The 56,710-nt window shown below is 71.8% G+C and carries 49 protein-coding genes and 2 pseudogenes (1 of these 51 cut by a window edge); 32 read left to right on the forward strand and 19 right to left on the reverse strand.

The genetic code is table 11. From position 1 onward, the window contains the following. The first annotated feature begins 363 nt into the window (after positions 1 to 363). A complete protein-coding gene (locus QQM72_RS30195; protein ID WP_314224009.1) occupies positions 364 to 1,395 on the forward strand; it encodes a helix-turn-helix transcriptional regulator in 1,032 nt (343 codons plus the stop codon). Positions 1,396 to 1,462: 67 nt separating this feature from the next. Beyond that, entirely contained in the window at positions 1,463 to 1,984 is a 522-nt protein-coding gene (locus tag QQM72_RS30200) for a DUF4240 domain-containing protein (RefSeq protein ID WP_020126698.1), read from the forward strand. A 30-nt stretch (positions 1,985 to 2,014) separates the two neighbouring features. Here QQM72_RS30200 and QQM72_RS40975 read toward each other — a convergent pair. Beyond that, a pseudogene (locus tag QQM72_RS40975) lies at positions 2,015 to 2,203 on the reverse strand (hypothetical protein); the annotation flags it as partial. A gap of 267 nt (positions 2,204 to 2,470) precedes the next feature. Further along, positions 2,471 to 3,250 (reverse strand): peptidoglycan recognition protein family protein, encoded by a 780-nt coding sequence (locus tag QQM72_RS30210; RefSeq protein ID WP_314224146.1) that lies wholly within the window; start codon positions 3,248 to 3,250, stop codon positions 2,471 to 2,473. 288 nt (positions 3,251 to 3,538) lie between these two features. Here QQM72_RS30210 and QQM72_RS30215 point away from each other — a divergent pair, with 288 nt between their 5' ends. Continuing rightward, positions 3,539 to 4,723 carry a MarP family serine protease gene (locus QQM72_RS30215; RefSeq protein WP_020126701.1) on the forward strand — a complete coding sequence of 395 codons (1,185 nt, stop codon included), beginning with the start codon at positions 3,539 to 3,541 and terminating at the stop codon, positions 4,721 to 4,723. A 29-nt stretch (positions 4,724 to 4,752) separates the two neighbouring features. Here the strand turns inward: QQM72_RS30215 and QQM72_RS30220 are convergent, their stop codons facing one another. Then, complete coding sequence (locus tag QQM72_RS30220; protein WP_314224010.1) at positions 4,753 to 5,250, reverse strand: GNAT family N-acetyltransferase; 498 nt, start codon at positions 5,248 to 5,250, stop codon at positions 4,753 to 4,755. Between the two features lie 71 nt (positions 5,251 to 5,321). Between QQM72_RS30220 and QQM72_RS30225 the strand changes: the two genes are divergently transcribed. Together QQM72_RS30225 and QQM72_RS30230 are read left to right on the forward strand one after the other, a co-directional pair. After that, positions 5,322 to 6,215, forward strand: coding sequence for a TIGR01777 family oxidoreductase (locus QQM72_RS30225; RefSeq protein ID WP_314224011.1), 894 nt, complete (start codon positions 5,322 to 5,324; stop codon positions 6,213 to 6,215). Positions 6,216 to 6,376: 161 nt separating this feature from the next. After that, positions 6,377 to 7,795 (forward strand): NAD(P)/FAD-dependent oxidoreductase, encoded by a 1,419-nt coding sequence (locus QQM72_RS30230; RefSeq protein ID WP_314224012.1) that lies wholly within the window; start codon positions 6,377 to 6,379, stop codon positions 7,793 to 7,795. 175 nt (positions 7,796 to 7,970) lie between these two features. On the opposite strand, the gene QQM72_RS30235 is transcribed toward QQM72_RS30230, so the two are convergent. Next, positions 7,971 to 9,491: a regulator gene (locus QQM72_RS30235; RefSeq protein ID WP_314224014.1), complete on the reverse strand. Its 1,521-nt coding sequence runs from the start codon at positions 9,489 to 9,491 to the stop codon at positions 7,971 to 7,973. A 245-nt stretch (positions 9,492 to 9,736) separates the two neighbouring features. On the opposite strand from QQM72_RS30235, the gene lipB reads away from it, so the two are divergent. The 4 genes from lipB to QQM72_RS30255 all read left to right on the forward strand — a co-directional run bounded on the left by lipB (position 9,737) and on the right by QQM72_RS30255 (position 12,878). Beyond that, positions 9,737 to 10,534, forward strand: a complete 798-nt coding sequence (gene lipB, locus QQM72_RS30240) for a lipoyl(octanoyl) transferase LipB (protein WP_230196161.1) — start codon at positions 9,737 to 9,739, stop codon at positions 10,532 to 10,534. A 116-nt stretch (positions 10,535 to 10,650) separates the two neighbouring features. After that, positions 10,651 to 11,616 carry a lipoyl synthase gene (gene lipA / locus QQM72_RS30245; RefSeq protein WP_314224015.1) on the forward strand — a complete coding sequence of 322 codons (966 nt, stop codon included), beginning with the start codon at positions 10,651 to 10,653 and terminating at the stop codon, positions 11,614 to 11,616. Between the two features lie 281 nt (positions 11,617 to 11,897). Then, positions 11,898 to 12,098 carry an SCO2195 family GlnR-regulated protein gene (locus tag QQM72_RS30250; protein ID WP_314224016.1) on the forward strand — a complete coding sequence of 67 codons (201 nt, stop codon included), beginning with the start codon at positions 11,898 to 11,900 and terminating at the stop codon, positions 12,096 to 12,098. A 78-nt stretch (positions 12,099 to 12,176) separates the two neighbouring features. After that, positions 12,177 to 12,878 (forward strand): DUF4191 domain-containing protein, encoded by a 702-nt coding sequence (locus tag QQM72_RS30255; RefSeq protein WP_028806309.1) that lies wholly within the window; start codon positions 12,177 to 12,179, stop codon positions 12,876 to 12,878. A gap of 88 nt (positions 12,879 to 12,966) precedes the next feature. Here the strand turns inward: QQM72_RS30255 and QQM72_RS30260 are convergent, their stop codons facing one another. Then, positions 12,967 to 13,434 carry an RDD family protein gene (locus QQM72_RS30260; protein ID WP_314224017.1) on the reverse strand — a complete coding sequence of 156 codons (468 nt, stop codon included), beginning with the start codon at positions 13,432 to 13,434 and terminating at the stop codon, positions 12,967 to 12,969. A 197-nt stretch (positions 13,435 to 13,631) separates the two neighbouring features. Here QQM72_RS30260 and glnA point away from each other — a divergent pair, with 197 nt between their 5' ends. The 4 genes from glnA (at position 13,632) to pspAB (ending at position 17,214) form a co-directional block, all read left to right on the forward strand. Beyond that, on the forward strand, positions 13,632 to 15,041 hold the full coding sequence (glnA, locus tag QQM72_RS30265; RefSeq protein ID WP_020126711.1) for a type I glutamate--ammonia ligase: 1,410 nt from the start codon (positions 13,632 to 13,634) through the stop codon (positions 15,039 to 15,041). Positions 15,042 to 15,181: 140 nt separating this feature from the next. Further along, complete coding sequence (locus QQM72_RS30270; RefSeq protein ID WP_314224018.1) at positions 15,182 to 15,439, forward strand: SCO2583/SCO2584 N-terminal domain-containing protein; 258 nt, start codon at positions 15,182 to 15,184, stop codon at positions 15,437 to 15,439. A 246-nt stretch (positions 15,440 to 15,685) separates the two neighbouring features. Beyond that, complete coding sequence (gene htpX, locus QQM72_RS30275; RefSeq protein WP_314224019.1) at positions 15,686 to 16,606, forward strand: zinc metalloprotease HtpX; 921 nt, start codon at positions 15,686 to 15,688, stop codon at positions 16,604 to 16,606. Positions 16,607 to 16,608: 2 nt separating this feature from the next. Further along, positions 16,609 to 17,214: a PspA-associated protein PspAB gene (gene pspAB / locus QQM72_RS30280; protein WP_314224020.1), complete on the forward strand. Its 606-nt coding sequence runs from the start codon at positions 16,609 to 16,611 to the stop codon at positions 17,212 to 17,214. Positions 17,215 to 17,230: 16 nt separating this feature from the next. Here the strand turns inward: pspAB and QQM72_RS30285 are convergent, their stop codons facing one another. Then, a complete protein-coding gene (locus QQM72_RS30285; protein WP_314224021.1) occupies positions 17,231 to 17,512 on the reverse strand; it encodes a hypothetical protein in 282 nt (93 codons plus the stop codon). 121 nt (positions 17,513 to 17,633) lie between these two features. On the opposite strand from QQM72_RS30285, the gene QQM72_RS30290 reads away from it, so the two are divergent. Continuing rightward, positions 17,634 to 17,813, forward strand: coding sequence for a hypothetical protein (locus tag QQM72_RS30290; protein ID WP_314224022.1), 180 nt, complete (start codon positions 17,634 to 17,636; stop codon positions 17,811 to 17,813). 25 nt (positions 17,814 to 17,838) lie between these two features. On the opposite strand, the gene QQM72_RS30295 is transcribed toward QQM72_RS30290, so the two are convergent. Beyond that, entirely contained in the window at positions 17,839 to 19,179 is a 1,341-nt protein-coding gene (locus QQM72_RS30295; RefSeq protein WP_314224023.1) for a DUF2252 domain-containing protein, read from the reverse strand. 285 nt (positions 19,180 to 19,464) lie between these two features. Between QQM72_RS30295 and QQM72_RS30300 the strand changes: the two genes are divergently transcribed. Further along, positions 19,465 to 20,667: a winged helix DNA-binding domain-containing protein gene (locus QQM72_RS30300; RefSeq protein ID WP_314224024.1), complete on the forward strand. Its 1,203-nt coding sequence runs from the start codon at positions 19,465 to 19,467 to the stop codon at positions 20,665 to 20,667. Between the two features lie 117 nt (positions 20,668 to 20,784). Here QQM72_RS30300 and QQM72_RS30305 read toward each other — a convergent pair whose 3' ends face one another. Further along, positions 20,785 to 21,099, reverse strand: a complete 315-nt coding sequence (locus tag QQM72_RS30305; protein ID WP_314224025.1) for a hypothetical protein — start codon at positions 21,097 to 21,099, stop codon at positions 20,785 to 20,787. A 141-nt stretch (positions 21,100 to 21,240) separates the two neighbouring features. On the opposite strand from QQM72_RS30305, the gene QQM72_RS30310 reads away from it, so the two are divergent. From QQM72_RS30310 to QQM72_RS30355, 10 genes are all read left to right on the forward strand, one after another. After that, positions 21,241 to 21,600: an arsenate reductase family protein gene (locus tag QQM72_RS30310; protein WP_314224026.1), complete on the forward strand. Its 360-nt coding sequence runs from the start codon at positions 21,241 to 21,243 to the stop codon at positions 21,598 to 21,600. A gap of 260 nt (positions 21,601 to 21,860) precedes the next feature. Further along, entirely contained in the window at positions 21,861 to 22,652 is a 792-nt protein-coding gene (locus tag QQM72_RS30315; protein ID WP_314224027.1) for a hypothetical protein, read from the forward strand. Between the two features lie 128 nt (positions 22,653 to 22,780). Then, a complete protein-coding gene (locus tag QQM72_RS30320) occupies positions 22,781 to 23,497 on the forward strand; it encodes an RlpA-like double-psi beta-barrel domain-containing protein (protein WP_314224028.1) in 717 nt (238 codons plus the stop codon). A 402-nt stretch (positions 23,498 to 23,899) separates the two neighbouring features. Then, positions 23,900 to 24,931, forward strand: a complete 1,032-nt coding sequence (gene glnII, locus QQM72_RS30325; protein WP_314224029.1) for a glutamine synthetase — start codon at positions 23,900 to 23,902, stop codon at positions 24,929 to 24,931. Positions 24,932 to 25,003: 72 nt separating this feature from the next. Further along, positions 25,004 to 26,836 (forward strand): HEAT repeat domain-containing protein, encoded by a 1,833-nt coding sequence (locus QQM72_RS30330; protein ID WP_314224030.1) that lies wholly within the window; start codon positions 25,004 to 25,006, stop codon positions 26,834 to 26,836. A 319-nt stretch (positions 26,837 to 27,155) separates the two neighbouring features. Further along, positions 27,156 to 27,749 (forward strand): winged helix-turn-helix domain-containing protein, encoded by a 594-nt coding sequence (locus QQM72_RS30335; RefSeq protein ID WP_314224031.1) that lies wholly within the window; start codon positions 27,156 to 27,158, stop codon positions 27,747 to 27,749. 66 nt (positions 27,750 to 27,815) lie between these two features. Next, on the forward strand, positions 27,816 to 28,853 hold the full coding sequence (locus QQM72_RS30340; RefSeq protein WP_314224032.1) for an NAD-dependent epimerase/dehydratase family protein: 1,038 nt from the start codon (positions 27,816 to 27,818) through the stop codon (positions 28,851 to 28,853). A gap of 53 nt (positions 28,854 to 28,906) precedes the next feature. Next, on the forward strand, positions 28,907 to 30,187 hold the full coding sequence (locus QQM72_RS30345; protein WP_314224033.1) for a sensor histidine kinase: 1,281 nt from the start codon (positions 28,907 to 28,909) through the stop codon (positions 30,185 to 30,187). Continuing rightward, positions 30,172 to 30,828 (forward strand): LuxR C-terminal-related transcriptional regulator, encoded by a 657-nt coding sequence (locus QQM72_RS30350; RefSeq protein ID WP_081553803.1) that lies wholly within the window; start codon positions 30,172 to 30,174, stop codon positions 30,826 to 30,828. The genes QQM72_RS30345 and QQM72_RS30350 overlap by 16 nt, the downstream gene beginning before the upstream one ends. Positions 30,829 to 31,005: 177 nt before the next feature. Then, a complete protein-coding gene (locus QQM72_RS30355; protein ID WP_314224034.1) occupies positions 31,006 to 32,565 on the forward strand; it encodes a DUF1996 domain-containing protein in 1,560 nt (519 codons plus the stop codon). A gap of 148 nt (positions 32,566 to 32,713) precedes the next feature. Here the strand turns inward: QQM72_RS30355 and QQM72_RS30360 are convergent, their stop codons facing one another. Then, complete coding sequence (locus QQM72_RS30360) at positions 32,714 to 33,154, reverse strand: hypothetical protein (protein WP_020126735.1); 441 nt, start codon at positions 33,152 to 33,154, stop codon at positions 32,714 to 32,716. A gap of 124 nt (positions 33,155 to 33,278) precedes the next feature. Here QQM72_RS30360 and QQM72_RS30365 point away from each other — a divergent pair, with 124 nt between their 5' ends. The 4 genes and pseudogenes from QQM72_RS30365 (at position 33,279) to QQM72_RS30380 (ending at position 36,798) form a co-directional block, all read left to right on the forward strand. Beyond that, entirely contained in the window at positions 33,279 to 33,758 is a 480-nt protein-coding gene (locus QQM72_RS30365; protein WP_314224035.1) for a tetratricopeptide repeat protein, read from the forward strand. Between the two features lie 44 nt (positions 33,759 to 33,802). Continuing rightward, the gene (locus QQM72_RS30370) at positions 33,803 to 35,746 is read left to right on the forward strand and encodes a hypothetical protein (RefSeq protein WP_314224036.1); all 1,944 of its coding nucleotides are present in this window, start codon (positions 33,803 to 33,805) and stop codon (positions 35,744 to 35,746) included. Positions 35,747 to 35,766: 20 nt separating this feature from the next. After that, positions 35,767 to 35,922 (forward strand): annotated as a pseudogene (locus tag QQM72_RS41050) (PDR/VanB family oxidoreductase); the annotation flags it as partial. 186 nt (positions 35,923 to 36,108) lie between these two features. Then, entirely contained in the window at positions 36,109 to 36,798 is a 690-nt protein-coding gene (locus tag QQM72_RS30380; RefSeq protein ID WP_314224037.1) for a TetR/AcrR family transcriptional regulator, read from the forward strand. Positions 36,799 to 36,830: 32 nt separating this feature from the next. On the opposite strand, the gene QQM72_RS30385 is transcribed toward QQM72_RS30380, so the two are convergent. The 8 genes from QQM72_RS30385 to QQM72_RS30420 all read right to left on the reverse strand — a co-directional run bounded on the left by QQM72_RS30385 (position 36,831) and on the right by QQM72_RS30420 (position 51,318). After that, the gene (locus QQM72_RS30385; RefSeq protein ID WP_314224038.1) at positions 36,831 to 37,193 is read right to left on the reverse strand and encodes a 5-carboxymethyl-2-hydroxymuconate Delta-isomerase; all 363 of its coding nucleotides are present in this window, start codon (positions 37,191 to 37,193) and stop codon (positions 36,831 to 36,833) included. Between the two features lie 35 nt (positions 37,194 to 37,228). Beyond that, positions 37,229 to 38,857, reverse strand: coding sequence for a fused response regulator/phosphatase (locus tag QQM72_RS30390; protein ID WP_314224147.1), 1,629 nt, complete (start codon positions 38,855 to 38,857; stop codon positions 37,229 to 37,231). Between the two features lie 74 nt (positions 38,858 to 38,931). Further along, positions 38,932 to 44,349, reverse strand: coding sequence for a pullulanase-type alpha-1,6-glucosidase (gene pulA / locus QQM72_RS30395; RefSeq protein ID WP_314224039.1), 5,418 nt, complete (start codon positions 44,347 to 44,349; stop codon positions 38,932 to 38,934). A 240-nt stretch (positions 44,350 to 44,589) separates the two neighbouring features. Then, complete coding sequence (locus tag QQM72_RS30400; RefSeq protein ID WP_314224040.1) at positions 44,590 to 45,966, reverse strand: alpha-amylase; 1,377 nt, start codon at positions 45,964 to 45,966, stop codon at positions 44,590 to 44,592. 168 nt (positions 45,967 to 46,134) lie between these two features. Beyond that, entirely contained in the window at positions 46,135 to 47,823 is a 1,689-nt protein-coding gene (locus tag QQM72_RS30405; protein WP_314224041.1) for a glycoside hydrolase family 13 protein, read from the reverse strand. Between the two features lie 187 nt (positions 47,824 to 48,010). Continuing rightward, positions 48,011 to 48,913, reverse strand: coding sequence for a sugar ABC transporter permease (locus QQM72_RS30410; protein WP_314224042.1), 903 nt, complete (start codon positions 48,911 to 48,913; stop codon positions 48,011 to 48,013). 13 nt (positions 48,914 to 48,926) lie between these two features. Beyond that, positions 48,927 to 49,931: a carbohydrate ABC transporter permease gene (locus QQM72_RS30415; protein WP_020126748.1), complete on the reverse strand. Its 1,005-nt coding sequence runs from the start codon at positions 49,929 to 49,931 to the stop codon at positions 48,927 to 48,929. Between the two features lie 115 nt (positions 49,932 to 50,046). After that, entirely contained in the window at positions 50,047 to 51,318 is a 1,272-nt protein-coding gene (locus tag QQM72_RS30420; RefSeq protein WP_314224043.1) for an extracellular solute-binding protein, read from the reverse strand. Between the two features lie 398 nt (positions 51,319 to 51,716). Here QQM72_RS30420 and QQM72_RS30425 point away from each other — a divergent pair, with 398 nt between their 5' ends. Both QQM72_RS30425 and QQM72_RS30430 read left to right on the forward strand, forming a co-directional pair. Beyond that, entirely contained in the window at positions 51,717 to 52,751 is a 1,035-nt protein-coding gene (locus QQM72_RS30425; protein ID WP_314224044.1) for a LacI family DNA-binding transcriptional regulator, read from the forward strand. 131 nt (positions 52,752 to 52,882) lie between these two features. Further along, on the forward strand, positions 52,883 to 53,743 hold the full coding sequence (locus tag QQM72_RS30430; RefSeq protein ID WP_314224045.1) for a phosphatase PAP2 family protein: 861 nt from the start codon (positions 52,883 to 52,885) through the stop codon (positions 53,741 to 53,743). 182 nt (positions 53,744 to 53,925) lie between these two features. Here QQM72_RS30430 and QQM72_RS30435 read toward each other — a convergent pair whose 3' ends face one another. Continuing rightward, on the reverse strand, positions 53,926 to 54,822 hold the full coding sequence (locus QQM72_RS30435; RefSeq protein ID WP_314224046.1) for a LysR family transcriptional regulator: 897 nt from the start codon (positions 54,820 to 54,822) through the stop codon (positions 53,926 to 53,928). A gap of 71 nt (positions 54,823 to 54,893) precedes the next feature. Here QQM72_RS30435 and QQM72_RS30440 point away from each other — a divergent pair, with 71 nt between their 5' ends. After that, complete coding sequence (locus QQM72_RS30440; RefSeq protein WP_314224047.1) at positions 54,894 to 55,823, forward strand: DMT family transporter; 930 nt, start codon at positions 54,894 to 54,896, stop codon at positions 55,821 to 55,823. A gap of 352 nt (positions 55,824 to 56,175) precedes the next feature. Here the strand turns inward: QQM72_RS30440 and QQM72_RS30445 are convergent, their stop codons facing one another. Further along, positions 56,176 to 56,710: the end of a bifunctional [glutamine synthetase] adenylyltransferase/[glutamine synthetase]-adenylyl-L-tyrosine phosphorylase gene (locus QQM72_RS30445; protein ID WP_314224048.1), read on the reverse strand. It continues 2,462 nt past the right edge of the window; only the last 535 of its 2,997 coding nucleotides appear in the window; the start codon falls outside the window, past its right edge — the gene reads right to left on this strand; its stop codon occupies positions 56,176 to 56,178.

Genomic DNA, 56,710 nt, shown 5'->3' on the forward strand with positions numbered 1-56,710 from the left:
GGCCGCACGGCTTGTAGGCCGCAGGCCGCAGGCCGCACGGCTTGTAGGCCGCAGGCCGCAGGCCGCACGGCTTGTAGGCCGCAGGCCGCAGGCCGCACGGCTTGTAGGCCGCAGGCCGCAGGCCGCAGGCCGCACGGCTTGTAGGCCGCAGGCCGCACGGCTTGTAGGCCGCAGGCAGGCAAGGCCTCAGGCACAGGCGGCACGGCTTTTGTGGCCGGCCGCAACAGGCGGCACGGCTGGTGCGGCCGGCCGCACGGTTCCCGCGTCGGTCGGCGGGCGCGTCCGTGGGCCGGCGCCGCCCCACGAGCCGAATTTTCCGCACCCGGGCCGCCCCGCCGGCGAAGCGCCCCGCATCATGTCCCCATGCGTGCTGCCCGCCTCATCAAGATGGTGCTCCTCCTCCAGTCCCGGCCCACCATGACCGCGTCCGAGCTCGCCCGCGAACTGGAGGTGTCGGAGCGGACCGTCACACGGGACGCGCAGGCGCTGTCCGAGGCGGGCGTGCCGGTGTACGCGGAGCGCGGGCGGGCGGGGGGCTACCGGCTCGTCGGGGGCTACCGGACGCGGCTGACGGGGCTGGGGCGAGGTGAGGCCGAGGCGCTGTTCCTGAGCGGGGTGCCGGGGGCGCTGCGGGAGATGGGTCTCGAGGACATCGCGTCGGCCGCGCGGCTGAAGGTGTCGGCGGCTCTGCTGCCCTCCCTGCGGGACGCACCGCGTACGGCGGCGCAGCGGTTCCATCTGGACGCGCCCGCGTGGTTCCGGGAGCCCGCGGCGCCGGCCCTGCTGCCGGTGGTCGCGGACGCGGTGTGGGACGACCGGTGTGTGAGTGCCCGCTACCGGCGCGGGGAGAGCGAGGTGGTGCGGGAGCTGGAGCCGTACGGGCTCGTGCTCAAGGCAGGGGTCTGGTACCTGTGCGCCCGGGTCTGCGGGGCGCGGGCGACGGGGACGGGGACCGGGACGACCGGGGCGGCGACGGGAGCGGGAGCGTTCCGGACCTACCGGATCGACCGGTTCGTCGGTGTCGAGATCATGGAGGATCGTTTCAGCAGAGACGAGGGCTTCGATCTGCCCGGGTTCTGGGGCGAGCAGGCAGAGCGGTTCGCGCGGTCGATCCTGCGGGCCGAGGTGGTCCTGCGGCTCTCCGCGACGGGTGTGCGCAACCTTCCGTACGCCGTCGATCCGGTGGCCGCCCGGGACGCGCTGGCGGGTGTCCCGGAGCCGGACGCGACGGGCTGGGTGACGGTCACCCTGCGGGTCGAGTCGGAGGAGGTGGCGCACACGCAGCTCGCGGCGCTGGGACCGGAGGCCGAGGTGCTCTCGCCGGCCACACTGCGGGAGCGGTTCACCGCGGACGCGATACGGCTGACCGAGCTCTACGGGCGTCGGGGAGGGTGAGGATCCCGCCGGAATCCCCGGCACTCCGGGTGCGTGGCGCACTGCGAGGCACGATGCTGGACGCGTGATGGACGAGACGGAGTTCTGGGAGCTGGTGGACGCCTCCCGCGAGGCCGCCGAGGGCGATCCCGAGGAGCAGGCCGACCAGCTCGTGGAGCGGCTGCTCCGGCTGGACCCGGATTCCGTGCTCGACTTCGCCCGGCACTTCGAGTCCCGCTACAACCGCGCCTACCGCTGGGACCTGTGGGGCGCTGCCTGGCTGCTGCTGGACGGGGCCAGCGACGACGCATTCGACTTCTTCCGGTGCTGGCTGATCGGACAGGGCCGCGAGGTCTTCGAGGGCGCCCTGCACGGCGACCCGGACTCGCTCGCCGATCTGCTGGACGACTTCGACGAGGAGATCGACGGGGACGCCGAGGAACTCGGCTACGCGGCCGACGAGGCCTACGAGCAGCTCACCGGGACCGTCGCGCCGGACCTGGGCATTCCGCCCGCGCCCGCCGAACCCGAGGGCACTCCGGTCGCCTTCGAGAACGAGGGGGCGCTGGCCGAGCGGTATCCCCGGCTGTGGCAGCGATTCAAGGAGTGAAGGAGTGAGTGCGGTGACCCGCGCCGGCGCTCACACCGCGAGCTTGCGGCGGGTGCTGTCCGTCGGGATGTACGCCTGCGACTGATCGACCCGCACCGCGTGGTGCATCGGCGCCTTGTTGGCCTGCTCCAGGGCGGAGGCGGTGGTCGCGGCCGGGCCCAGGACGACCGCGGCGACGGCGCAGAGCACGGTCCAGGGGCCGCGGGCGGCCTTGGACCAGGCCGGGCCGCGCTCCGTGGCGCCGGCGCCGCCCGTCCCTCCCGCACTTTCCGCGTACGCCGGGTTTCCCGCGTTCGCGGAGTTTCCCGTGGTCGCGGAGTTTCCCGTGGTCCTCGGGTCTCCCGTGCTCCTCGGGTCTCCCGTGGTCTCCGAGTGTCCCGTGTTCCCCGCGGACCGGTTACGACTGCTGTTCATGATCCCCGCCTCCAGTCGGTCTGTGTCGTAGACGACCGTAGGACGCGGGAATGGGAGAACCCTGAACGCCGCCTAAGGCGTTCCTGTGAGACTCCCGGCGGCCTGGGCCGACGTTCTGCCCTGGAGCCGGGCCGCCGTTTCACGGATCTCCGGCAGACGCGCGGTGAGGGCGGCGCCGGGGCAGCTGGTCATGTAGCCGTCCTTGTGGCCGGCCAGCGCCGGGAGGGTGGTGGTGGTGCCCGCGGCGTACCGGCTGCGGCTGTTGCTGGAGGTGAGCCGGACGTCCGCGCGCGGGTCGATGTCGGACAGTCCGAGCTTCCAGGCCGCCAGGGCGGCGATCGCGTCGACCATCGCCTGCGGCACCGGCACCCCGGCGGTGAACGTGCCGAGCGCGGCGATGCCGGCCGTACGGTGGTTGAAGCCCTGGGTGTGGGCTCCGGTGACGGGCCGGTCGACGCCGCCCGCGCGGCCCTCGTAGATCGTGCCGCAGCGGTCGACGAGGAAGTTGTAGCCGATGTCGTCCCAGTCCCGGGCGCCGATCTGGCCCGCGTACAGGTAGCGGATGATCCGCGGCGCGTCGGCGCAGTCGTAGCCGTTGGGCGAGTCGGTGTGGTGCACGAAGACGGCGACGACCTTGTCGTCGTAGCGCGGGGGCGGCTGCGCGTGCCGGGCGAGGTCGTCCAGCCAGGCGGCGCGGGGCACGACGCGCGGGCGGACCGCCGGATGGACGGCGGCGGGCCGGGCGGCGGGCGAGCGGGGGGCCGTGGCGGCCGTGGCGGCGTCGTCCACGCCACCCGCGCACAGCCCCAGGGCGGCCATGGCGGCGAGTCCGGGCAGGCAGCCCAGGAGCACGAGGAGCGGGCCCGGTATTCGCGCCGGGCGTCGTCCTCGCGTTCCCCGCGCGCCGCGGGCGGCCGGTCGGAAGGCACACATGAACACACTGTCGACCGGTTCCGGTCCGTCCGCGATGTGTGCTGTGCCACCTGGTGGAACCATCGTCCCGGTCCACGACGTTTTCCGGGGTAGCACGCACGCGTGGCCGGTTCGGTGGGTCACGCGCGGGTGATCGACGGGTAGCTGATCACTGGGCCCTTCCCGCACGTACTCACCGACCAGGGGTTACAAGAGAAAGGCGGCCGTGTGGACCTGCTCGACATCCTGCTGGTGCTGGTGATCCTGGCCTACGCCGGCTCCGGCTACCGGCGTGGACTGGTGGCCGGCTGCGTCTCGCTCGCCGGGTTCGTGGGCGGCGCGGTGATCGGCGTGTGGGTCCTGCCGTGGCTGATGGACCTGGTGACACCGGGGACCACGGCGGCGACGGTGACGGCGGTGGTCACGGTGCTCCTCCCCGCGGTGGCCGGGCACGAGCTGGCGGGGCGGCTGGCGCTGCGGCTGCGCCGGGAGCTGGACCGCGGGCCGCTCAGAGTGGCCGACGGGGTCGGCGGGGCGGCGGCGAACGCGGTGGCGGTGCTCATCGTGGCCTGGGTGGCGGCGAGCGTGCTGGGCGCGTCCTCGTCCCCCGTGGTCACGTCGTCCATACGGGACTCCCGGCTGCTGGGAGCCGTGCAGGACGCCATGCCGGACACCACGCCCACCTGGTTCTCGCGGGCCACCTCGGCGCTGACCCAGGCGGGCTTCCCGCAGGTCTTCAACCCGTTCGAGAACGAGTCGACGGCCGAGGTCGCCAAGCCCACCGGCGACAGCGTCACGCCGAGCGCGACCGAGGCGGCCAAGCGGAGCACGGTGAAGATCGAGGGCGTCTCGGGCGACCAGGGCCGCGAGGGCAGCGGCTTCGTGTACGCGAGCGAGCACGTGATGACCAACGCGCACGTGGTGGCGGGCATCGACGACCCGACCGTGCGGATCGGCGGCGTGGGCCGCTCGTACGACGCGCGCGTGGTGCTCTTCGACCCGGACAAGGACGTGGCCGTGCTCTACGTGCCGGACCTGAGGGCGCCGGTCCTGAGCTTCGACGACGACGCCTCGCGCGGGGACTCGGCGGTCGTCGCCGGCTATCCGCAGGACGGCGACCTGAACCTCCAGGCGGCGACGGTCGCGAACCGGGTGAAGGCCACCGGCCGGAACATCTACAACGACGAGATCGTCACCCGGGAGATCTACTCGATCCGCTCCACCGTCCGCCCCGGCAACTCCGGTGGCCCGCTGCTGACCACCGCGGGCCGGGTCTACGGCGTCGTCTTCGCCCGTTCCACCTCCGACGACGAGACGGGGTACGTGCTCACGGCGGCCGAGGTGGCGGGCGACGCCGAGCGGGCGGCGAAGGCGACGCAGGCGGTGGACACCGGAAAGCTGGCGACCTCCTGAGCCCCCCCGCGTCGCTCCGGCGCGGCCCTCTACAGCGCGCGCCCCATGAACACGTCGTCCACGTACTCCCCGGCCAGCAGGAACTCCTCCGGCAGGACGCCCTCCACGACGAACCCCTCGGACGCGTAGAGCCCCCGGGCCGGGGTGTTGTGGCCGAGGACGCGCAGGGTGATCCGGCGGGCGCCCTGTCGGCGGGCCTCATCGAAGGCGGCGCGGATCAGCGCCCGTCCGACGCCCCGGCCGCGTCCCTCGTCGAGGACGGCGAGGCCCTGTATCTGCCGCACATGCGCGTTGCAGGCGAGCGAGGTGGGCGGGACGAGGCGGACGTAGCCGATGACACGGTCGTCCAGTTCGGCGACCAGATAGTCCTCGGGGACGTGGCGCTCGTCGAAGAAGGGGGCGTACGGCGGCTCCGGCTCGGGCATGACCGCGTGCAGCGGGGACCAGGTCAGACGGTCTACGAGGGCCAGCGCTTCGGCGTCGGCCGATCGTGCGGTGCGGATGCGGGGTGCGCAAGGTTCGGGCATGGCCGTCACCCTATGGCGGCAGGACGGCGTCCAGACCGGGGTTTTATCGGGTCACCGGGCAGGATGGCCGCATGGAACGTGAGCGAATCGCGGTGGCCGGCGCCTCCGGCCTGATCGGCAGCGCCCTGGTGCGGTCCCTGACCGCGGACGGGCATCGGGTGGTGCGCCTCGTGCGCCATGCGCCCCGGGGCGCCGACGAGGTGCGCTGGGACCCCGAACAGGGGCAGGTGGACACGGCCGGGCTCGCCGGGTGCGACGCCGTGGTCAACCTGGCCGGGGCGGGGGTCGGCGACCGGCGCTGGAGCGAGGAGTACAAGAAGCGGATCCACGACAGCCGCGTGCACGGCACGACGGCGCTGGCGAAGGCCGTCGCCTCGCTCGACGAACCGCCGCGGGTGTTCGTGAACGGCAGCGCGATGGGTCTGTACGGCGAGACCGGCGAGCGCGTCGTGGACGAGGGCTCGCCCGCCGGGAGCGGCTTCCTGCCGGAGCTGTGCGTGGAGTGGGAGGCGGCCGCGGGCCCCGCCCAGGAGGCGGGCGTCCGTACCGTCTTCACCCGGACCGGGCTGGTCGTGGCGCGCGGCGGCGGGGCCTGGGGCAAGCTGTTCCCCCTCTTCACGGCGGGGCTCGGGGGGCGGATGGGCGACGGCCGGCAGTACTGGTCGTACATCGCGCTGCACGACGAGGTGGCGGCGATCCGGCATCTGCTAGACCGGGACGACCTGTCGGGACCGTTCAACCTGACCGCGCCCGAGCCGCTGACGAACCGGGAGATCACCGAGGCGATGGGGCGGGTGCTGCACCGGCCGACGCTGTTCGCGGTGCCGGCGCCGGTGCTGCGCTCGGTGCTGGGCGAGATGGCCGGGGACGTGCTGGGCAGCGCACGGGTGGTGCCGAAGCGACTGCTGGAGTCCGGGTTCACCTTCGCGTTCCCCGGGATCGAGGACGCCATCCGGGCAGCGTGATCCTTCACGTGACCGTATGCGACCGCCGTGCGACCGTGCCCTGTCCATGCGCGACTGTCCATGACCGATCACGGCCCTAACCTCGACCCGAACTCGGGTATCCGGGACGGCTGTTGGGGGCATGACGTCTCCACCGGCCGCGCAACCTCGAGGAGGGGCACGTGCTTGAGCCCGCGTACCAGGCAGACGTCGTCGTGGTGGGAGCCGGCGTCGCCGGACTCTCCGCCGCGCACCGGCTGGCCAGCGCAGGAGTAACGACCGTAGTCCTGGAGGCCGCCCCTTACGTGGGCGGCCGCATGTCGACGGAGAAGGTCGACGGGTTCCGGCTCGACCGCATCGGGCAGCTGCTGTCCACGGCGTATCCGGAACTGGGCCTGACACCGGGGCTGGACGCGCTCGTCCTGCGTCCGTTCGCGCCGGGGGTCCTGCTGCACAGCGACGGGCGCCATCACCGCGCGGGCGCGCAGGCGGGCGCCGGGAGCGCAAGGGGCGCACTGCACGCCGTACGCGCCTTGGCGAGCGTTCCCCGGCCGGGCGGGACGCCCAGACCGCGCGCCGGCGGCTCCCCGGCCGCGTGGGTGCGGCCGGCGCCGCCACCCAGGGTCCGGGCGGGGGCGCCACTGGGCACCGCCGTGGACCAGGCCCGGCTGGGCGCCGCGCTCACCCGGCTCGCGGTCACCCCCGCCGAACGGCTGATGCGCCGCCCGGAGTCGCCGGCCGCCCAGGCCCTCGCGGCTCGTGGTCTGCCCGCCCGCACGATCGACGGCTTCCTGCGTCCACTGCTCGCCGCGCTGCTCTGCGACCCCGGCCTCACCACCTCCAGCCGGTGCGCGGACCTCGCGCTGCGGGCCTTCGCGGCCGGCCGGCTGTCGCTGCCGGAGGGCGGGGCCGAGGTGCTGCCCGAGCTGCTCGCGCGGACGCTGCGGCCGGGCACCGTGCACACCGGGGTGCGGGTCACCTCGGTCTCCACGACCTCGGTGACCACCGCCGAGCACGGCGAGTTCCGGTGCCGCGCCGTGCTGGTGGCCACCGACGCGCGCACCGCGGCGGAGCTGCTGCCCGGGCTGCGGGTGCCCGACTTCCATCCGGTGACGGTCGTCCACCACACGACCGACGACCCGCCCGGGACCGGCGCGTCGCTGCTCCTCGACGCCGACCGGGGCGGGCCGGTCGCACACACGGCCGTGGTCAGCCGGGTCGACCCCGGCCGCGCGCCCGCGGGACGTGCGCTGATCTCGTCCACGGTCCTCGGCACACCGCCGCCGGGCGTCGACACCGCCGTACGCATGCATCTGTCCCGGCTGTACGGCACCTCGACCGCGCGCTGGGAGACGCTGGCCGTGCACCACACCGCCGAGGCCGTGCCGGCGATGCGGGCGCCGCACGATCTGCGGCGGGCCGTGCGGTTGCTGGCGGGCCTGTACGTGTGCGGCGACCATCGGGACACCAGCACCGTGCAGGGCGCGCTGCACTCGGCGCACCGGGCCGCGTCGGCGATCGTCTCCGATCTGGGCGCCGCCGGTCCACTGCACCTGGCCGACCCGCGCCCGACGGCCCGCGAGGAGCAGGCAGCCGCGTGACCGGCCCCGGGTCTGGGGGCTCGAGCCCCCAGACCCCCGGCCTGTGCCCACGCACCACCCGTCTCGGTCGGTGAAGGGCCGGGTCAGCCCCTGTCTGCCCGTCCGGCGATCGAGGACGAGGCACCTTCAGGGCCGACAGGGGGTCCCGGGGCCGGAAACCCCAGGGGTGGTGGGGTCAGGCCAGGGCCGCGACCTTGTCGCGGTAGGTGCGGGCCGGCGCCGCGTCCTTGTACGGCTCCAGTCGGCGCTCGAAGTCCCGGACGTACTCCAGCGCACGCACGGACCGCATCTCCGCCGCCTGCCCGGCCGCCTCCGCGGCCAGCTGGCAGGCCTGGTCGAGTTCGCCGAGGCCGAGCCGGGCGGAGGCGAGGACGACCCGGCAGAACAGCCGGCTGCGGGCGTGCGCGGCGGGCCGCAGCTGGAGGGAGCGTTCGGCGTGCTGGGCGGCCGCCCGGAACTGCTGGAGGTCGCGGTGGCAGTGCCCGAACTCGTCGGCGAGCTGCGCCTCGTCGAAGAAGCGCGCCCAGTGCGGCACCTCGTCGCCGGACTTGGCCGCCTCCAGCGCGCGTTCGGCGCGCACGAGGGCGGCGGTCGAGGCACGCACCTCGCCGAGCACGCCGTGCCCGCGCGCCTCCGCCGAGTGCAGCAGCGCCTGCACGACGGCCGGGGCGCCCGTGCCGACCCCCTGCTGGGCCACCCGCGCGAGCTGCACGGCCTCGCGCCCGTGGCCGAGATAGACGGCCTGGCGGCTCATCGTGACGAGGACGAAGGAGCCGTACGCCCGGTCCCCGGCCGCCTGTGAGAGGCGCAGGGCCTGGACGAAGTAGCGCTGGGCCAGGCCGTGCGCGGCGATGTCGAAGGAGGTCCAGCCCGCGAGGCGGGTCAGGTCGGCGGCCGCGCCGAACAGACGGCGGCCGGTCTGCTCGCCGTAGGCTCCGCGCAGCATCGGCTCGCACTCGTGCTCCAGGTAGCGCACCAGGGCCTGGCGGGCGTGCCCGCCGCCGTACCGGTCGTCGAGGGTGCGGAAGAGCTCGCCGACCGAGCGGAGCGCGGAGATGTCGCCGCCGGTGACCCGCTGGGCGACGCCCCGCTCACTGCCCTGGCCGCGCTGCCGGGGGACGGCCGCCGGACCCGGCAGCACCTGGGCCGGCGCCGTCACGGGCGGCGCGGACGCGGGCTGCCGGGATGCGGCGGGCCGGGGCCCCGAACGGCTCTGGACGGGCACCCGGGCGGACGGCTCGCTGCGGGCGACCTTCTCGTCGGCCCGCCCGATCAGCCAGTCACGGCTCGGCACGACGAGCCCCGCCGGGGTGAAGGCGATCTTGCGGAGCTCGGCATGGCTGCCGGAGTCCTTGCGCCAGAGCCCGCCGACGATGTCGATGGCCTCCTCGGGGGTACCGGCGAACTCCAGACCCGCGTAGACGGGGGCGCAGGCGTCCAGGCCGAGGTCCTGGGCGGTGAGCCGACGGCCCAGGCGCCGGGTGAAGACCTCGGCGATGAGCGCGGGAGTGGTGCCCCGGGGCTGCTGCCCACGCAGCCACCGGGTGACGGACGTCTTGTCGTATCTGAGATCCAGCCCGTGTTCGAGGCCGAGCTGATCGACGCGACGGGCCAGTCCCGCGTTGGAGAAGCCCGCTTCTGCGATGAGCGCGGCGAGCTGGCGGTTGGGAGTGCGCTGCGCGGGTCGTTCCGTCATCTGCGGTGCGGTCTCCTGCCTGCCGGGCCTTTGACGTGCCCGGATGAAGTGCCCTGCTGCGGTGAGCAGCCCTTTTGGCCTCGTGAACGGCGCGAATGTAGCGGAGCGTAAACAGCCGGTCGCACATATCGACCTTCATTCATCCGATCGTGTGAGGATTGCCCCCGAGGCTGACGCGGAACGCGCGGACGTACAGTGGCTTGGGCGCGTTACGTGCCTGACGACTTTCCAGGGAGGCGCTTGCCGTGAGCGAGCTGCGGTTCGTCCGGATGGGGTTCGGCGGGGACGCCGTCGTGTACCAGGAGGCGTGGGACGAGCAACGCCGCGTGCACGCGGCGCGGTTCACCGACGAGGTTCCGGACACCGTGCTGCTCCTGGAGCACCCGCCGGTGTACACCGCGGGCCGGCGCACCGCCGATGACGAGCGCCCCCTGGACGGCACCCCGGTCGTGGACGTGGACCGCGGCGGCAAGATCACCTGGCACGGGCCGGGACAGCTGGTGGGCTACCCGATCCTGAAGCTGCCGCGGCCGGTCGACGTCGTCGCCCATGTGCGGCGCCTGGAGGAGGCACTGATCCGGGTGTGCGCGGAGTTCGGCCTCGAGACCTCCCGGGTCGAGGGCCGCAGCGGGGTGTGGGTGCTCGGCGACCCGGTGGAGCGGCGCCCCTCGCTCGGCGGGCTGTCGCTGGACTTCGACCCCCGGCTCACCGACGAGGAGTTCGATCCGCGGCTGAACGGCCCGGAGTACGCCCCGTCGAACGCGGGCCAGCGGCGCGAGGACCGCAAGATCGCGGCGATCGGGATCCGGGTCGCCAAGGGCGTCACGATGCACGGCTTCGCGCTCAACGTGAACCCGGACAACAAGTGGTTCGACCGGATCATCCCGTGCGGGATCCGGGACGCGGGGGTCGCCTCGCTGGCGAACGAGCTGGGCCGGGACGTCACGATCGACGAGGTGCTGCCGGTCGTGGAGCGACACCTGAAGGACGTGCTCGAGACCGCGGAACCGAAGCCGCGGGAGATCGAGAAGGCGACCGCCTGACCGGGAATGGGCCCCTCGTCCCTGAGGTTGGCCTCACAGCAGGACCCGGTAAACACGGGCGTACCCTGGTGTACGCCGAAGAATCGAAAGTCTACGCAGACAGGCAGGGAGCCGACGTGTCCGCAGTCGCACCCGACGGACGCAAGATGCTGCGCCTGGAGGTCCGCAACAGCCAGACCCCCATCGAGCGCAAGCCCGAGTGGATCAAGACCCGGGCGAAAATGGGTCCCGAGTACACCAAGATGCAGAACCTCGTGAAGAGCGAGGGCCTGCACACCGTGTGCCAGGAAGCCGGCTGTCCCAACATCTACGAATGCTGGGAAGACCGTGAGGCCACCTTCCTGATCGGCGGCGACCAGTGCACCCGGCGCTGCGACTTCTGCCAGATCGACACCGGCAAGCCCGAGGCGCTGGACCGTGACGAGCCGCGGCGCGTCGGTGAGTCCGTCGTCACGATGGACCTGAACTACGCCACCATCACCGGCGTCGCCCGCGACGACCTGGAGGACGGCGGGGCCTGGCTGTACGCCGAGACGGTCCGGCAGATCCACGCGCAGACCGCCGGGCGCGAGTCCGGTCGCACGAAGGTGGAGCTGCTCGCCCCCGACTTCAACGCCGTGCCGGAGCAGCTGGCCGAGGTCTTCTCCTCGCGCCCCGAGGTCTTCGCGCACAACGTCGAGACGGTCCCGCGGATCTTCAAGCGGATCCGCCCCGGCTTCCGTTACGAGCGTTCGCTGAACGTCATCACGGCGGCCCGCGACCACGGGCTCGTCACCAAGTCGAACCTGATCCTCGGAATGGGCGAGACCCGCGAGGAGGTCGGCGAGGCGCTTCGGCAGCTGCACGACGCCGGCTGCGAGCTGGTCACCATCACGCAGTACCTGCGGCCCTCCGTGCGCCACCACCCGGTGGAGCGCTGGGTCAAGCCGCACGAGTTCGTGGAGCTGAAGGAGGAGGCCGAGCAGATCGGCTTCTCCGGCGTGATGTCGGGCCCGCTGGTACGGTCCTCCTACCGTGCCGGGCGGCTGTACCGGATGGCCGTCGAGAAGCGCGGCGCGTTCATCGCCTCCCAAGCCGTCTGACGCGACGTCAGCTCTCTTGCGCCGTACGGTCGCAGGCCGACTGTGTGAATTCGCGCACAAGATACTACCGACCAGTAGTGACCGATATGACGCGGCCCCGGCCGTCCTCGCAGATGAGGGCGTACGCCGGGGTCGCGTCAGCGTTTCGGCCCTGCGTAGCAAGGCTTCATTCGTGTTTGACCGGTCGGTCACGCCCTGGTAACACCAATCAGTGACGCTGGTATCACATCAGGTGCACCAGACAGCCCCGTACCCGAAGCCGTCCGAGGGGGACACCCACCATGCAGGCCGCGCCCGTTCGCGCCACCGCGATCCCGACCTTCAGCACCGCACTGCGCGCCGTCGAGTCGCTGCTCATGAGCAGCGGCCAGCGCACCGCCCGTCGCAACGCCTGGACCTCCGTGCTGGAGGACCGTCGTCGCGCCAAGGACCGGGTCGAGGCGCAGCGCGTCCTCGAAGCGGTCACCACCGTCCGCCCCTGACCCACCCCCTCCCCACACCTCCCCACACCTCCCCTCCTGCCGTCGTAGGCGCTTCCGAGGCCACGTAGACTTCGGGGCATGGCGAGAAGTGACAGCGCGGCGGACGCCGCTAACCCCGGGCGACTGAAGCAGATCGCCCTGACGTTCAAGATGACCCACAAGGCCGACAAGACGATCGGTTTCGTCCTTGCGGGTGTCTTCCTCATCACCTTCGGCGTCTTTCTCGCGATCGGATTCCTGATCGGCCACCCGGTCTACCTGGGAATCCTGGGCTTCCTGCTCGCCTTCCTCGCGACGGCGATCGTGTTCGGACGCCGGGCCGAGCGGGCCGCCTTCGGTCAGATGGAGGGCCAGCCGGGCGCCGCCGCGGCCGTCCTCGACAACATCGGCCGGGGCTGGACGACGACCCCCGCGGTGGCGATGAACCGCAGCCAGGACGTGGTGCACCGGGCCGTCGGCAAGGCCGGCATCGTCCTGGTCGCCGAGGGCAACCCGAACCGGGTGAAGAGCCTGCTGGCCGCCGAGAAGAAGAAGATGAACCGGATCGTCGCGGACGTGCCGGTGCACGATGTGATCGTCGGTACGGGCGAGGGCCAGGTCGAGCTGAAGAAGCTGCGCACCACCCTGCTGAAGTACCCCCGGGTCCTGGCCGGCCCGCAGGTGACCGCCACCAACGACCGGCTGCGCGCCATGGGCGACCTGATGAGCAACATGCCGCTGCCGAAGGGTCCGATGCCGAAGGGCATGCGCCTGCCGAAGGGCGGCGGCAAGGCCCGCTGAGTCACCTTTCCCACGTCACGAAGGGGGCGCCCGGATCACTCCGGGCGCCCCCTTCGTCGTACCGGAACCCGCCGGCCGCACCGGAGACTCAGATCCGGACCTCCACGGTGCGGGCCAGGCGGTCGTGCAGGCCACGGCCGTCGCGGTCCCAGATCAGGGCCGGGACGGCCAGGCAGAGCAGGATCGTGCGCGCCACGGCGCGCAGGGGGCTGACCGCGCCGGTCTCGACGGACACCACACGCAGGCCGAACAGACGCTTGCCCGGGGTGGAGCCGACCGTGCCGACCGTCAGGACGCTCAGCACGAAGAAGACGAGCAGGGCCCAGTTGCTTGTCGCCGGGCGGTAGCCGTCCGTGATCAAGCTGTATGCGATCAAGACGCCGAAACCCCAGTCCACGGCCAGCGCACCGAGCCGCCGGCCGGGGCGGGCGATCGAGCCCGGCCCGTTCTCCGGCAGACCGAGCTGCTCACCCCTGTATCCGAAGTCGACACCGGCTTCCTCAGCGGCTGCGCGGGGGCCCGAGAGCCACGAGCCGATTGCATCCCTGTTGTCCACCCGACCACGGTACTGCGCCCGTTTCGCGATACGGACAGGTGGGGTACACCGGGCAGGCTCCGGTTAACTTGTGCGAAACAAACGGGTCACGCCCGAGAAATCACCCGTCCCTAGGGTCGATGACAGCGTGTGCCACCGCACTGGCCGCACGAACGAACTACCACCCCGGCTCGACGGCCGGGAGTAGGAGGAGCTGGATGTTCCAGAACGCCGACGAGGCCAAGAAGTTCATCGCGGACGAGGACGTCAAGTTCGTCGACGTCCGCTTCTGCGACCTGCCGGGCGTCATGCAGCACTTCACGCTGCCGGTCGAGGCGTTCGACCCGGACGAGGAGCTGGCCTTCGACGGCTCTTCGATCCGCGGCTTCCAGGCCATCCACGAGTCCGACATGGCGCTGCGCGCCGACCTGTCGACCTCGCGTGTGGACCCCTTCCGCCGCGACAAGACGCTGAACATCAACTTCTTCATCCACGACCCGATCACGGGCGAGCAGTACTCCCGTGACCCGCGCAACGTGGCGAAGAAGGCCGAGGCGTACCTGGCGTCGACCGGTATCGCCGACACCGCGTACTTCGGCCCCGAGGCCGAGTTCTACGTCTTCGACAGCGTGCGCTTCCAGACGTCCGCGAACGAGTCCTTCTACCACATCGACTCCGAGGCCGGCGCCTGGAACACCGGTGCGCTCGAGAACAACCGCGGTTACAAGGTCCGCTACAAGGGCGGCTACTTCCCGACCCCGCCGGTCGACCACTTCGCCGACCTGCGTGCGGAGATCTCCCTGGAGCTGGCCGCGTCCGGCCTCCAGGTCGAGCGCCAGCACCACGAGGTGGGCACCGCCGGCCAGGCCGAGATCAACTACAAGTTCAACACGCTGCTCGCCGCGGCCGACGACCTCCAGCTCTTCAAGTACATCGTGAAGAACGTCGCCTGGCGCAACGGCAAGACCGCGACCTTCATGCCGAAGCCGATCTTCGGCGACAACGGCTCGGGCATGCACGTCCACCAGTCGCTGTGGACCGGCGGTTCCCCGCTGTTCTACGACGAGGCCGGCTACGCGGGCCTGTCGGACATGGCCCGCTACTACATCGGCGGCATCCTCAAGCACGCCCCGTCGCTGCTGGCCTTCACCAACCCGACGGTGAACTCCTACCACCGTCTGGTCCCGGGCTTCGAGGCCCCGGTCAACCTGGTGTACTCGCAGCGCAACCGCTCCGCGGCCATGCGTATCCCGATCACGGGCTCCAACCCGAAGGCCAAGCGCGTCGAGTTCCGCGCGCCCGACTCCTCCGGCAACCCGTACCTGGCGTTCTCCGCCCTGCTCCTCGCGGGCCTGGACGGCATCAAGAACAAGATCGAGCCGGCCGAGCCGATCGACAAGGACCTCTACGAGCTGGCTCCCGAGGAGCACGCGGGCGTCGCACAGGTCCCGACCTCGCTCCCGGCCGTCCTCGACCGCCTCGAGGCGGACCACGAGTTCCTGCTCGCCGGTGACGTCTTCACGTCCGACCTGATCGAGACGTGGATCGACTACAAGCGCACCAACGAGATCGCCCCGCTCCAGCTGCGTCCGCACCCGCACGAGTTCGAGCTGTACTACGACGTGTGATCGGCCCCGGGCCGTCAGGTCCGTGAGTCTTCGGGTCCGCCCCCGTTCCTGTTTCTCAGGGACGGGGGCGTCGTCGTATGGTTTCCGGCACTGATGTTCGACGGGAAGACCTCGACAGAGGTGACGGGGGAGAGACGGGAATGCCCGAACAGGATGATGTGGAGCGGGAGTTCGACCTCAGGTGGGCGGACGACGCGGTACACAAGGAACCTTCGGCGCGGGCCAGGATGCTGGCCGCCCGCTGGAAGGAGAACCCACCCGAGCCGGTCCCGTTCCGCGGCGCCCCGGACCGGGTGGCATCGCCCCGCTCGTCCTGGCTGTCGACGACGCTCGTCCTGGGCTGCGTGGCCGCGGTGATCCTCCTGCTGGGGTACACGCGGTTCCGGGAGCGGTACTGAGGTGCGGGAAGTACGGGAGGACGTCAGGGGCGGGTCGGCGGCGACGGCACGGCTCGCCGGGGGCATGCCCCTGCCGAACGCGATCGTCGTCGCCGATCCACGGGCCTGGATCGCGTTCGACGTCGGTCGGCATCGGGGGGTCACTCGGGAGCCTTTGCTCCTCCTAGGTTCGTTCGGGGAGCGTTCATGGGGGTGGAGCGGTGCACACTGGCAGTGGGGCGAGTGCCTGACTGCGGGGTGATGCAGATGCAGAGCCGTTTCCGGAGCGACCGGCAGCTGACCGTGCGGATGACGGTCACGCTGTTCCTGCTCGGACTGTTGTACGTGGCGTTCGTGGCCGCGTTGATCGTGTTGCTGAAGTCGTGGGTGCTGGTCGCGGTCGTCGCGGTGGCGATGCTGGGTGCGCAGTACTGGTTCTCCGACCGGGTCGCGCTGTTCGCGATGCGTGGGCGGGTCGTGGAGCGTGAGGAGTATCCCGAGCTGCATGCCGTGATCGACCGGCTGTGCGCCATCGCGGACATGCCGAAGCCGGTGGTCGCCGTGTCGCAGATGGGCATGCCGAACGCGTTCGCGACCGGGCGCAATCCCGACCACGCGGTGGTCTGCGTGACGACCGGGCTGCTGGCCCGGCTGGAGCCGGCCGAGCTGGAGGGCGTACTCGCGCACGAGCTGTCGCATGTGGCGCACAAGGACGTGGCGGTGATCACGGTCGCGTCGTTCCTGGGCGTGATCGCGGGGCTGGTCGTGCGGTTCGCGTTCTACTCGCAGGTGTTCGGCGGCGCGCGCAGGGACCAGAACGCCGCGGTCGTCTTCGCCGCCGTGATGGGTGTCTCGGCGGCCGTGTACGCGATCAGTTTCCTGCTCATCCGGGCCCTGTCCCGGTACCGGGAGCTGGCGGCGGACCGGGCCGCGGCGCAGCTGACCGGCCGCCCCTCGGCGCTGGCCTCCGCGCTGACGAAGGTCTCCGGCGACCTGGCCCGTATCCCCACGAAGGACCTGCGGACGGTCCAGGCCTTCAACGCCTTCTACTTCACCCCGGCCCTGGGCGCCGAGCCCGGTGTGGCGGGGCTGTTCTCGACCCACCCGAGCCTGGAACAGCGGCTCGAGCAGCTGGGGCGGATCTCCGGCGAGCTGGGCGAGGCGGCCGCGCCGGGGAAGGCGGGCTGATCATGGGGCTGCTGGACATCCTGCTCGGCCGGACGAAGCCGGTCGTGCCCGACCTGGACCAGCTGTTCGCGCTGCCTTCGGCGGCCGTCACGCTGGAGGCGGCGGCCGGGTTCACCCCGACCGGGCAGGGTGCCGTGTGCTTCGCGACCGTCGAGGGCTCGGCCTTCGAGCAGACGCACCGCGAGGTGCAGGCGCTCCTGGACGCGGACACCGAGCGCACCGGTCCCCCGGTGCGGCTCGTGCGGGACGACTACGGCTACTCCTGGCTGCTCTCGCAGCGCACTCCCGACCAGCTGCCGCTGCTGGTCAACGACCTGCACGCGGTGAACAGCGCGATGGAGGTCAACGGTTTCGGGCCGCAGCTCCTGTGCTCCCTCGCCGGGTTCGAGGACCGGCGGGACGGGACGGAGGAGACGGGCGGCCGACGGCTGGCGCTCGTGTACCTGTACAAGCGGGGTTCCTTCTACCCGTTCGCGCCGCTGCCCGGTCCGGGGCAGCGGCGCGACGGCGCACTGGAGCTGCAGGTGCAGGCAGCCCTCACGGGCGACCTGCGGATCGAGCAGGACCTGGGCCGCTGGTTCCCGGTGTGGGGAGCCCCCGGCCTGTAGGCGGACCGGGCGGGCCCTACTTGCTGCGCTCGCGCTCCTGGCGGCGGGACTCCAGGGGGCGCTCGCGACGGTAGCGGCGCTCCCACTTGGCCTGCTTGTCACGGCGGTCGCGGTACGCCTTGTACGACGTCGGCGCGGTTCCCGCGGTCGGCGCGGGGCCGGGTGCGGGCGGCGCGGACGTGTCGAGCCCGTACCGCACGTACAGGAACAGCACGCCGGCCGCGGCGAGCCAGTAGAGCGGGTTTCCGAATCCCAGGACCACCAGGACGACGGCCCCGGAGAGAACGACGGTGCCCATGGTGTACCTCCTTCCTGGGCGGGGACGGTGACTGAGCGTGGCGAGAAGGGTGGGGTGGCGCCTTCAGCGTACGCAGTCCGTCACTCAACGTGCATCCCCTTTTCCGCTGGCCTGGAGTCGCGTGACCGAGGCGGTCCACGACGCGCTGGCCACCCGCGCCCGGTACACGAGGTTCGAACTGCCCGCCGCCGGACACCGGCTGGGCCTGTGGTTCCAGGACCACGCGGACGACCGGCGCGCGTTCGTGACCGCCGTGCTGGCCGCCCCGGACGAGGGCGGGTGGACGGCGACGCCCGACTGACCGGCGGCCGGGCGCCTCGCGGCGCTCAGACGCCCGGCGCCGCGCTCACCACGCCCGCCACGACCGCCGCGCCCAGGATCGCGTGGTCGGCGGCGGTCCGGTCGGCGTAGGCCAGGGCGAAGTCGGCGACGGCACGTTCGAAGGTGTCGGCACCACCGAGGTAGCCGGCGATGGCGACGCGGTCGCCGGACCGGGCGTGGGCGCGGGCCAGGGCGGTGCCGCACAGCCGGGCGTACGCCGCGAGGTCGGCCGGGGACATCCCGGCGACGCCGCCGGAGTTCTTCAGATCGCGCAGCTGACGCCAGTAGAAGGCACGGCTCTGCGGCCCGGTCATCCAGCCCAGGAAGACGTCCCCGGCGGCCTGGAGCAGCCGCTGCCCGGCGACGACCCGGTGGCCGGGATGGACGTACGGGCCGCTGGGCAGGTGCTCCTCCAGGACGGACGCGCGGGCCTCCTTGATCTGGAGGAACAGCGGGTCGTCGGTGTCACGTCCGGCGAGCAGCACGATGAAGCAGCGGGTGCCGACGCTGCCGACGCCGACGACCTTGCGGGCGGCGTCGACGAAGCGGTAGCGGTCCAGCAGCAGACGGCGCTCCTCGGTGAGGGTGGAGCGGTAGTCGCTGAATATCTTGCGCAGGGCGGCGCTGTCGGAGGCGCCGGCGGGCTCGAGGAGCGGGGGGTCGTGGATGATGCGGCGGCGGCCGTCGACGACCTCGGTGAGTTTGTCGAGGGCCTGCAGGCTGGTGCGGCGGCGGGCGCGGGTGAGGCTGTCCCCGGCCCGGCCGCGGCGCCGGGCGGCGCGCAGCAGGGGCAGCAGCCGTTCGGCGTCGATGCGCTCGTACCAGACGGCGAGCTCGTCGAGCCGGGACAGCCGGCGCATGGCGGTGCGGTAGGCGGCCACGGCCTCCAGGGCGGCACGGTGCACCCTCGGCTCCGGGTGGCCGTTCTCGCGGGCGGCCACCGCGACGGAGGCGGCGAGCCGTTTGACGTCCCATTCGAAGGGCCCGGGGAACGTCTCGTCGAAGTCGTTGAGGTCGAAGAGCAGCCCGCGCTCCGGGGAGGCGTACAGCCCGAAGTTGAGCAGGTGGGCATCGCCGCACAGCTGCACCGTCAGCCCGGTGTGCGGCTGCGACGCCAGGTCGGCGGCCATGAGGGCGGCCGAGCCGCGCAGGAAGGCGGACGGCGAGGCGGCCATCCGCCCGTACCGGATCGGCAGCAGCTCGGGCAGCCGCTCCCGGCCCTGGCGCTCCAGCACGGCGACGGGGTCGGGCCGGTCGACGGACGGGACCCAGAGGGCGTGGGCGGAACGCGAGACGCGCTTGCGGGCGTCCCGGCCGCGTCGGGCACGGTCGGTGGGGGTGGTCATCCGCGTCGCCTTCGCACCACATCCGCCTCCCGGTTCACCACATTTCCCGGCCTCCTGTTCGCAGTGAAGGCCGGGAGAGGGGCGTCCGCATGTCGGGTACGTCGAACGGGTGACAGCCGGCGCGCCCGGCAGCTCCGGCCGCCCCGGCGGTCCTGGAGCGTCCCTGGGGCCCGGCTGCCGTCGGCGGCACGGGCGTGGGGACCCGATTGTCAGTGGTGTCGGGAAGGATGGCGGGCAGGGACGGGTGCCGGACGGCGACGGGGATACGAGGGATGGAGGCCGGTAATGGGTGACGGGCTGCGGTACATCGGTGTGGCCGAGCGGCGGGCACGGCTGGCCCTGCGGCACCGGCTGGCCCCGCGGGCGCGGGTCGCGACGCCCGAGGCGGTGGCCGACGCGCTCCTCGCCCTGCACGGCTCCGACCCGGCGACGGTGTACCTGGCGGTCGGGGCCCGTCTCGCCGACCCGGGGACGACGGTGGCGGAGACCGACCGGGCGCTGTACGCGGACCGGAGCCTCGTCCGGATGCACGGCATGCGGCACACGGTCTTCGTGTTCCCGACGGAGTCGACGGCGGTCGTGCACGCCTCGACCGGCCTGGCGGTCGCCGCGCGGGAGCGGGCCAACCTGGTGAAGGACATGGCGAAGGCCGGCGCACCGGACACGGCCTGGCTGAAGGAGGTCGAGGAGTCGGCGCTGGCCGCCCTGGCCCGGCTCGGCCAGGCGACGGCGGCCGAGCTGGCCCGCGAGGAGCCGCGGCTGCGGGAGCGGTTCGTGTACGCGGCGGGGAAGCCCTACGAGGGCGTCCACACCGTCGTGACGCGGCTGCTGAGGGTGCTGGGGGTGGAGGGCAAGGTGGTCAGGGGGCGCCCCCTGGGCTCGTGGACGTCGAGCCAGTTCCGCTGGGCCCTGGCCCCCGAGCATGCCGAACTGCCGGTGGCCCAGGCCCAGTCGGAGCTGCTGCGGCACTGGCTGACGGCGTGCGGCCCGGCCACGGAGGCCGATCTGAAGTGGTGGACGGGCTGGAAGGTGACGGACGTCCGCCGGGCGCTGACGGCGATCGGGGCGCGTGCGGTGACGCTGGACGAGGGGACGGGGTACGTCGTCGAGGACGACGTGGATGCCGTGCCCGCCCCCGGCGAACCGTGGGCGGCCCTGCTGCCCGGCCTCGACCCGACGGCCATGGGCTGGCAGGCCCGGGACTGGTATCTGGCCCCGGAGCTGCGCCCCGGCCTGTTCGACTACAGCGGGAACGTGGGCCCGACGGTGTGGTGGAACGGCCGGGTGGTGGGGAGTTGGGCCCAACGGGCCGACGGCGAGGTCGTGTGGCGGATCCTGGCCGGTGAGGACAAGGACGGCGGCGAGGGCGTGGGCGCCGAGGCGAAGGCGGCCATCGGGGCGGAGGCGGCGCGGTTGGAGTCGTGGCTGGGGGCGACCCGGGTGACACCGAGGTTCCGCACACCGGTGGAGAAGGACCTGGTGAGGTGATCCCCCGGACCACGCGTCCGTCCCGGAGTCCCTGCCCTCGCCGTGGTCCCGTCCCCGTCCCCGTTCCTGGACGCCGACGCCGGGTGCCGTCACCGGGAACGGCACCCGGCGCCCGGTTCAGCGTGAGTACCGCAGCAGCGCCCGCACCATGTGGCACGTCGTGTCCGACGGCGCATGAACGCCGATCAGCGCCGCCGTGCTGCGGATCTTCTCGTTACGGGCCTGGTTCGGCATATACACGCCCAGGTCGAGCAGGGCGATGGCGAGGCGCATCGCCTTCAGGCGACGGTTGTGCGTGACGTACCACTCGCGCGGTCGTCCGGGCGGCAACGGCCGCTTCTCGACGGGTACATAGGGCAGGTCGAGCTGGACGGAACGCTTCGCGGTGGACTGGGTCGGCAACGGCTTCGGCTTCAGTGCGGCAGCGGGCACAGGCATCCTCCTGTCGCGGTCAGGGCCCGGTCCGGAACCTCCGGCGAACCCTCGAACACTGCTTCTATTCTACTGCCCACCACTGACAATCGCCCCTGATCACAAGGGCTTTCGCGGCTTCGGACCGCTACCGTGTGCCGCATGGAGATCTGGATCAACCCCGCCTGTTCCAAGTGCCGCGGCGCCCTCACGGTCCTCGACGCCGAGGGCGCCGACTACACCGTCCGGCGCTATCTGGAGGACGTGCCGAGCGAGGACGAGATCGCGGCCGTACTCGATCGCCTCGGCCTGGAACCCTGGGACATCACGCGCACCCAGGAGGCCGTGGCCGCGGAACTCGGCCTGAAGGACTGGGCGCGGGACGCCAGTACGCGCGGACGCTGGATCACCGCGCTCGCCGCGCACCCCCGGCTCATCCAGCGCCCCATCATCACGGCGGACGACGGCACCGCACTGGTGGCCCGCACCGACGAGGCCGTACGGGACGCGTTGTCCCGCTAGAGGGCGTTTCTCCTGGGTCGGGTCGGATCAGGCCGCGGTGTCCGGTGCGGCGCATCGCAAGGCGGAGCATGGTGCGCGTACGGGGTGTACGCGGGTCGGGCGACAACGCCGCGAGGTGCCGTGCCGGGCGCCGTGGACCCGGGCTGATCCAGAAGAAGCGCCCTGGACGCGTCGTCCCGCTCGAGGTGCGCTTGCCGGACGGACGACGATTCGTCCGGCGGCGGGAGTCGGCGCGGCGCGCACTGCTACCCTCCGCCGCCATGACCTTCGGTGATCAAGGGCTCGGGTTCCCTCCCGAGCAGGCGCGAACACGACGGCGCCGGCGGGCCCGGCGTTCGGCGGCCGTCGGGTCCTGGGCGGCCCTCGTCGCCGCCATGGCCGCCGGCACCCTGCTGATCGCGGACGAGGACGACGGTGACCGGACCACGTCCGCTCCCCCGGCGACGGCGACCACGACCGCCCTGGGGCCCGTGGCCGTACCGTCCGGGGACGCGGGCCTCCTGTCCGGCGCCCCGAGCGCGCTCCGCTCCCTGCTCGCCCGTCCGATCGTCCGGCCGGAGCAGGCGTTCCCCTCGACGGGCGTCCGGCTGCGGGACGGCTCCCGGTACGCCCGCGTCGACCTGTCCACCACCGTCGACTGCGCTCGGGGCGCGTCGCCCGAGCTCGCCCGGCTGGTCGAACAGGGCGAGGGCTGCTCCCGGTCGACGGCGGCCCTGTTCACGGACACCGAACAGCGGTCGCAGGTGACGGTCACCGTGCTGAGCTTCGAGCGGGTGGAGGACGCCTCGCGCGTGTTCACGATGGCCTCGACGGACCCGGTGAGGTATCAGGTGGACCCGCTGGATCCACCGCCGCGGGCCGGCCTGCCGACGGTCCCGCCGGGCTCGGCCGGGGTCTCCCGACGGGCGATGACGGTCCGGTCGGTGCTGTTCGCGAACGGGCTGTGGGGCGACGGCGCGAAGACCGGGGAGGCCGAACTCATCTCCCGGACCGAGGGGTTGCTCCAGCGGGCCGACGACACGGTGGCGGCCTACGAGGAGGGGAGGAACTGACTCAGGGCCCGCACCCCCAACTCCGTTGTGACGCACGCCACTTCGGTTGACTCCTGTAACCGCTGAGTAACCTCGTTCGGTATCTCGTACATAGCGGCGTACGCTCCCCTACCCCTCAGGAGGCGCGCATGTCGCGCAGGAGAAGTCTCGGCACGAAGAAGAAGATCGCGCTGCTCGTCAGCGCCGCGGCGGTGGCGGGCGCCGGCGCCTTCGCCATGGCGTCCACCTCGAACGCCTCACAGAGCGGGCAGGACGCCAGGACGCTGTCCGCCGGGGACTCGACCGTCTGCGCGGGACTGGCCACGGCCCTCGGCAACAACGAGAAGTTCATCGAGGGCCAGCGGACGAACCCGGACGCGCAGTCCGAGGCCCGGATCGCCAACCGCGAGGCGGTCATCGCGCAGATCAAGGTCCAGCAGCAGGCGTCCGGCTGCGTCGTTGGGGAGTCGGCTCAGGACTCCCAGGCGACCCAGCCCTCGCAGGCCGCTTCCGCACCGGCGGCCTCCGCACCGGCGGCTTCGGCACCGGCGGCTTCGGCACCGGCCGGAAACACGGGCAACGCGGGTAACGCGGGAAACGGCGGCGGTGCCGCCTCCGGCCAGCAGGTCTGCAACGGTTCCACGGTGACGCTCTCCGGCGAGGGCGGTGCCCCGGCCGCGTCGAGTAACCAGTTCCCGGCGGGGACCAAGCTGAAGGTCACCAACCTGGACAACAACAAGTCCACGACCGTCGAGGTGACCTCGGTATCCGGCAGCTGTGCCCTGCTCAACAACGCGGCCTTCGAACTGGTCCGTGAGCCCGGCAAGTTCCTGATCCGCCGGGCCCTGATCGAGAAGGTGGGGTGACGTCCGGCCACCGGGCGCCTCGGCGCACCGGCGGCATCCTGCCGAACATCCCGTAAGGGTGTACGTGTCATCGGTCCTGCTGCTCGCGGCCACGAGCAGCAGGACCGGCGCGTTCGGGGCCGCCGGCTTCGGAATCCACGCGTACAGGGACCGCACGTCCAAGGCCCGCGCGTTCGGGATCCACGCGTCGCGGCGCGCGGGCGCCCATCGCATACGAACCCGCCGATTCACCGCTCACACCGTGAGCCGTACCACAGAACCACCAGGTAACACGGGGTTCACATTCGAGCAATGATCGGGAAATCGCCTGTTGACAAGCTGCCGGGCAAACAGGCGGCGCCCCAGTGCCGCAGCGCCGCAGCACCCGCAAGTGCGTCAGACACACCCCGAAGGAAGTGGCCCGTGACCTTCAAGGCTGAGTACATCTGGATCGACGGCACCCAGCCGACGGCGAAGCTCCGTTCCAAGACGAAGATCATCGCGGGTGAGCCCGCCGGTCTCGACGCGCTGGGAATCTGGGGCTTCGACGGGTCCTCCACGAACCAGGCCGAAGGCCACTCCTCGGACCGTGTCCTCAAGCCGGTCTTCACCTGCCCCGACCCGATCCGGGGCGGCGACGACATCCTCGTCCTGTGCGAGGTCCTCAACATCGACATGACGCCGCACGAGTCCAACACCCGTGCCGCGCTCACCGAGGTCGCCGAGAAGTTCGCCGGTCAGGAGCCGATCTTCGGCATCGAGCAGGAGTACACGTTCTTCCAGGACGGCTACCCGCTCGGCTTCCCCAAGGGCGGCTTCCCGGCCCCGCAGGGCGGTTACTACTGCGGCGTCGGCGCCGACGAGATCTTCGGCCGTGAGGTCGTCGAGGCGCACCTGGACAACTGCCTCGCCGCCGGTCTCGCGATCTCCGGCATCAACGCCGAGGTCATGCCCGGCCAGTGGGAGTTCCAGGTCGGCCCGGTCTCCCCGCTGGAGGTCTCCGACCACCTGTGGGTGGCCCGCTGGCTGCTCTACCGCACCGCCGAGGACTTCGGCATCTCCGCCACCCTCGACCCGAAGCCGGTCAAGGGCGACTGGAACGGCGCCGGCGCGCACACCAACTTCTCCACGAAGGCGATGCGCGAGGGCTACGACGCGATCATCACCGCGTGCGAGTCGCTCGGTGAGGGCTCGAAGCCGCTCGACCACGTCAAGCACTACGGCGCCGGCATCGACGACCGTCTGACGGGTCTGCACGAGACCGCCCCGTGGAACGAGTACTCCTACGGTGTCTCCAACCGTGGCGCCTCGGTCCGCATCCCGTGGCAGGTCGAGCAGGACGGCAAGGGCTACATCGAGGACCGCCGTCCGAACGCGAACGTCGACCCGTACCTGGTGACGCGTCTGATCGTCGACACCTGCTGCTCGGCGCTGGAGAAGGCCGGCCAGGTCTGATCCGCTCCGCCGCTCTCGCGAAGGGGCGCCCGTCGACTCGACGGGCGCCCCTTCCGCATATCCTGCGCTCCCATGGGGACGGAGAGAGACCGGACGGGTCTCGAACGCGCATACGGCTCGACGGGCGACGTACCCGCACTGCTGCGGGCGCTGGAGTCCACGGACGAGGCCGTGCGCGAGCGGGCGATGGACCTGCTGCATTCCTCCCTGTGCTTCCGGGAGGAGATCCCCACGGCACCCGCGGTGCCGCATCTGATCCGGCTGGCCCTGCACGGGGCCGGCCCCCGGGCCGAACTGCTCGGCCTGCTGGCGAACCTCGCGAACTGGGCCGGGCACCGGGACGAACGGCAACGGGCCCGGCGGGCCGTGGCGGAGGCGATGCCGTCCCTGATCCCCTTCGCACACGACGCCGACCCGGCCGTACGCGAGTCGATGGTGCTGCTGATCGCCGCGTGCGGCCGGGAGTCCGGCCCGGCGACCGCGCCGCTGCTGCGGGACCGGCTCGCCGAGGAGAGCGACCCGCGGGTGCGCGCCCGGGTCGTGACGGCGCTCGGACTGCTGGATCCGGGCGACGGCGCCTGGCGGCACCCTCTGCTGGCCGACCCCGAGCCCCGGGTCGCGCTCGCCGCCGCCGAGGACCTGCTGCGCACCACCGAACCGCCCCTGCCGCACCCGCTGGTGGACGCCTGCGCGCGGGCGTACAGCGCCGCCGCGGAGCAGCCCGAGGAACCGGAGACCTCGCTGTGGCCGGCGCACCACCAGCCGTTCACCGAACGGCTGCTGGAGGATCCCGACGCCGCGCTGCGGGCCCTCGGCCAGGGGATGCCGCTCGCTTTCGGGATCACCGAGCGCTGGCGGGACCGCGAGGCCGACGTGCTCCCGTGGGCGCTGCGCGAGACGGAGGGCGAGGCCTGGCAGCTGTACCGGCTGGCGCAGCTGGCCTGCGCGCTGCCGCCGGAACTGCACGCGCGCGTACGGGAGCGGGTGGTGCCGTACCTCGCCGGCGGCAGCCCGGCGGTGCGGGCCGGGGCGGTCACCGCGCTGGCCCGCGCGCGCGTGCCGGTGGCCGTGGCGGTCGAGGAGGCGCTGCGGCTGCTCGGGGAGGCGCCCGGTGCGTACGACACCGTCCGCGCCGTCAAGGCGGTGACCGAGGAGTTCGGGACCGGGGCGGCGCCCGTGGCGCGGGCCGTGGCGCGGCAGTCGGGGGACGGTCACTCGGAGCTGGTCAAGGTGCTGACGCGGTACCCCGAGGTGGCGGCGGACGCCGTCGAGGAGCTCGCCGAACTGCTGACCCGTCACGGCACCGGCTACCCGTCCGTCGCGGTCGCCGTGCTGAGCGGGCTGGGACGCGGCGCGGGCGACGTGGGCGAGCGGGCGCTGCGGATCTGCGCCCGGGAGGGCGTCCACTCCTCGGTCTCGGCGGAGGCCGCGGTGGCGCTCTGGCCGGTCGCCGCGGACCCCGGGCCGGCGCTGTCCCTCCTGCGCCGGGAACTGACCGCCTCGGCCTCCTCCTGGGCGACGAACCTCGCGGGCCGGCTCGGTGCCGCCGCCGCACCGCTGCTGCCGTTCATCGAGCCGCTGCTCGCGCCCCGTACCCCGTCCGGCACCCGGGCCGCGGCCGCACTGGCCGTCTGGCGCATCACCGGCAGGACCGAGGACACCGTGGAGCCCCTGGCCCGGGAGGCGCTGGAGTGGCGTAGGTGCCACCCGGGCCCGCCCCACCCGGTGGTGACGCTCACGGAGATGGGGCTCCTCCCCCGCTTCGCCGTGGAACCGCTGCGCCGCGGGGCCGAGTCGCCGCGGCGGGCCGTGAAGGACCTCATGTACGGCGACGCCGCGCATCCGGACGACGTGCTGCGGGCCGCCGTCCGCACGCTCCTCGGGACGGCGCGCGTGGTCGGCTGACGCCGACTTCGCGCCAGGAATCGTCCAAGCTGTGAGCGGAGGCTCCTGTTACGGGCGGGTGTCTGCTTCAATGGGCCCATGGCAAGCTTCCAGAAGTGCACCGCGACGGGTCGTCACGACCTCGAGCCCTTCTGGCCTTCCCGTCAGCACCATGACTTCGACCGGGTGTGTTGCCGCGCGATGAACGCGCCGGCCCTCTAAAGCCGTACACCCCCGGCCTTCGGCCAGCGCGCACGACGTACGTCCTCGACGAGCCCGACCACGAATCGCGGCCGTCGTCCTCCCCGACGAACTTCTCGCGCGAAAGAGCTGACCTCTCATGGCGAACACTCGTTCTCTCTCCTCCGCTCCCAGCCTCACCACCGCCACCCCGAACGGCACCGCCCGCCATCGACTGCGGGCCGTCGACCGGGACGAGGTGGTCGACGTCACCGACTTCCTGCCGCCGGGCGCGACCTGGCTGCCCGCTCCCGCCCACACCCTGCCCACCCTGCCGGGCCAGCCGCCGATGGTCGGCTACCTGGTGCTCGTCCCGGCCGACCAGCAGCCGCCGTTCCTGCCGGTGGCGGTGCCGGACCGGCCGGCGGCCGAGGAGGCCGCCGAGCCCGAGGGGGCCGGGCGTCCGCTCGTCCGGATCGACCCCGTGCAGCGCACGGCCGCCGTCGACGGTCAGGAACTCGACCTCACCTACCTGGAGTTCGAGCTGCTCGCGCACCTGGTCGCGCACCCGAACCGGGTGCACACCCGCGACCAGCTCGTCACCACGGTGTGGGGCTACGGGCACGTGGGCGACGGCCGCACGGTCGACGTCCACATCGCCCGGCTGCGCCGCAAGCTGGGCGCACAGCACCGCCAGTCGATCCAGACGGTGCGCCGGGTCGGCTACAAGTACACCCCGCCGACCGGCCACTGACCCACGCGGTCTGCCGACGGCAGAGCGCGGTTCCCCGCCGCGTCCGGACCGGGCACAGTCACCGGTATGAGACTTCTGGTGCTGGGTGGTACGGAGTTCGTGGGACGGGCCGTCGTCGAGGCGGCCCTCGGGCGCGGCTGGGACGTGACGGTCTTCAACCGGGGGCGGTTCGCATCCGCCCCCGGTACCCGGTCCCTGACCGGTGACCGCACCGCGCCCGGCGGCCTCGACGCGCTGGCCGAGGGCGACTGGGACGCCGTCGTCGACACCTGGTCGGCGGCGCCCCGCGCGGTGCACGAGGCGGCGCGGCTGCTGCGGGGCCGGGCCCGCCGGTATGTGTACGTGTCGAGCTGCTCGGTGTACACCTGGGCCCCGCCCGCCGGGTACGCCGAGGACGCGCCCGTCGTCGAGGGGGCCGAGCCCGACGCCGAACAGAGCGACTACGCACGGGACAAGCGCGGCGGTGAGCTGGCCGTCGTCGACGCCTTCGGCGCGGAGTCCTCCGTTCTCGTACGGGCCGGGCTGATCCTCGGCCCGTACGAGAACGTCGGACGGCTGCCCTGGTGGCTGACCCGGATCGCCCGCGGCGGCCCGGTCCTCGCGCCCGGCCCGCGCGAGCTGCCCCTGCAGTACGTGGACGCCCGCGATCTCGCCGAGTGGATCCTCGGCGCGGTCGGGCGGGAGCTGAGCGGGCCGTACAACCTGATGAGCCCGCAGGGACACGCGACGATGAGCGCGCTGCTGGAGGCGTGCGTGCGGGCCACCGGCTCGGACGCCGAACTGCGGTGGACGGCACCGGAGACCATCCTCGGCGCGGGCATCGAGCCGTGGACCGAACTGCCCGTGTGGGTGCCGCCGGGCACCGACATGCACGACGCCCTGCACGCGGCCGACGTCTCCCGGGCGGTGGCGGCGGGGCTGGCCTGCCGTCCGGTGGAGGAGACCGTCGCCGACACCTGGGCCTGGCTGAGGTCGATCGGCGGTGAAGCGCCCCAGCGTCCGGACCGCCCCCGCAAGGGCCTCGACCCGGAGGTCGAGGCGAAGGTGCTCGCGGCGGGCACCGGTGGACCCGGCCCCGGAGGTGTACCTGGCACCACCCCCTGACCGGGGGCGTCGGGCCAGTGACCGCCCGTCCGCGGCTCGGCCAGACTGAGGTCATGGACACCAACACGAAGAGCGGTGACGGCGGTTCGAGGGCGCGCGGGATGCTGCTCGCCGCCGGGCGGGGGCTCGCGCTGGCCGTCGGGTCGCTGCCGCTGAGCATCCTGGGCTTCTGCCTCTCCCTCGTGTCGATGGCGCTGATACCGATCGGGGTCGGGGCCCTCACCACGCCCTACGTGGTGAAGGGGGTGCGCGCCTACGCCGATCGGCGGCGCGCGCTCGCCGAGCGGTGGGGCGGGGTGCGCATCCCGTCGGCGTACCGGCCGGCCCCCGACACCGCCAACCCGCTGCGGCGCACCTACGCGCTGCTGCGCGACCCGGCGACCTGGCGGGACCTGCTGTGGCTCCTGGTGGACATGCCGGCCGGGTACCTGACCGCCCTGCTGCCGGCCGTCCTGGTCCTCTATCCCCTCGAGGGGCTGGCGCTGCCGGCCGGGCTGTGGCGGGTGTACGTCGAGACGCCCGGCGTCGCGTACTGGTACGGCTTCGTGCCGGTCACCGGCCAGGCGTCCGCGTTCGGCGCCGCGGCCCTGGGCGGGGTGCTCCTCGTCGTCGCCCACCGGTACGCCGTGAGCGCCCTCCAGGTCCACTTCCTCCTCACCAAGGCCATGCTCACCCCGAGCCAGGCCGAACTGGCCGAGCGGGTGCGGGTGTTGACGGAGACCCGGCGGGACGCCGTGGACACCTCGGCCGCCGAACTGCGCCGCATCGAACGGGATCTGCACGACGGCGCCCAGGCCCGGCTGGTGGCGATGGGCATGGACCTCGGGACCGTCGAGATGCTCGTCGACAAGGACCCGGAGAAGGCCAAGGCGCTGCTCGCTCAGGCCCGTCGGTCGTCCGCCGAGGCGCTCGCCGAGCTGCGCGACCTGGTGCGCGGCATCCACCCGCCGGTACTGGCCGAGCGTGGACTCGGCGACGCCGTGCGGGCGTTGGCACTGCGGCTGCCGGTGGCCACCGAGGTGAGCGTCGAGCTCGAGGGCGGCCGGGTGGACGCGCCCGTGGAGTCGGCGGCCTACTTCGCGGTGAGCGAGCTGCTCACCAACGCGGTCAAGCACTCCGGCGCCGGCCGGATCTGGGTCGACCTCCACCACGGTGCGGGCCGGCTGCGGATCTCGGTCACCGACGACGGCGCGGGCGGCGCGGCGATCGGGGCCGGCTCGGGTCTCGCCGGCGTCGAGCGGCGACTGGGTACATTCGACGGCGTCCTGGCCGTCAGCTCTCCTGCCGGCGGTCCCACCATGGTGACCATGGAGATCCCTTGCGTGTTGTCCTAGCCGAGGACCTCTTCCTGCTGCGGGACGGTCTCGTCCGGCTGCTGGAGGCCTACGACTTCGAGATCGCCGCCGCTGTCGAGACCGGGCCCGAACTGGAGCGGGCGCTCGCCGAACTGGAGCCGGACGTCGCCGTGGTCGACGTCCGGCTCCCGCCCACGCACACGGACGAGGGCCTCCAGTGCGCGCTCCGGGCCCGCCGCAGGAGGCCCGGACTGCCGGTGCTCGTCCTCTCCCAGCACGTCGAGCAGCTGTACGCGCGCGAGCTGCTCGCCGACGGCACCGGCGGGATCGGCTATCTGCTGAAGGACCGGGTGTTCGACGCGGAACAGTTCGTGGACGCCGTACGCCGGGTCGCGGCCGGTGGTACGGCGATGGACCCACAGGTGATCCAGCAGCTGCTGGCCCGGCGCTCGGGTGACGGACAGGGGCCGGTGGACCGGCTCACTCCGCGCGAGCGGGAGGTGATGGAGCTGATGGCGCAGGGCCGGTCGAACGCGGCGATCGCGGGCAAACTGGTCGTCACCGAGCGGGCGGTCGCCAAGCACACCGCGAACATCTTCGTGAAGCTGGGTTTGGAGGTCTCGGACGACGACAACCGCAGGGTGCTGGCGGTGCTGGCCTATCTGGACCGGGATCGCTGACCTCACCAACTGCTGTGTCGTGTGAGGGTGTTGCGGTTGTTTTGTCGTACGGAGCTCTCATCAATTTCTGAGCGGGCTGAACACCTCCGGGGCCACATGCGTAAAGGAGGGGGCAGCTTCAGCTTCACTCCTGTCGGGCGCCTCGATGCTGCCCCGCAAGGAAGTCAGAGGAGTTCCATGGGACGCAACATACGTAAACGCCGTTCGTCGATGGCCACGAAGGCCGTGGCAGCATCGGCGGCCCTAGCGCTCGGCGGGGGCGGGCTGATCTGGGCGAACTTCTACGCTTCGGCGCACGAGTCGAACTCGGGCCAGAACTCGACCAAGGCCGCCACGGCGGCCGCCCAGGTCGCCACCATCTCCTGCCCGGATGTGGGGCAGAAGCTGACGAACGTACCCCAGGGTGCGAAACAAGGTGTCGCGACCGAGCTGGCCAACCTCGACAAGCAGATCACCGAGGCCTACACCCGGCTCGCCTCCACGCGTCAGGCCCAGGCGAACGACGCCAGCTTCGTGCAGAACGCGATCACCGGCCCCCTCAAGGAGAAGCGCGCCGCCACGATCGACCGGATCCGCATCAACATCCAGCGGTCCGGTGGCCAGTTCAACAGCTCGCTGAGCCAGTTGGCGGCCTGCACCACGCAGGCGGCGAACAACACCAACGCCGGCCAGGCCGGCAACGGCCAGCAGCAGAACGGTGGCCAGCAGAACACCGGCGGCCAGCAGCAGAACGGCGGCCAGCAGAACACCGGCGGCCAGAACAACAACGGCAACGCCGGCCAGGCGCAGAACGGCCAGGGCGGCAACGGCCCGGTCGCCGCGGACTTCGTGGACATCACGAAGGTCCAGGCCAACGCGCAGCTCGGCGTGGGCGGCAACGGTGCCAAGGCCAACGGCAACAGCGGTTCCCGGGGCACCTTCACCTCGAGCTGCGGCACCAACGGGAACGACAACCACAACACGGACAACGTGATCGTCGCCCCCGGTGTCACCAACGGCGCGCACCACCTGCACGACTACGTCGGCAACCAGAACAACGACGCGTTCGCGAGCGACCAGGAACTGGCGGGAGCCGGCACCAGCTGCCAGAACCAGGGCGACAAGTCCTCGTACTTCTGGCCGGTGCTGCGTGTCCAGGACGGCTCGCAGGACTTCGACCAGAACAACGACGGCGGTGGCAAGGAAGGCAACGTCGGCAAGATCCTGCAGCCCGCCCAGGCGCAGATCAAGTTCGTCGGCAGCAAGAAGGGCAAGGTCGTCGCGATGCCGACGGCCCTGCGCATCATCACCGGTGACGCGAAGGCCTTCGTCAACGGCAACGCCAACGCGAACGTGAACTGGAGCTGCACCGGCTTCGAGAACAAGGTGCAGCTGGAGACCCAGTACCCGATCTGCCCGCAGGGCAGCCAGGTGGTGCGGACGACCAACTTCCAGAGCTGCTGGGACGGCAAGAACATCGACAGCGCCAACCACCGCACGCACGTGGCCTTCGCCCAGGCCGACGGCACCTGCGCCAACGGCTTCAAGGCGATCCCCCAGCTCCAGGTCCGGCTCGTCTACAACGTTCCGGCCCCGAAGCTCCAGAACGGGACGGTCGTGCAGCCGTACGCGGTGGACAGCTTCCCGGAGAACCTGCACAAGCCGATCACCGACCACAACGACTTCATCAACTTCTTCTCGACGAACCTGATGAACAAGATGGTCAACTGCATCAACACCGGCAAGAAGTGCAAGTGACCCGCTGAGCGGGCCGCCCGGTAGAACCTGCCGGTAGCACCGAACGGCGAAGCCGACCGAGAAGGCCGGCGGTGAGGATTCCTCACCGCCGGCCTTCTGGTGTGCGCCGGGTGCGCGGGGCGCGGCGCGCTGCGGGCGCGGGGTCCGGTCAGTGACCGGAGTGCGAGGCGCCCTCGGAGGGCTCGCCCGACACGTGCGCGGAGTGGTCCGTGCCCTCCTCGATGTCACCGCCGAGGGTCTTGCGCAGCGCCGTCACGGTGCTGGTCTCCTCACCCACGGCGATCCACTTGCGGCCGACCAGGTAGTGGCCGCCGTAGTCCTTGGCCCCGTTGATCCACTCGCGCTGACCGCGGTCGGTGGCGAAGGTCAGCAGGATGAACTTGCCGTCGCCGTTCTTGCAGAGGGCCTGCCGGAGCTCGTCGGCGTCGGTCTGCATGTCGGGCGTGCACTTCACCTCGGCGGCCAGGTGCTCCAGGCTGCCGGTCGCCGTCACCGGGACGGTCTCCTCGGCCCCGTCGGAACCGCAGCCCGTCAGCACCAGCGCCGCCGCGGCGGCGGCCACCGCGAGCATCGGTCGGGTCATCTTCATCCGTTCCTCCCTGCAAGAGCCTCGCACTGGATACGGCTCTCACGCGCGGTGCGCTCAAAATACCCCTGCCCGGTGGGGACACCCGTGCGAGAGTGTGCCGGTGAACCAAGACTGGGAAGATCGCGTGACCACCGCCTGGGCCGGCTTCGACGAGTATCCGCAGGAGCGCGCGGCCGAGTTCCGGGCCGTGATCGACAAACTGGTCGCCGAACTCCCCGAAGGCAGTCCACTGGGCCCGTTCGAGCAGGCCTGCGCCTGGGACTCGACCGGCCACTCGGACCGGGCCGCCCCGCTGTACCGGGACGCGCTCGCGCGCGGGCTGAGCGAGGTGAGCGGCTACAAGGGCCGACGAGCCAAGATCCAACTCTCCAGCTCCCTGCGCAACATCGGGCAGGCGGACGAGGGCGTCAAGCTGCTGACCCCCGAACTGGACGCCCCGTCCGACGAGTTGGACGACGCCGTACGCGCCTGTCTGGCCCTGTGCCTGTCGAGCCTCGGCCGCGACCGCGAAGGCCTGTCCCTCGTGCTCGGCGCCCTGGCCCCCCATCTGCCGCGCTACCAAAGGTCGATGGCCGACTACGCGAAGGCACTGCGGGAGGACTGACCCGCCCGGTGTGACCATCCTCCGTCTCGCTCGTTCTGCTGGACGTGCAGTCACAGGATGTCGCCCCGCGCCCCGCACCCGGATCCTCCGCCGACCGGACCGTCGACGTCGAGCAGGCCGAGGCCGCGCTCGTCGAGCACTACCCGCGGCTCGTCCGGCTCGCCTATCTGGTGCTGCCCCCCGGCCTCGGCCGCGGTCGGCGCGTCCTGACCGCCCACGCCCTCGCCCAGCGCGCCCTGCCCCGCGGCAGCGCCTCGACCCCCGTCATCCCGGCCCAGAAGGGGGGCGCGGGGGACGACCGTGACGGCGACCCCGGCTACGCCTACATCCGCCTCCAGGTGGTGCGTTCGGCGCTGGAGACGGGGCTGCCGCTGCGGCGCCGGGCCCGGCGCGGGCGCGCTCAGCTCCCGCCGCTGCTCCCCCGGGTGTGGGGCCTGCGGCTCTTCCCCCGCTCCGGCGGCGCCGACGAGCTCGCCCTGGACCAGCGCCTGGCCACCCTGTCGGGCCCGGCCAGGGCGGCCTACGTGCTGCGCGGTCTGGAGCGGCTGTCCGACGGCGACGTCCGCGAGGTGCTGACCGGGTCCGGTGTCCCGGGCGCCGAGGTGACGGCGGCCCTGCGCGAGGCCGGCCAGGTCCCCGCCGACCGGTACGCCCTGCTCGACTCCCCCGAGTTCGACGCCTGCTCGCTCCAGGTCCGGCCCACCGATCTGATGCGCCGCCGCCGGCACACCAGGGCGGCACTGGCCGCCGCGGCGGCGCTCGCCGTGTGCGGCGCCCTGGTCGCGCTGCCCGGCGGCGGCTGGGGACCCGACGGCGCGGCCGCGCCGCTGTACGCGCAGAACCCGGCCGCCGAGGCCGCACTCGACCCCGGGCGGCTGGTGAAGGTGTCCCCCGCCGCCTGGAAGACCTCCGCGCGCACGGACTTCTCCGTCTGGCCCGCGCGCGGGCCCCTCACCCGCGACAGCGCGCTCCTGCGCCGCGCCCTCGCCGTCTGGGCCCGCCCCGGGAAGGCCGTGCGCGTCTCCGCCACTCCGGAGACGCCGTTCGGCGGCCCCGCCGGGCCGCCCCGGCTCCTCTACGCGGGCGAGGTCGACAACGCGCGCGTGGTGATCCTGTACGACGGTCTGCGCATCGCCCGCTACGCCGAGCCGAAGGACGGCACCGCCGGGGCGGCCCTCGACTTCGCGCGGGTCGACGGCGCGACCGGCCCCGAGGCGGGCGCGCTGGTGCTGGGCCGGGCGGACGGCAACGTGCGTTATCTGACGGCGCCCTGGGTGACGAAGGCCGGCGAGCGGGACCTGTCGAAGCCGGGCGCCGGGGTGATGGACCTGACGCTGACCGACGGGATCACCTCGCCGCTGTCCAGCCCGGCCACCCGCACCGGCACGTGCACGACCTGGAACGTGCTCCAGCTGACGGACGCTTCCGGCACCCATCTGCTCAGCGACCTCGGCGAGCTCGTCCCCGCCCGTCTCACCGCGGGACGGCCGGCCGCGCCCAAGGAGGCGAGCGGCGCGGCGGCGCTGCGGACCTGGGCGCCGTTCGCCTGCTCGCTGGCCGACGCCCGCGGACAGGGCGTACGGACGGTCAACGCCTGGGGCTACACCCGGCAACGGCTGCCCGACGCGAACGGAGCGGCGACCTGGGTGTGCACCCGGGCCGAGACCTGGCGGGGCGACGGAAGCAGGGTGCTGGCCCAGTTCCACACGCCGGGCGGGCTGTTCGGGGCGGCCGTGGCGAAGGCCGGGGACGTACCGGCGTGCGGGCCGCGCGATCCGCATGTGCTGGCCGGGGTGCTGTGGAAGTCGAAGGGCGGCGACTGGTACCTCCTCGCCGCCGGCGACAAGGCGACGGCCTCCGTGCGGGCGACCGGCGGGGTGACCGGGTCCGGTCAGGGCAATCTGCTGGCGGTCCCGACGAAGCAGGGCGCGCAGGCCGGCCTGGAGGGCAGGCTGAAGGACGGCCGGTCGATCAGCGGACTGCGCTGAGCCGTCCGCGGGCACATCGGTCGCGCGAGCAGGGCTTCCGCGGGACCTGCCGGCAGCGGGTGCCGGCGGGCGGAGTGGAACACCGGGACGGTCTGCTCACCGACGCGGAGCGCGACGACTCGCCGCTGATCTGTGTCTCGCGGGCGCGCGGCGGGCGCCTGGTGCTGGACGTGTGATCCGGCGCGCGGCCCCGCGCTCCACCCGGCGCACGGAGCGGCGGGTGACGCGAAGGACGGAGCGAAGGACGGAGCGAAAGATGACTGACATGTGACCGGACAACTGGTCGGTTAAGTGACGGATGGGGTGAACGTCTGCACCGGTCCGGTCCGTTCTGGGCCGGAACCGATCGGTAAGGTGTTCGCATGACTACCGGGGTTCGTCGCAGAATGGGAGTCGAGGAGCGTCGGCAGCAGTTGATCGGCGTCGCCCTCGAACTGTTCGCCCAGCGCTCGCCGGACGAGGTCTCCATCGACGAGATAGCCGCGGCCGCGGGTATCTCGCGTCCCCTCGTCTACCACTACTTCCCCGGCAAACTCAGCCTGTACGAGGCCGCGTTGAAGCGGGCCTCGGAAGATCTGGCGGGCCGCTTCGCCGAGCCGCACGAGGGACCGCTCGGCTCCCGGCTGCTCCGCGTGATGCGCCGCTACTTCGACTTCGTCGACGCGCACGGCCCGGGTTTCTCCGCCCTCATGCGCGGCGGACCGGCGGTCGGCTCCTCGACCACGAACGCCCTCATCGACGCCGTACGCCAGAACGCCTACGAACAGATCCTGTCGCACCTGGGGATCACCGACGCGCCCCCGCGCCTGGAACTGATCGTCCGTTCCTGGGTCTCGCTCGCCGAGTCGACCGCGCTGATCTGGCTGGACGGGCGGCGCATCCCGCGCGAGGAGCTGGAGGTCCAGCTCGTGCAGGACTTCGCCGCGCTGACGGCCGTCGGCGCGGCCCACGACGACGAGCTGCGTACCCTGCTGCGCCCCGTGCTGGGCGACGAGCCGGCCGACGGGCCGTTCGGCGACCTGGTCACCCGGCTCATCGCCCTGGCCTCCTGAGACCGCCCGCCGCCCGGGCCCTGGCTCCGGCTCTAGCTCTCGTACTTGCGGTACGACGGGTCGAGGTCGCGCACCTCGGCGGAGGCGTGCAGCACGAAACCGTCCTGCGCCACGTGCTCGCGCAGCAGCTCCAGTACGGCCTCGGTCAGCTTCGTCTTCGTCTCGTCGGTACGCCCGGCCAGGAGCCCCAGCGTGACGTGGACGACCGCGTGCCCGCGCTTCTCGGGATCGTCGTAGCCGAACGCGGTGAACTCGGCGGGACGGAACAGGGTCTTGCAGGCTTCCGGCTTGGCGGCCGCGATCTCGACGACCGAGGTGTGCAGGGCCCGCGCGAACCCGTTCCGGTCGAAGGCGGACGCCATCGTGGTCGAGTAGTCGACGGTGATCTGCGGCATGGGCGCACTCCTGTTCCAGGGAAACAAGGATCAGCCTAAGTCGTCAGCCGCAGGGCCAGCATCGCGATGTCGTCCTGCCGGTCGTGGCCGAAGCTGGTGAGGAGGGTGTCGCACAGCGCGTCCAGGCCCGGCATGGCGCCGATGGCCGCCGCGCGCAACTGCTCCATCGAGACCGCGAGGTCGGTGCCCCGGGTCTCGATCAGACCGTCGGTGACCATGAGGAGCCGGTCGGTGGGCTCGAGGAACAGTTCGGTGGACGGCGGGTGGGGCACGCCCGGACCGAGCAGCGGGCCGGCCGCCTTGGCGTATTCGGCGCCGCCGGTGTCCCGGACGATCAGCGGCGGGATGTGCCCCGCGTTGGCGATCCGGACACGCCCGGTTCCGGGGTCGATCAGGACCAGACAGACGGTCGCCGTGACCCCGGGGTGGTAGAGCCGGAGCATCCGGTCGAGGCGCTCGGCGAGCACGGCCGGGTCGCTCTCGTCGACGCAGTAGGCGCGCAGCGCGTGCCGGATCTCGACCATGACGGTGGCTGCCTCGAGCGAGTGCCCGACCACGTCGCCGACGGCGGCCAGCACCCCTTCCCCGGTGCGCAGGGCGGCGTAGAAGTCACCGCCGATCTCCGCCTCCCGGGACGCGGGCACATAGCGGACGGCGACGTCGACGCCCGGCAGCTCGGGCAGCCGCCGCGGCCGGGGAAGGAAGCTGTGCTGAAGGGTGAGCGCGACGTGCCGCTCGGCCTGGTACATCAGCAGCGGCTCGGCGGCGAGCGCGGTGGCCTGGGCGAGCCTGGCCAGCCGGGACTCGGTCTCGGGGTCCACCCGGCGGACCCCTCGGGTGGGGGTGGCCAGACACACCGAGGACCTGCCGTCCTGGGTGGGGATCAGCACCAGCCGGGCGTCGTGCGGCACCCCGGGCCGGAAGAACCCGGCGGGCCACAGCGGCGCGGCCACCGTGGTGATCCGCACCCCCGCCTGGCCGTGGGTGAGCCGCCGCAGCAGTGCGACCACGGCCTGGTGGGCGTCCTGGTCCGGCAGCGCGAGCGAGGTGCGGTTCCTGGAGGTGCCGCGGTGCAGCACGTCGTGCGGGCCGAGGACGAAGACGGCGGCGGGAGAGCCGGTGAGCCGCGCGGTGCCCTCGGCGGCGGCCTCGGCGAGTTCCTGCGGGGAGCGCGCCGCCTGGATGCCGACGATCGCCTCCGACAGCAGGGAAAGCCGCCGTGCCGCCGCCTGGTCGTCGGCCCGCAGCCGCGCGGCCCGCACGGCCGCCCGGACCACCGCGTCGATCTCCTCGGGCTCGGCGGGCATCGCGAGGTGGGCCTCGCCGCCCGCGTCCAGCCCCTGCCCGCGGTCGCCCGGGGCCACGTCACCGGCCGAGAAGTGCACGACGGGCAGCCCGGCCATGTGCGGCCGGGCCTTGAGCCGGCGGCACAGCTCGAAGCCGCTCATGTCCGGCAGCTCGACGTCGACGAGGGCCACGTCCGGCAGGGCGCCCTTGCGCCGCCGTACGTCCAGTTCGACGAGGGCCTCATGGCCGGTGCCGACCGCGACGACCTGGTGACCGGCGCGGCGCAGCACCACACCGAGGGCGAACCGGCCGGCCGCCGTACGGTCCACGACCAGCACGGTCGTGTCGGTCCGCCTGTCGCTGACGTCGGCGTTCATCTGGTGTCGGCCCTCGGACTCACCGGTGGAGCAGGCCGGATGGAAGGCCTGCTCCACCAAGGTAATGCCCCTGTCTAGGGGGTCGTCCGGGTGAACACCGCGACGGTCCGGCCCGGCACGGTGAACGTGCCGGACCGCGTCACGTACGACGCGGCCTTGACGGTGGGGTCCGACCCCGCCGCCTGCACCGGGTGCAGCCGGTAACCGGTCCCGGCGAGCGCGTCGACGGTCTGACTGCGCACGGTCGGCGTCGCGTTGAACACGACCACGAGGTCACCGAGTTCCATGGTGATCACCCCGGGCGTCTCGCCCTTCCCGGACAGCGGGAAGGAGAGCGCGGACCGCACCTGCTCGGCCGTCCCGAGGGAGAAGACCTTCTCGGTGGTGCGGACCCTCAGCAGATCCCGGTAGGCGGCGGAGGCGGCGGTGATCTGCGGGCAGCCGACTCCGACGGTCGTCAACAGCGGCTTGGCGTAAGGCCACTTGGCGGCGTTGTCGACGGCCGGCGGCAGTCCCCGGCCGAAGCCGTTGCCGGCGGCGCAGTTCCAGTGGATCGCGTTGAACCAGTCACCGCTGTCGTAGGAGTTGCGGTCCAGGGACTTGGAGCGCAGCAGGTCGGTGCCGGCCTGGGACAGGGCCGGGCCCTGGGAGAGCGCGGCGGTGGCCATGGCGAGGACCTGCATGCGGGAGCGGTCGGCCGCCGAGGTGTCCCCCGGCAGCTTGTACGCCAGCGCGTCGAACAGCGACTCGTTGTCGTGCGCGTCGACATAGGCGAGGGCGTCGCCGGGCGCGTCCGCGTAGCCGGCCGGGGCGCCGTTGTAGTCGACCTCGGCGCCGGTGACCTCCTTGCCGTCGGTGTCCGTGAAGCCGTACGAGGCGAGGTTGCCGCTCAGCCCGACCTTGATCAGGTCCTGGTAGTGCAGCAGCCGGGCCTTCTGCTCGGCCGAAGTGCCGTTGTTCTTCGATGTGTTGGGGTCGGTGTAGAGCCCGGACGCGAAGCCCTGGACACCCGGGTCCTCGTCGAACGGCCCGCCGCCGCGCACGGCGTCACGCGCCCGGTCGGAGAAGGTCGCGATGCCCGTGCCCGCCATGTTCTTCTGCGTGGCCTGGACGAACCGGGCGTCGTCGGCGACCTCGCCGAAGTTCCAGCCCTCGCCGTAGAGGATGATCTTCTTTCCGTCGACGCCGTCCCTGGCGGGGGTCAGCGCGTCCAGCGCCTTGCGCACCGCCAGGATGTTGGCCTTGGGGTGGTGTCCCATGAGGTCGAAGCGGAAGCCGTCGACCTTGTACTCCTTGGCCCAGGTGACGACCGAGTCGACGACCAGCTTGCCCATCATCGCGTTCTCGGTCGCGGTGTTCGCGCAGCAGGTGCTGTTCGCCACCGAGCCGTCGGCGAGCAGCCGCTGGTAGTAGCCGGGGACGATCCGGTCGAGGACGCTGGTCGCCGCCTGGCCGCTCGCCGCCGTGTGGTTGTAGACCACGTCCATGACGACCCTGAGGCCCTCCTGGTTGAGCGACTTCACCATCCGGCGGAACTCGACGGTACGGGCGGTCCCGTCCGGATCGCCCGCGTAGGAACCCTCGGGGACCGTGTAGTGGTACGGGTCGTACCCCCAGTTGTAGGCGTCCTTCGCGGCGGTCGCGCTCACGCACTCCTGCTGCTTGTCGGAGTCGGCCGGATACGAGGCCAGGTCGCAGTCGGGGGTCGACTGTGCGGCCTTGTCCTCGGCGATGGTCGCGATGTCGAAGACGGGCAGCAGATGGACGTACGACGTGCCCGCCGCCGCCAGTTCCCGCAGATGCTTCGAGCCGTCGCTGCCTTCGTCGGTGAAGGCCAGGTAGGTGCCCCGGTCCCGGGCGGGGACGGTGGTGTCCGCGACGGAGAAGTCCCGGACGTGCAGCTCCTGGATCCGGGCGTCCTTCAGCGGGACGGCCTTCGGCTTGGTGAGCGTGGACCAGCCGCCGGGGGCGAGGGCCTTGTCGTCGAGGTCGACGACGAGACTGCGCCCCGAGTCGGTGGTGAGGGCCACCGAGTAGGGGTCGGTGACCTTGTTGGTGACGACCTTGCCGGCACTGGGCGCCCACACCGTCACGACGTACCGGTAGGGCTTGTTCTTCCAGGACCTGGGGCCGGTGACGGACCAGACGCCGGTGGTGTCGTCGCGCCTCATCCTCACGGTGGAGCCGTCGAGTTCCAGGGAGACCCGCTGTGCCGTCGGGGCCCAGACGGCCAGGGTGGGCCGGCCGTCACGGAAGGTCGGACCGAGCCGCGCCTTGGCCGCACCGGTGTACAGGTCGTCGAGCACGCCCGCGATCTGTACGCCCGTGGCCGCCAGCACGGCCCCGTTCACGGCCCGTTGGGAGGCGACGACCTGACCGCTCAGCGCCTCACGCACCCGGTCCCGGTCGCGCGGGTCGACGGACCATGCGGTGTAGGCCTTGAGGTGCGGGTACGCGGCCTTCTGGGCGTCGGTGAGGGTGGTCTTCGTCAGTCGCAGCCACTTGGCCGCCCCGGTGAGCGTGCCGTCGGCGACCGCGATCGAGCCCTTCGCGCTGTACAGCAGCTGGGTCGAGGCGGCGGCCTCGGAGCCGTTCCAGGCGACGGTGTTCCGGTCGATCCAGACCGCCTTGGACGTGGTCAGGTCCAGGGCCGCCGCGGAGCCGGCCGGCTGCGGGAGGAGGTACTTCTCCTGGCCGTTCAGCAGCCACACCTCGTGGCCGTTCGCCGTGAGGTCCAGCGACTGGTCGGAGGGGAGGTCCTTCTCGTCGCCCTTGTGGAGGATGTAGCCGAGGCTGGTGGCGCCTGCGGTGAGCGGCACCTCGAAGACCGCGCCGTACGCGTCGGTCGTGGTCGGCTTGAGCGGGTTCGACCACTCGGTGGGGTTCGCGGCGCCGGTCCAGGTGTGCAGACCCCAGCCGGTGTAGTCGCCGTCGGCACGGTGGTAGTGCAGGACGGCTTTGGCGGTGTCCTGCGCGGGATACTCGGGCTTCTCCGTGAGGACGCCGTCCTTGCCCTGCTCGATCCAGACCTCGCCGGTCTTCGTGACGTCGATCGTGCGGTCGGCGGAGACGTCCTTGTCGCCCTGCTTGTCGATGACCAGGAACCCGACGGACGAGGCGCCCGGCTTCAGCTTGACGTAGGCGAAGGCCCCGTAGGCGTCCCGGCCGACGAAGGGATGGCTGTCCGGCCAGGTGGTCGACTCGCCGTCGGCGAGGTCGCCCCAGGCGTACAGGCCCCAGTCGGCGTAGTCGCCGCCGGTGCGCTTGTAGTGGACGATCGCGTAGTCCCGGGAGGAGGCGGTGGGGGTCTCCTCCGCGGGCGGGGCGCCGGTGACGGAGGCCGCGGTGGCGCTCGCCGTGCGCCCGGCCGAGTCGACGACGACCGCCTTGTAGCGCAGGGCCGTTGCGGCGGGTACGTCCGCGTCGACGGTCTGCGTGACCCGGTAGGGGGCGTGGTCGGCGGAGCCGAGGGTCCGCCACGTGCCGTTGCCGGTCTGGGCGGCGAAGACGACCCGGTTGAGCTGACCGCCGTCCACGTCGGCGCTCAGCTCGACGGTGCCCGTGGCCCCGGCCGCGGGGGCGTGCAGGACCACGGTCGGCTCGGCCGCGGGCGCGGGCAGCTGACGAGCGGCCTTGAGGACGACGGCCGAGCCCGCGGGAACGGTTACGGTGATTTTCCTGTCGGCGCCGGCGGCAACCGTCTTGTCGGTGCCGTAGATCCCGCGGAACGCGGTGTTCGCGGAACCGGTTGCGAAGGTCGCTTCCTGCGCCGTGCCGGCGTTGTTGAAGGCGACGACGTACTCGGTCGTGTCCTTGCCGGTGCCGTTGCGGGAGAAGGCGTAGACGCCGGCGCCGTCGGCCGCGTAGCGCTCGGTCTGGACGCCGTCGGTGAGGGCGGGGTTCGCCTTGCGGAGCTTCGCGAGCGCCGCGATCTGCCGGTACAGCGGGGCGCCGGTGTCGTAGGCGTCGCTCGCGTGGGTGCGGTCGGTGCCGATCTCGTCGTCGTCGAGGTAGTCGGCGGTGCGCGAGGCGAACATGGTCTGGCGGGCGTCCTTGTCGCCGCCGGCGCCGGTGAAGCCCTGCTCGTCGCCGTAGTAGACGACCGGGTTGCCGCGGCTGAGGAACATCAGCTCGTTGGCGAGCTCGTCCTTGGCGAGGAGTTCGGCGTCGGTGGCCTTGGGGTTGTCCTGGTTCAGGAAGTACCCGACGCGGCCCATGTCGTGGTTGCCGAGGAAGGTGACCTGCTCGTAGGCGTTGGCCTTGTCCGTCGTGTACTTGTAGTCGTCGGCGAAGACCGAGGCGAGCTTGCGCGCGCTGCCGCCCTGGGAGGCGTACTGGCGGGCCGCCTCCTGGAAGGGGAAGTCGAGCGTGGCGTCGAGGCGGCCCCGGGTGACGTACGGGGACGTGATCGAGGTGTCGGCGGAGTAGACCTCGCCGAACATGAAGAAGTCGTCGCGGCCCTGCTTGGCCGCGTAGGCGTCGAGGGCCGTGGCCCACTGGGTCCAGAACTCCATGTTCACGTGCTTCACGGTGTCGATCCGGAAGCCGTCGATCCGGAAGTCCCGCACCCAGCGCTGGTAGATCTTCTCCATTCCGCGGACGACCTCGGGGCGCTCGGTCCACAGGTCGTCGAGCCCGGAGAAGTCCCCGTACGTGGTCGACTCACCGGCATAGGTCGAGTCGCCGCGGTTGTGGTACATCGTCGGGTCGTTGAGCCAGGAGGGGACCTTCGCGTTCCGCTGCGCGGCGGTGACCGTCGGGGTGCGCGGGAAGGAGCCGGCGTCGACGGCCGGGAACTTCGTGCCGCCGTCGGCGTAGGCGGCGTCGTCGAAGGGCTCGCCGTCCTTCGTCAGGTACGGGAACGCGCCCTTGGACAGGTAGTCGTAGGACTTCTCCTCGTAGTCGACGACGTCGGCCGTGTGGTTGGTGATGACGTCGAAGAAGACCTTCATGCCCTTGGCGTGCGCCTTGGAGATGAGGGTCTGAAGGTCCTTGTTGGTGCCGAAGTGCGGGTCGACCTGGGTGAAGTCGGTGATCCAGTAGCCGTGGTAGCCGGCCGAGGCGTTGTCGCCGGTCCCTTGCACGGGCCGGTTCCTGAAGATCGGCGCCATCCAGATGGAGGTGGTGCCGAGGCCCTTGATGTAGTCGAGCCGCCGGGTCAGGCCCTTGAGGTCACCGCCCTGGTAGAAGCCCTTGTCGGTGGGGTCGTAACCGGTGGTGAGGCGTGAGCCGGTCAGTCCGCCCTTGTCGTTGGCGGTGCTGCCGTTGGCGAAGCGGTCCGGCATCACGAAGTAGAACTGCTCACGGGTGTCGTCGTGGCGGGCCGGGGCGGCGGCCATCCTCGCGTCGGACGGCGGTGGGGGCGGGCTGTCCGCGTGCGCCGCGAGGGGCTGCACGAGGGCGGCGGCCAGCGCGGCCACGGCGACGGCCGCGATCCGTCGGGCGGGTGGCGCGGTGCGGCGCGTCGGGGGCGCCGGCCATCTCGGTATCACAGGCGGGAACTCCTTGCGATTACGGCTCTCTCGGGTCCGACCCCGACGCCGCGGGACGGCTTCGTCGCCGGGCGCCCGCGTGACCGTATCGCTCACGAAAGGTTTACAGCAAGAGACTTGCAACTCAAGGCAAGAACTTTCACATGGCAGGAGGACATCACCCCTCTCGCGCCACCGCGCACTGCCGGAGACGGCAGTGCGCGGTGGCGCGGGAGGGCGAACGAGCGGACCGGCGGACGGTCAGCAGCTCGACTTGCCCGCGTAGACCGCCAGCGCCGTGTTGGCGGCGAGGGTCGCCGTGAGCTGGCCCGAGCCGTTCACGGTCACGGTCGTGTTGTTCTGCACGTTGCAGTAGGTGCCGGCGGCGAGGGACGTCTGGTACGTCCGGCTGAGGGAGCCGCTCTCGTGGTTGATGGCGACATAGCCCTTGGCGCCCCGCCCGAAGGCGATCGCGTCGCCCCCGTTGTCCCACCAGTCGGTCATCGCCGCACCCCGCGTGGCGTTGCGGAAGGCGACCATGCGCAGGATCTCCGGCCAGGCGTGCTGGCACTTCCAGCCGTCCTGCCAACAGGCGCTCACCGCACCGCCGTTGGGCGGCCCGGCGTCCGCGTCCGACCACTCGTAGCCGGAGTTGATGTCCGGGGATCCGTAGGGATACGCGAGCATGAAGACGTTGGCGAGCGTGTAGTTCGCGCCGTCCTTGTAGGTGAGGGTCGACCCGTTGCGCTCGGTGTCGTGGTTGTCGACGAACACACCGGCGACGGAGCTGCTCAGGTACCCCCAGCCCTCGCCGTAGTTCTTCAGGTAGGCGAGGTTCTCGCTGTTGAAGACCCGCTTGAGGTCGTAGGCGTAACGGAACTCCTGGACGTCGCCGTTGCCGGTGTACTCGGTCGGCTGGACGGCTTCTCCGCTGCCGTAGATGACCTCCTGCTTCCAGTACACGCCCGGGTTCGTCAGCCGCGACTTGATGTTGGCGAGGTCGGCGGTGTCGATGTGCTTGGCCGCGTCGATGCGGAAGCCGTCGACCCCGAGGGTGAGCAGGTCGTTCATGTACCCGGCGACCGTCTTGCGGACGTACTCCTCGCCGGTGTCCAGGTCGGCGAGCCCGACCAGTTCGCAGTGCTGGACGTTCCAGCGGTCGGCGTAGTTGCCGATCTGGGAGGTGCAGTCGTCGAAGTCGTACGACGAGTACAGGCCGGGGTAGTCGTACTTCGTGTACGACGAGCCACCGGTGCCGGTACCGCTGCCCGCCGACATGTGGTTGACGACGGTGTCGACGACGACCTTCACGCCCGCCGCGTGGCAGGTGTTCACCATGCTCTGGAAGGCCGTCCGGTCGCCCAGCCGGCCCGCGATCTTGTAACTGACGGGCTGGTACGACGTCCACCACTGCGAGCCCTGTATGTGCTCGGCGGGCGGGGAGACCTGGACGTAGCCGTAACCGGCCGGGCCGAGGGTGCTGGTGCACTCCCTGGCGACCGAGGCGAAGTTCCACTCGAAGAGGACGGCGGTGACGTCCTTGGTGCCGGGCGGGGCGGCGGACACGGCGGTGGGGGCCATGACGACGGCCGCGGCGGCCAGGGCGAGGGCACACGAAAGGGGTCTGCTGCTTGCCATGTGGGGGTTCCTTCTCCGTTGAAGGCTCTTGCTGCAATCTTTCAGAAACCTTGCAGTGGCGCGATGTTAATAGTTCGATGGCTGAAAGAACAGGGAGTCGGAGAAGGCATTTGTGAAACACGAAAGGTCCGCCGCTCCCCCAAGAGCGGCGGACCTCGTAGTGGGGTGTCAGGCCGTCGTGAACCACACCGTGGTGTCCGCCGGAAGCTTCGCCTCGCCGGCGTCCGTCTCGGTCACCTCGTCACTCGCGAGCAGCACCCGCCCGTACGCCGGGGTCGTCACCGACTCCCCCGTGGTGTTCGCCACGCACACGAACTCCCCGCGCCGGAAGGCCAGTACGCCCGCCGGGGCCTTCAGCCACTCCACCGAGTCGCCCGCGCCCAGGTCGGGCCGCGCGCGGCGGATACCGAGGGCCGAGCGGTACAGCTCCAGCGTCGAACCGGGCACCCCCTGCTGCGCCTCCACGCTCAGCTCGCCCCAGCCGGACGGCTGGGGCAGCCAGCTGCCGCCGTCGCCGAAGCCGTACGACGAGCCCTCGCGCGTCCACGGGATCGGGACCCGGCAGCCGTCACGGAAGCCGTCCTGGCCGGCGCCGCGGAAGTACGCCGGGTCCTGGCGCACCTCGTCGGGCAGGTCGACGACGTCCGGCAGGCCGAGCTCCTCGCCCTGGTAGACGTACGCCGAGCCGGGCAGCGCCAGCATCAGCAGCGTGGCCGCCCGCGCCCGCCGCAGACCGGCCTCGCGGTCGCCCGCCGTGCGGATCTGGGTGCCGAGGCCGGGCGGGTTGGCGAAGCGGGTGGCGTGCCGCGTCACGTCGTGGTTGGACAGCACCCAGGTGGCGGGGGCGCCGACCGGGCGCATCGCCTCCAGGGTGCGGTCGACGACCTCGCGCAGCTGCTCCGCGTCCCACTCGGTGGACAGGTACTGGAAGTTGAAGGCCTGGTGGAGCTCGTCGGGGCGGACGTAGTTCGCGGTGCGCTCGACGGTCGGCGTCCAGGCCTCGGCGACGAAGATGCGCTCGCCCGAGTACTCGTCGAGGATGAGCCGCCACTGACGGTAGATCTCGTGCACGCCGTCCTGGTCGAAGAACGGCATGACATCGTTGCCCAGCAGCTTGAGTTGGTCGTGGGCGCCGAGGTCCGGCAGACCCGCCGCCTTGACCAGGCCGTGGGCCACGTCGATACGGAAGCCGTCGACGCCCATGTCCAGCCAGAAGCGCAGGACGGAACGGAACTCGTCCCCCACCGCCGGGTGTTCCCAGTTGAAGTCGGGCTGCTCCGGAGCGAAGAGGTGCAGGTACCACTCGCCGGGGGTGCCGTCCGGCTCCGTGACCCGGGTCCAGGCGGGGCCGCCGAAGATGGACTCCCAGTCGTTGGGCGGGAGTTCGCCGTTCGCGCCCTTGCCGGTCCGGAAGTGGTAGCGGTCCCGGAGGGAGGAGCCGGGGCCTTCCCTGAGCGCCCGCTTGAACCACTCGTGCTGGTCGGAGGAGTGGTTCGGGACCAGGTCGACGATGATCCGCAGACCCAGTTCGCGGGCGTCCCGGATGAGCGCGTCGGCGTCGAGGAGGTTGCCGAACATGGGGTCGACCGCGCGGTAGTCGGCGACGTCGTAACCGGCGTCGGCCTGCGGGGAGGCGTAGAAGGGGCTGAGCCACACGGCGTCCACGCCGAGGTCGCGCAGGTACGGGAGACGGGAGCGTACGCCTTCCAGGTCGCCCATGCCGTCGCCGTTGCTGTCGGCGAAGCTGCGCGGGTACACCTGGTAGATCACCGCGTCCCGCCACCAGTCACGGCGCTTGGCGACGGTGGCGACAGCCGAGGTGGGGGTGGGGGCCGGGGCTGCGGGCTGCTGGCTCATGACGTCCTTGGTACGTAACGGAGTTGCTGACATGGAGTGTTGGGGCTCGGCTTCGTCGTCGAGGGCGAGTGGTCTCGAGGCGGGTGGATGAGACGGGTGGATGAGGCGGCCGCGGTGCCGGCGGGGTCGGATGGACACCGCGGCCGCCACCCGCGCGCCTGACGGCGCGCGGGAGTCTCGTACCGGCTCAGCCCTTGGTGCCGCCCGCGGTGAGGCCGGTCACCAGGTTCTTCTGCACGAGGTAGAAGAACACGGCGGCGGGTATCGCGATCAGCACCGCCGTGGCGGCCATGAGGTTGCGCTGGGCGTCGTGCTCGCTGACGAAGGACTGCAGACCGACGGCAAGGGTGTACTTGTCGTCGCTGAGCATGAACGTCGAGGCGAAGGCGACCTCGCTGAAGGCGGTGAGGAAGTTGTAGAAGGCGGCCACCGCGAGGCCGGGCTTGGCGAGCGGCAGGATCAGCCGGAAGAAGGTGCCGAACGGGGTGAGCCCGTCCACGCGTCCCGCCTCGTCGATCTCGAAGGGGATGGTGTCGAAGTACCCCTTGAGCAGCCAGGCGCTGTACGGGATGACCGTCGTGCAGTAGACGAGGATCAGGCCGAAGTAGTTGTCGATGAGCTGCAGGTCCGAAAGGATCTGGTACATCGGCACCATCAGCACGGCGACCGGGAACATCTGGGTGACCAGCAGCACCCACATGAACTTCTTGTAGCCGGGGAAGCGCATCCGGGACACGGCGTAGCCGGTGGTGGCGGCGATGAGCACGCCGATGGCCGTGGTGCCGAGCGTGACGATGAGCGAGCTCTTCAGCCAGTCGAAGAACTGGGTGAGCTGGAGGACGAACGTGTAGTTGTCGAACGTCATCTTGTCCCAGATGCCGCCCGGGTGCAGATAGTCGTCCGTGTCCGGGCCGAGGGACAGATAGACCAGCCACGCGATCGGGAAGAGCGCGATGACGCTCGCGACGATCAGGACGCCGTGGGAGGCGAGGGAGCCGGCGAGGGTGTTCTCGCCGCGGCGCCGGGGGCGCGGGGTCCTGGGACGCTGCTCGCTCACGGGGGCGGAGGTCTCGGCGGTGGTGCTACTCATGGGAACTCCTGCCTCAGATCGCGAGCTGCTGCTCGTTGCGGTTCAGCCAGCGGCGGTAGAACGAGGTGAAGACGATCAGGATGGCCAGCAGCAGGATGCCGTAGGCGGCGGACTGGGCGAAGTCACGCGGCTGCTGTCCGAAGCCGAGGTAGTACGCCCAGGTGACGAGGATCTGCGCGTCGGGGGCGGTGTTGCCGAACAGCAGGAAGATCACGGCGAACTGGTTGAAGGTCCAGATGATGCCCAGCAGGACGACGGTGGAGCTGACGGACCGCAGGCCCGGCAGGGTGACGTACCGGAAGCGCTGCCAGGCGCTGGCGCCGTCCATCTCGGCGGCCTCGTAGAGGGAGGCGTCGATGGCCTGGAGGCCGCCGAGCAGCGAGATCATCATGAACGGCACACCGCACCATGTGTTGACCATGATCGCGGCGAACCGCTGCCAGAAGGTGTCCTCGAGCCACAGGGGCGAGGGCAGGTGCAGGGCGTCGAGCGCGGAGTTGATGATGCCGCCGTCGGCGAGCATGAACCGCCAGCCGAAGACGGTGACGAAGGTGGGCACCGCCCACGGCAGCACCAGGATCAGCCGGTAGAGGGTCCGCCCGCGCAGCTTCTGGTTGAGCAGGAGCGCGAGGCCCAGTCCGATGCCGTAGTGCAGGGCGACGCAGGCCGCCGTCCAGACGATCGTCCAGATGAAGTGCGACCAGAAGCGGTCGTAGGCCGTCGGGCCCCAGAGGATGTCGGCGTAGTTGTCGAGGCCGATGAACTTGTAGGTGGCGTCGATGTGGTTGACGCCGATCGTGCGCGCGGTGTTCAGGCTGTTGGCGTCGGTCAGCGTCAGGTACAGGCCGTACACCAGGGGGTACAGCACGAGCACGCCGAGGACGACCGCCACCGGGGCGATCATCACGTACGCGTACCAGTGCTTCTGGTAGCCGCGCCTCAGGCGCCCGGCCGGTCCGGGCTTCGGCTCACGGTCACCGCGGCGCTTGCCGGTCGCGCGGTCGATGGCGACTGTCATGATTCGACACCTTCTGGATCTTCACGCTGGATCTTCGACGGGGTGGTACGGCTCACCGGCCGGTGGCCGCCGGATCTCTCCCCCCAGATGTGGGAGATCCGGCGGCCACTCGGACTCACTTGCTGAAGTCCGGCACCAGCTTGGCGATGGCGGTCTCAGCGGTGCTCAGGCCCTTGTCGAGGGTCTCCTTGCCGCCCGCGATCTTGGGCAGTTCGGTGTCGAGCGGACCCCAGAGGGAGCTGTACTCCGGCAGCGCCGGGCGCGGCTGGGCGGCGGACAGCACCGTCTGGTAGCCGGCGATGCCCGGGTCGGCCTTGACTGCGGCGGTGTAGGCGTCGTCGCGCGTCGGCAGCGTGGAGTTCTTCTGGGCGATGGTCGCCTGGCTCGCCGCCGAGGTCATGAAGTTGACGAACTTCAGCGCGGCGGCCTGGTGGGCCTTGTCCGAACCGGCGTAGACCGAGAGGTTGTGGCCGCCGGTCGGGGCGCCCGCCTTGCCGGTGGAGCCGGCCGGGACGGTGGCGATGCCGAGGTTGTTCTTGTCCGTGAAGGCGGTGCCCTTGTAGAAGTTCGTGATCTCCCACGGGCCCTGGACGATCGCGGCGACCTTGCCGTTGACGAACGCGTCCTGGATGTGGGCGTACGCGTCGGCGGTGGTGTCCGCCTTGTGCAGGCCCTTGCCGTCGAAGAGGCCCAGCCAGGTGCCGTACGCCTTCTGCGCGGCGGCGGAGTTGACGGTGATCTTCTTGGCGTCGGCGTCGACGGTGTCGGTGCCCTCGCCGTAGAGGAAGGACTGCGCGTAGTAGGCCTGGGTCGAGCCCCAGTAGCCGTCGACGCCGGTCTTCGCCTTGACGGTGGCGGCGGCGGTCTTCAGGTCGTCCCAGGTCTTGGGGGCCTCGATGCCGGCCTTCGCGAAGAGCGCCTTGTTGTAGACCAGCGCGAGCGTGTCGGTGACGATCGGCACGCCGTACGTCTTGCCCTCGTACTTGGCCTGCTCGATCAGGTTCGACTTGAACTTGGCCTGGTCCTTGAGGGCCTCGGTGCCGTCCAGCGGCAGGAAGAAGCCCTTCTTGGCGAAGGCGGGGGTCCAGCCGACCTCGGAGCGCAGCACGTCCGGGGCGCCGGAGGCGCCGGCGGCCGTGTCGAACTTGTTCTGCGCCTGGTCGAAGGGCACGTTGACGTACTTGACCTTGACGTCCTTGTTGGCGGCCTCGAACTGCTTGACCAGGGCCTGGTACGTCGGCGCCTCATTGGTGGCGTTGGAGGTGTCCCACCAGGTGATGGTGACCGGCCCGGACGAGTTGTCGCTGCCGCTGTCGTCCCCGCCGCAGGCCGTCGCCGCGAGGGCGAAGGACGCCACCAGCGCGGTGGCCGCTATGCCACGCCGCATGAGTTTCTCCTTGAGGGTGAGAGCCCGTTTAGCTACAGGAAGCGGTCCCGTCCGCTGTCCTGCCGACTCCGACCGCGCCGTTGCTGCCGTCGGGCGACGTGAACGTAACAGCGATGTAAGCGGCACGAAAGACCTTGCAGAAAAAAAGTGCAAGACATCACCGAAGTTATCCGCACGTGATCCGTGCGTGACCTCCCCTCGACCGCCGTGAGACCGTAGTTGTCCCGGTTGAGGGGCCTCGCAGCGGGGCACAGGGCCGCTGTGCAAGACTCTGCAAGCCCTTGCCATCACTTTCATGAGGGAGCGCGATGACGCAGCAGCCCGCGGGCCGTTCAACAGGTCGCCCACGGCGTCCGGTCGGTGTGCAAGTCAGCACCCGACCGGTACAGTCCACCCCTGTGACCACACGGCTTGCCGACATCGCTGCGCAGGCGGGGGTGAGCGAAGCGACCGTCAGCCGCGTTCTCAACGGCAAGCCCGGTGTCGCCGCCACCACCCGCCAGTCCGTGCTCGCCGCTCTGGACGTCCTGGGCTACGAGCGCCCCGTCCGGCTGCGCCAGCGCAGCGCGGGTCTGGTCGGCCTGATCACACCGGAGCTGGAGAACCCGATATTCCCGGCCCTGGCCCAGGTCATCGGCCAGGCGCTGACCCGCCAGGGCTACACCCCAGTCCTCGCCACCCAGACACCGGGCGGCTCCACGGAGGACGAACTGACCGAGATGCTGGTCGACCGCGGGGTCGCCGGCATCATCTACGTCTCGGGCCTGCACGCGGACACCACGGCCGACATGCAGCGCTACGAGCAGCTGCGGGCGCAGGGCGTCCCCTTCGTGCTGGTGGACGGCTTCTCCCCGAAGGTCCAGGCACCCTTCATCTCCCCCGACGACCGGGCGGCGATGACTCTGGCGGTCACCCACCTCGTCTCGCTCGGTCACACCCGGGTGGGACTGGCGCTCGGCCCCAAGCGGTTCGTGCCGGTCCAGCGCAAGATCGAGGGCTTCGTCAGGACGGTCCAGGAACAGCTGGGCCTCAGCCCCGAGACGATCGAGACCGACCTGGTGCAGCACTCCCTCTACACACTGGAGGGCGGCCAGGCGGCGACCAACGCCCTGATCGACCGGGGCTGTACGGCGATCGTCTGCGCCAGCGACATGATGGCCCTGGGCGCGATACGGGCGGCCAGGCAGCGCGGTCTCGCGGTGCCCCAGGACATCTCGGTGGTCGGCTTCGACGACTCCCCGCTGATCGCCTTCACCGACCCGCCCCTCACGACCGTCCGCAAGCCGGTCCCCGCGATGGGCCAGGCCGCCGTCCGCACGCTCCTCGAGGAGATCGGCGGGACACCGGCGCCGCACAGCGAGTTCGTGTTCATGCCGGAGCTGGTGGTGCGCGGTTCGACCGCTTCGGCCCCCGGGGACCGGAATCGTCCGTAGGGCGGAGACGTCCGGGTTCCCCCCAGTACGCCGGCAGTAGGCGCAGCGGTCCCGCCGTCGTAGGAAGTGCGGGCCGAACCCGACCGAGGGATGATCGGGCCAAGAGGTCTTTTCTGGCAGACTTTGTGTCCATGGGTGAATCGACTGTGACGCCATTGGAAGGCCGTGACCAGGCCCTTCCAGACCCCGTCACGACCGCGCCCCGGCAGCGCCGCCTGCACCGGCTGCGCAGCCCCCGCCGCCCCCGCCTCTGGTTCGAGATCCTCCTCATCGGCGTGAGTTACTGGACGTACTCACTGGTGCGCAACGCGGTCCCGGAACAGCGTTCCGAGGCGCTGCGCAACACCGACTGGATCTGGCGCGTGGAGCACAGCCTCGGCCTCGCCTTCGAGGAGTCGGTCAACCACACGGTGAACTCGGTGACCTGGCTCATCGTGGGCATGAACTACTACTACGCGACCCTGCACTTCATCGTCACGCTGACCGTCCTGGTCTGGCTCTACCGCAGCCACCCGGGACGTTACGCGGCGACGCGCCTGGTGCTCTTCGCCACCACGGGCGTGGCACTGGTCGGCTACTACCTGTACCCGCTGGCGCCCCCGCGGCTGATGCCGGGCTCCGACTTCGTCGACACGGTGATGGTCCACCAGACCTGGGGGTCGATGGCCTCCGGCGACCTCAAGCACATGTCGAACCAGTACGCGGCGATGCCGTCCATGCACATCGGCTGGTCCCTGTGGTGCGGCCTGACCGTGTTCGCGCTGGCCAAGCTCCCCTGGGTGCGCATCCTGGGCCTGCTGTACCCGACGGCGACCCTGGTGGTGATCGTCGCGACGGCCAACCACTTCTGGCTGGACGCCGTGGGCGGCGTCCTCTGCCTGGCCTTCGGCTTCGCGGTGGCCCGCGTCTGGTACGGGACCCTGCCGTACGCCCTGCCGAGAAGGGTGCCGCCGAAGGGACAGGCCAGGCCCCTGCTCCCCACGAAGGCCTGACGCCCGGCGGCACGGCTCGGCGCCCGGCATCAGGTGTTGCCCGGTGGCGCTTGCGAACACTCCGCGCTGCGGCCTGCGGCTCGCGGCTCGGCGCTCTCCCCCTGGCCCGCGGCACCTGATCCGGCGCGCGCGGCACGGCCCTGCCGGCGCCCCCGTGGCCCCGCCGGGCGGGGCACGGACCCTCACGGCGCTCCCGCGGCCCCCTTCAGCGCGTCGATGAAGGCGTCCAGCGCGGGCTGCGCCGGCGCCGTCTCGCGGATCACCGCCTGGATGGCCCGCACCGGCACCGGATCGCGCACCTCCCGCACGACGACCCCCGGATGCCGGCTGCCGAGTCCCAGCCGGGGCACCAGACTCACGCCCAGACCGGCGGCGACGAAACCCTGGGCGGTCACGTAGTCCTCGCTCTGCACCATGAACCGGGGCCGGAACCCGACCACCGCACACGCCTCCAGCTGGGCGTCGAGACAGGGCCCCGGCCACTCGCTGCCCACGAACGCCTCGTCGGCCAGCTCCGCCAGCCGCACACTGCGCCGCCCGGCGAGCCGGTGCCCGCGCGGCAGGACGGCGAGATAGGGATCGTCGAGCAGATGCAGCAGGCGTACGCCACCGTCCCGCCGCCCCTCGCCGCTCACCAGCAACGCCAGATCGGCCCGCCCTTCCCGCACCTCCGCCACCGGGTCCTCGGGATCGACCGTCAGCTTGAGATCGATCCGGACGCCGGGATGCGCCTCCCGCAGCCGCGCCACGGCCGGCGCCACCAGCCCGGCCCCCGCGGTGGCGAAGTACCGCACCCCCAACCGCCCGGTCCGCCCGGCCAGCAGGTCGGCGAGCGCCGTCTCGGCCTCGGCGACCTGCCGCCCGATGGCCTCCGCGTGCTCGGTGAGCAGCAGTCCGGCAGCCGTGGGCCGGACGCCCCGCCCGACCCGCTCCAGCAACGCGGCCCCCGCCTCCTTCTCCAGGGCGGCGATCTGCTGGCTGACGGCGGACGGCGTGTACCCCAGCACGGCCGCGGCCCCCGTCACGGACCCGTTCCCGACGACCGCCCGCAACACCTGCATCCGCCGCACATCAAGCATGCAGTCCAGCTTAACGAACCATCCAGAACATTTCACTTGTCCTCACAGATCGAGCGGACGACCGTAGGGACATGCCCCTCGCCTCCACGCTCCGCATGGCCGCGCTCGCCCTCTTCTGGGGCTCCGGCTTCCTCTGGATCAAGCTGGCCCTGACCCACGGTCTGACCCCGGCCCAGATCACCATCGCCCGGTGCGTCCTGGGCACGGCCGTCCTGCTGTTCCTGGCCCGCCGGGCAGGCCAGCGCCTCCCCCGGTCCCGGACCACCTGGGGTCATCTCGCCGTGGCCGCCCTGTTCTGCAACGCCCTGCCCTTCGCCCTCTTCGCCCTGGGCGAGCAACACCTCGACTCGGGCATCGCGGGCGTCCTCAACGCAACGACCCCCCTCTGGTCGCTCCTCATCGGGATCGGCCTGGGCACGGACCGGGCTCTGGGTCCCGTGCGCCTGGCCGGTCTCGTCCTGGGCTTCGCCGGCACCGTCCTGATCTTCGCCCCCTGGCACCACGAGGGCCTGCTCAGCCTGCCCGCCCTGTACCTGCTGGCCGCGGCGGCGAGCTACGCGGTGGCCTTCGCCTACATGGCCCGGCACCTGACGGCCTCAAAGACCCCGATGGCCATGTCGGCGGCCCAGCTCCTCACCGCCACCGCCTGGAGCACCCTGGCCCTCCCCGCGGCCGGGCCCTTGCGCCCCGACGCCGCCGCCCTGCTCGCCGTCGCCGCGCTGGGCGTCCTCGGCACGGGCGTGACCTTCTACCTCAACTACCGCCTGATAGCGGACGAGGGTCCCACCACGGCGGCGACGGTCGGCTACCTGCTCCCGGTGGTCTCGGTCGCGCTGGGCGCCGCGGTCCTGGACGAGCAGATCGGCGTACGCGTTCTCGCGGGCATGGCGGTGGTGCTGGTGGGCGTGGGGCTGACCCGGCAGAACACCGCGTCGCGTACGCACGGGCCGGCCGACGCGCGGCGCGACGCTGCGAGCCGGCCCGTCGTTCAGCGGCCGTAGGCCGGGGCGGCGACGTCCCGTCTGGCTCGCGACGCCCGGCACGCACTCCCCCGCGGGGACCCCCAGCCGCGTTGTCGGGATCGCCCACGTACACCCGGTACGAGGGCGGCCTCCGCCTCGCGATCGCACGCACCGGACACCGCGAGCCCTGCCCTCCGGGCGGACGGCGCTACTGGGCGGACACGGCCTGGGGCGTTTCTCTTGGATCGGGTCGGATCAGGCCGCGGTGTCCGGTGCGGTGCACCGCAAAGGCGGAGCATGATCCGCGTACCGGGTGTACGCGGGTCGTGCGACAACGCCGCGAGGTGCCGTGCCGGGCGCCGCGGACCCGGGCTGATCCAGAAGAAGCGCCCTAGCCGCCGTAGAACAGCTCGTCCACCACGCCCCGAGCCCGGCGCGCGGTGCGCCGGTAGTCGTCGAGCATGTCGCCCACCCGCCCGGGCCCGTACCCCAGGTACCGCCCCACCGCGACCAGTTCCCGGGGGTCGGACGGGAAGGTGTCCCCGGCCCGTCCGCGCACCAGCATCACCGCGTTGCGCACCCGGGTCGCCAGTACCCACGCCTCGTCCAGCGTCGCCGCGTCCTCGCCCGGGACGATGCCCGCGTCGCGGGCGGCGGCGAGGGCCTCACGGGTGCGGGTGGTCCGCAGCCCCGGATGTGTCGAACCGTGCCGCATCTGGGCCAACTGCACGGTCCACTCGACGTCGGACAGGCCGCCGGGGCCGAGCTTGGTGTGCAGCTTCGGATCGGCGCCCCGGGGCATCCGCTCCGACTCCATGCGGGCCTTCAGCCGCCGGATCTCCCGGACGGCCTCCTCGCCGAGCCCGTCCGCCGGATACCGCAGGGGATCGATCAACTCGATGAACCGACGCCCCAGCTCCTCATCC

This window comes from Streptomyces zaehneri (genome assembly GCF_032248645.1).
In the GTDB taxonomy this organism is placed as follows: domain Bacteria; phylum Actinomycetota; class Actinomycetes; order Streptomycetales; family Streptomycetaceae; genus Streptomyces; species Streptomyces coriariae.

Excerpts from the sequence above, each read along its gene's own strand:
- QQM72_RS30360 (WP_020126735.1), bottom strand. The coding sequence starts at position 33,154 with ATGAAGATGACCCGACCGATGCTCGCGGTGGCCGCCGCCGCGGCGGCG.
- htpX (WP_314224019.1), top strand. The coding sequence starts at position 15,686 with ATGCAGAGCCGTTTCCGGAGCGACCGGCAGCTGACCGTGCGGATGACG.
- glnA (WP_020126711.1), top strand. The coding sequence starts at position 13,632 with ATGTTCCAGAACGCCGACGAGGCCAAGAAGTTCATCGCGGACGAGGAC.
- QQM72_RS30330 (WP_314224030.1), top strand. The coding sequence starts at position 25,004 with ATGGGGACGGAGAGAGACCGGACGGGTCTCGAACGCGCATACGGCTCG.
- QQM72_RS30335 (WP_314224031.1), top strand. The coding sequence starts at position 27,156 with ATGGCGAACACTCGTTCTCTCTCCTCCGCTCCCAGCCTCACCACCGCC.
- QQM72_RS30225 (WP_314224011.1), top strand. The coding sequence starts at position 5,322 with ATGGAACGTGAGCGAATCGCGGTGGCCGGCGCCTCCGGCCTGATCGGC.
- QQM72_RS30195 (WP_314224009.1), top strand. The coding sequence starts at position 364 with ATGCGTGCTGCCCGCCTCATCAAGATGGTGCTCCTCCTCCAGTCCCGG.
- QQM72_RS30380 (WP_314224037.1), top strand. The coding sequence starts at position 36,109 with ATGACTACCGGGGTTCGTCGCAGAATGGGAGTCGAGGAGCGTCGGCAG.
- QQM72_RS30430 (WP_314224045.1), top strand. The coding sequence starts at position 52,883 with ATGGGTGAATCGACTGTGACGCCATTGGAAGGCCGTGACCAGGCCCTT.
- QQM72_RS30295 (WP_314224023.1), bottom strand. The coding sequence starts at position 19,179 with ATGACCACCCCCACCGACCGTGCCCGACGCGGCCGGGACGCCCGCAAG.
- QQM72_RS30340 (WP_314224032.1), top strand. The coding sequence starts at position 27,816 with ATGAGACTTCTGGTGCTGGGTGGTACGGAGTTCGTGGGACGGGCCGTC.
- QQM72_RS30440 (WP_314224047.1), top strand. The coding sequence starts at position 54,894 with ATGCCCCTCGCCTCCACGCTCCGCATGGCCGCGCTCGCCCTCTTCTGG.
- QQM72_RS30400 (WP_314224040.1), bottom strand. The coding sequence starts at position 45,966 with ATGGCAAGCAGCAGACCCCTTTCGTGTGCCCTCGCCCTGGCCGCCGCG.
- QQM72_RS30200 (WP_020126698.1), top strand. The coding sequence starts at position 1,463 with ATGGACGAGACGGAGTTCTGGGAGCTGGTGGACGCCTCCCGCGAGGCC.
- QQM72_RS30315 (WP_314224027.1), top strand. The coding sequence starts at position 21,861 with ATGACCTTCGGTGATCAAGGGCTCGGGTTCCCTCCCGAGCAGGCGCGA.
- QQM72_RS30390 (WP_314224147.1), bottom strand. The coding sequence starts at position 38,857 with ATGAACGCCGACGTCAGCGACAGGCGGACCGACACGACCGTGCTGGTC.
- QQM72_RS30300 (WP_314224024.1), top strand. The coding sequence starts at position 19,465 with ATGGGTGACGGGCTGCGGTACATCGGTGTGGCCGAGCGGCGGGCACGG.
- pspAB (WP_314224020.1), top strand. The coding sequence starts at position 16,609 with ATGGGGCTGCTGGACATCCTGCTCGGCCGGACGAAGCCGGTCGTGCCC.
- QQM72_RS30235 (WP_314224014.1), bottom strand. The coding sequence starts at position 9,491 with ATGACGGAACGACCCGCGCAGCGCACTCCCAACCGCCAGCTCGCCGCG.
- QQM72_RS30220 (WP_314224010.1), bottom strand. The coding sequence starts at position 5,250 with ATGCCCGAACCTTGCGCACCCCGCATCCGCACCGCACGATCGGCCGAC.
- QQM72_RS30345 (WP_314224033.1), top strand. The coding sequence starts at position 28,907 with ATGGACACCAACACGAAGAGCGGTGACGGCGGTTCGAGGGCGCGCGGG.
- QQM72_RS30405 (WP_314224041.1), bottom strand. The coding sequence starts at position 47,823 with ATGAGCCAGCAGCCCGCAGCCCCGGCCCCCACCCCCACCTCGGCTGTC.
- QQM72_RS30270 (WP_314224018.1), top strand. The coding sequence starts at position 15,182 with ATGCCCGAACAGGATGATGTGGAGCGGGAGTTCGACCTCAGGTGGGCG.
- QQM72_RS30310 (WP_314224026.1), top strand. The coding sequence starts at position 21,241 with ATGGAGATCTGGATCAACCCCGCCTGTTCCAAGTGCCGCGGCGCCCTC.
- QQM72_RS30285 (WP_314224021.1), bottom strand. The coding sequence starts at position 17,512 with ATGGGCACCGTCGTTCTCTCCGGGGCCGTCGTCCTGGTGGTCCTGGGA.
- QQM72_RS30355 (WP_314224034.1), top strand. The coding sequence starts at position 31,006 with ATGGGACGCAACATACGTAAACGCCGTTCGTCGATGGCCACGAAGGCC.
- QQM72_RS30255 (WP_028806309.1), top strand. The coding sequence starts at position 12,177 with ATGGCGAGAAGTGACAGCGCGGCGGACGCCGCTAACCCCGGGCGACTG.
- QQM72_RS30415 (WP_020126748.1), bottom strand. The coding sequence starts at position 49,931 with ATGACAGTCGCCATCGACCGCGCGACCGGCAAGCGCCGCGGTGACCGT.
- QQM72_RS30435 (WP_314224046.1), bottom strand. The coding sequence starts at position 54,822 with ATGCTTGATGTGCGGCGGATGCAGGTGTTGCGGGCGGTCGTCGGGAAC.
- QQM72_RS30420 (WP_314224043.1), bottom strand. The coding sequence starts at position 51,318 with ATGCGGCGTGGCATAGCGGCCACCGCGCTGGTGGCGTCCTTCGCCCTC.
- QQM72_RS30250 (WP_314224016.1), top strand. The coding sequence starts at position 11,898 with ATGCAGGCCGCGCCCGTTCGCGCCACCGCGATCCCGACCTTCAGCACC.
- QQM72_RS30385 (WP_314224038.1), bottom strand. The coding sequence starts at position 37,193 with ATGCCGCAGATCACCGTCGACTACTCGACCACGATGGCGTCCGCCTTC.
- QQM72_RS30410 (WP_314224042.1), bottom strand. The coding sequence starts at position 48,913 with ATGAGTAGCACCACCGCCGAGACCTCCGCCCCCGTGAGCGAGCAGCGT.
- QQM72_RS30320 (WP_314224028.1), top strand. The coding sequence starts at position 22,781 with ATGTCGCGCAGGAGAAGTCTCGGCACGAAGAAGAAGATCGCGCTGCTC.